At 71.1% G+C, this 57,671-nt stretch carries 55 protein-coding genes and 1 tRNA gene (1 of these 56 running past the window's edge); 51 read left to right on the forward strand and 5 right to left on the reverse strand.

The features are described from left to right. The 9 genes from mltG to nusB all read left to right on the forward strand — a co-directional run. Positions 1-1,156, forward strand: a 1,156-nt coding sequence (mltG, locus tag AB0P29_RS00005) for an endolytic transglycosylase MltG (protein WP_363377548.1), incomplete at its 5' end; no start/stop codon positions are given. Beyond that, positions 1,156-1,986, forward strand: coding sequence for a shikimate dehydrogenase (locus tag AB0P29_RS00010; protein ID WP_363377550.1), 831 nt, complete (start codon positions 1,156-1,158; stop codon positions 1,984-1,986). The genes mltG and AB0P29_RS00010, both read left to right, overlap by 1 nt. A 4-nt stretch (positions 1,987-1,990) precedes the next feature. Beyond that, complete coding sequence (aroC, locus tag AB0P29_RS00015; protein ID WP_363377552.1) at positions 1,991-3,217, forward strand: chorismate synthase; 1,227 nt, start codon at positions 1,991-1,993, stop codon at positions 3,215-3,217. Further along, entirely contained in the window at positions 3,204-3,749 is a 546-nt protein-coding gene (locus tag AB0P29_RS00020; RefSeq protein WP_363377554.1) for a shikimate kinase, read from the forward strand. The genes aroC and AB0P29_RS00020 overlap by 14 nt, the downstream gene beginning before the upstream one ends. Then, positions 3,746-4,825, forward strand: coding sequence for a 3-dehydroquinate synthase (gene aroB / locus AB0P29_RS00025; protein ID WP_064002082.1), 1,080 nt, complete (start codon positions 3,746-3,748; stop codon positions 4,823-4,825). Before AB0P29_RS00020 ends, aroB begins: the two co-directional genes overlap by 4 nt. Continuing rightward, entirely contained in the window at positions 4,822-5,355 is a 534-nt protein-coding gene (locus AB0P29_RS00030; protein WP_363377556.1) for a GNAT family N-acetyltransferase, read from the forward strand. The genes aroB and AB0P29_RS00030 overlap by 4 nt, the downstream gene beginning before the upstream one ends. 9 nt (positions 5,356-5,364) lie before the next feature. Continuing rightward, complete coding sequence (locus tag AB0P29_RS00035; RefSeq protein WP_363377558.1) at positions 5,365-5,808, forward strand: type II 3-dehydroquinate dehydratase; 444 nt, start codon at positions 5,365-5,367, stop codon at positions 5,806-5,808. Positions 5,809-5,899: 91 nt separating this feature from the next. Next, positions 5,900-6,460: an elongation factor P gene (gene efp / locus AB0P29_RS00040; protein WP_363377560.1), complete on the forward strand. Its 561-nt coding sequence runs from the start codon at positions 5,900-5,902 to the stop codon at positions 6,458-6,460. A 7-nt stretch (positions 6,461-6,467) separates the two neighbouring features. Continuing rightward, positions 6,468-6,875, forward strand: a complete 408-nt coding sequence (nusB, locus tag AB0P29_RS00045) for a transcription antitermination factor NusB (protein ID WP_064002078.1) — start codon at positions 6,468-6,470, stop codon at positions 6,873-6,875. A 115-nt stretch (positions 6,876-6,990) separates the two neighbouring features. Here the strand turns inward: nusB and AB0P29_RS00050 are convergent, their stop codons facing one another. Together AB0P29_RS00050 and AB0P29_RS00055 are read right to left on the reverse strand one after the other, a co-directional pair. Continuing rightward, positions 6,991-7,803 (reverse strand): DUF559 domain-containing protein, encoded by an 813-nt coding sequence (locus tag AB0P29_RS00050; protein WP_253035570.1) that lies wholly within the window; start codon positions 7,801-7,803, stop codon positions 6,991-6,993. A 166-nt stretch (positions 7,804-7,969) separates the two neighbouring features. Next, positions 7,970-8,488, reverse strand: coding sequence for a hypothetical protein (locus AB0P29_RS00055; protein WP_363377562.1), 519 nt, complete (start codon positions 8,486-8,488; stop codon positions 7,970-7,972). Between the two features lie 108 nt (positions 8,489-8,596). On the opposite strand from AB0P29_RS00055, the gene pyrR reads away from it, so the two are divergent. The 34 genes from pyrR (at position 8,597) to AB0P29_RS00225 (ending at position 46,494) form a co-directional block, all read left to right on the forward strand. Next, complete coding sequence (gene pyrR, locus AB0P29_RS00060; RefSeq protein ID WP_217531933.1) at positions 8,597-9,127, forward strand: bifunctional pyr operon transcriptional regulator/uracil phosphoribosyltransferase PyrR; 531 nt, start codon at positions 8,597-8,599, stop codon at positions 9,125-9,127. Then, positions 9,124-10,095, forward strand: coding sequence for an aspartate carbamoyltransferase catalytic subunit (locus tag AB0P29_RS00065; RefSeq protein ID WP_217531931.1), 972 nt, complete (start codon positions 9,124-9,126; stop codon positions 10,093-10,095). The genes pyrR and AB0P29_RS00065 overlap by 4 nt, the downstream gene beginning before the upstream one ends. Then, the gene (locus tag AB0P29_RS00070) at positions 10,092-11,396 is read left to right on the forward strand and encodes a dihydroorotase (protein WP_359918725.1); all 1,305 of its coding nucleotides are present in this window, start codon (positions 10,092-10,094) and stop codon (positions 11,394-11,396) included. Before AB0P29_RS00065 ends, AB0P29_RS00070 begins: the two co-directional genes overlap by 4 nt. Next, complete coding sequence (locus AB0P29_RS00075) at positions 11,393-11,926, forward strand: hypothetical protein (protein WP_363377565.1); 534 nt, start codon at positions 11,393-11,395, stop codon at positions 11,924-11,926. Before AB0P29_RS00070 ends, AB0P29_RS00075 begins: the two co-directional genes overlap by 4 nt. Then, positions 11,923-13,086, forward strand: a complete 1,164-nt coding sequence (carA, locus tag AB0P29_RS00080; protein ID WP_253035575.1) for a glutamine-hydrolyzing carbamoyl-phosphate synthase small subunit — start codon at positions 11,923-11,925, stop codon at positions 13,084-13,086. The genes AB0P29_RS00075 and carA overlap by 4 nt, the downstream gene beginning before the upstream one ends. Further along, positions 13,079-16,366 (forward strand): carbamoyl-phosphate synthase large subunit, encoded by a 3,288-nt coding sequence (carB, locus tag AB0P29_RS00085; RefSeq protein ID WP_363377567.1) that lies wholly within the window; start codon positions 13,079-13,081, stop codon positions 16,364-16,366. Before carA ends, carB begins: the two co-directional genes overlap by 8 nt. Next, on the forward strand, positions 16,363-17,226 hold the full coding sequence (pyrF, locus tag AB0P29_RS00090) for an orotidine-5'-phosphate decarboxylase (RefSeq protein WP_363377569.1): 864 nt from the start codon (positions 16,363-16,365) through the stop codon (positions 17,224-17,226). Before carB ends, pyrF begins: the two co-directional genes overlap by 4 nt. Continuing rightward, positions 17,219-18,115, forward strand: a complete 897-nt coding sequence (gene gmk, locus AB0P29_RS00095) for a guanylate kinase (RefSeq protein WP_253035578.1) — start codon at positions 17,219-17,221, stop codon at positions 18,113-18,115. Before pyrF ends, gmk begins: the two co-directional genes overlap by 8 nt. A 76-nt stretch (positions 18,116-18,191) precedes the next feature. Continuing rightward, positions 18,192-19,031 carry an ABC transporter ATP-binding protein gene (locus tag AB0P29_RS00100; RefSeq protein WP_363377573.1) on the forward strand — a complete coding sequence of 280 codons (840 nt, stop codon included), beginning with the start codon at positions 18,192-18,194 and terminating at the stop codon, positions 19,029-19,031. Continuing rightward, entirely contained in the window at positions 19,028-20,050 is a 1,023-nt protein-coding gene (locus AB0P29_RS00105; protein ID WP_363377575.1) for an aliphatic sulfonate ABC transporter substrate-binding protein, read from the forward strand. The genes AB0P29_RS00100 and AB0P29_RS00105 overlap by 4 nt, the downstream gene beginning before the upstream one ends. A 2-nt stretch (positions 20,051-20,052) precedes the next feature. Beyond that, positions 20,053-20,877 (forward strand): ABC transporter permease, encoded by an 825-nt coding sequence (locus tag AB0P29_RS00110; protein WP_363377577.1) that lies wholly within the window; start codon positions 20,053-20,055, stop codon positions 20,875-20,877. Further along, positions 20,874-22,892 carry an acetate--CoA ligase gene (acs, locus tag AB0P29_RS00115; RefSeq protein ID WP_363377579.1) on the forward strand — a complete coding sequence of 673 codons (2,019 nt, stop codon included), beginning with the start codon at positions 20,874-20,876 and terminating at the stop codon, positions 22,890-22,892. Before AB0P29_RS00110 ends, acs begins: the two co-directional genes overlap by 4 nt. Positions 22,893-22,917: 25 nt before the next feature. After that, positions 22,918-24,255 carry an O-acetylhomoserine aminocarboxypropyltransferase/cysteine synthase family protein gene (locus tag AB0P29_RS00120; protein ID WP_363377581.1) on the forward strand — a complete coding sequence of 446 codons (1,338 nt, stop codon included), beginning with the start codon at positions 22,918-22,920 and terminating at the stop codon, positions 24,253-24,255. Further along, a complete protein-coding gene (locus tag AB0P29_RS00125) occupies positions 24,252-24,791 on the forward strand; it encodes a CoA-binding protein (RefSeq protein WP_363377583.1) in 540 nt (179 codons plus the stop codon). Before AB0P29_RS00120 ends, AB0P29_RS00125 begins: the two co-directional genes overlap by 4 nt. 108 nt (positions 24,792-24,899) lie before the next feature. After that, positions 24,900-25,154 carry a DNA-directed RNA polymerase subunit omega gene (gene rpoZ / locus AB0P29_RS00130; RefSeq protein WP_064002061.1) on the forward strand — a complete coding sequence of 85 codons (255 nt, stop codon included), beginning with the start codon at positions 24,900-24,902 and terminating at the stop codon, positions 25,152-25,154. A 116-nt stretch (positions 25,155-25,270) separates the two neighbouring features. After that, on the forward strand, positions 25,271-26,464 hold the full coding sequence (gene metK / locus AB0P29_RS00135; protein ID WP_311862116.1) for a methionine adenosyltransferase: 1,194 nt from the start codon (positions 25,271-25,273) through the stop codon (positions 26,462-26,464). A gap of 4 nt (positions 26,465-26,468) precedes the next feature. Beyond that, complete coding sequence (locus AB0P29_RS00140) at positions 26,469-28,418, forward strand: primosomal protein N' (protein WP_311283747.1); 1,950 nt, start codon at positions 26,469-26,471, stop codon at positions 28,416-28,418. A gap of 8 nt (positions 28,419-28,426) precedes the next feature. After that, on the forward strand, positions 28,427-29,359 hold the full coding sequence (gene fmt, locus AB0P29_RS00145; protein WP_253034454.1) for a methionyl-tRNA formyltransferase: 933 nt from the start codon (positions 28,427-28,429) through the stop codon (positions 29,357-29,359). Continuing rightward, complete coding sequence (locus AB0P29_RS00150) at positions 29,356-30,708, forward strand: transcription antitermination factor NusB (RefSeq protein ID WP_363377586.1); 1,353 nt, start codon at positions 29,356-29,358, stop codon at positions 30,706-30,708. The genes fmt and AB0P29_RS00150 overlap by 4 nt, the downstream gene beginning before the upstream one ends. 32 nt (positions 30,709-30,740) lie before the next feature. After that, entirely contained in the window at positions 30,741-31,424 is a 684-nt protein-coding gene (gene rpe / locus AB0P29_RS00155) for a ribulose-phosphate 3-epimerase (RefSeq protein ID WP_363377588.1), read from the forward strand. A 52-nt stretch (positions 31,425-31,476) separates the two neighbouring features. Continuing rightward, entirely contained in the window at positions 31,477-31,740 is a 264-nt protein-coding gene (locus AB0P29_RS00160; RefSeq protein WP_064002055.1) for a phosphoribosyl-ATP diphosphatase, read from the forward strand. A 45-nt stretch (positions 31,741-31,785) separates the two neighbouring features. Beyond that, entirely contained in the window at positions 31,786-32,628 is an 843-nt protein-coding gene (hisG, locus tag AB0P29_RS00165) for an ATP phosphoribosyltransferase (protein WP_217531897.1), read from the forward strand. A 1-nt stretch (position 32,629) separates the two neighbouring features. Next, a complete protein-coding gene (gene hisF, locus AB0P29_RS00170) occupies positions 32,630-33,394 on the forward strand; it encodes an imidazole glycerol phosphate synthase subunit HisF (protein ID WP_064002053.1) in 765 nt (254 codons plus the stop codon). Continuing rightward, on the forward strand, positions 33,391-33,750 hold the full coding sequence (gene hisI, locus AB0P29_RS00175) for a phosphoribosyl-AMP cyclohydrolase (RefSeq protein ID WP_064002052.1): 360 nt from the start codon (positions 33,391-33,393) through the stop codon (positions 33,748-33,750). The genes hisF and hisI overlap by 4 nt, the downstream gene beginning before the upstream one ends. Further along, entirely contained in the window at positions 33,747-34,337 is a 591-nt protein-coding gene (locus tag AB0P29_RS00180; RefSeq protein ID WP_217531893.1) for a Trp biosynthesis-associated membrane protein, read from the forward strand. Before hisI ends, AB0P29_RS00180 begins: the two co-directional genes overlap by 4 nt. Before the next feature lie 86 nt (positions 34,338-34,423). Next, positions 34,424-34,651: a DUF6704 family protein gene (locus AB0P29_RS00185; protein ID WP_217531891.1), complete on the forward strand. Its 228-nt coding sequence runs from the start codon at positions 34,424-34,426 to the stop codon at positions 34,649-34,651. Between the two features lies 1 nt (position 34,652). Beyond that, positions 34,653-35,429 (forward strand): indole-3-glycerol phosphate synthase TrpC, encoded by a 777-nt coding sequence (gene trpC / locus AB0P29_RS00190; protein ID WP_217531889.1) that lies wholly within the window; start codon positions 34,653-34,655, stop codon positions 35,427-35,429. Next, positions 35,426-36,685: a tryptophan synthase subunit beta gene (gene trpB, locus AB0P29_RS00195; RefSeq protein WP_363377592.1), complete on the forward strand. Its 1,260-nt coding sequence runs from the start codon at positions 35,426-35,428 to the stop codon at positions 36,683-36,685. Before trpC ends, trpB begins: the two co-directional genes overlap by 4 nt. Next, a complete protein-coding gene (trpA, locus tag AB0P29_RS00200; RefSeq protein WP_217531885.1) occupies positions 36,682-37,482 on the forward strand; it encodes a tryptophan synthase subunit alpha in 801 nt (266 codons plus the stop codon). Before trpB ends, trpA begins: the two co-directional genes overlap by 4 nt. Before the next feature lie 10 nt (positions 37,483-37,492). Beyond that, entirely contained in the window at positions 37,493-38,464 is a 972-nt protein-coding gene (gene lgt / locus AB0P29_RS00205; protein WP_253034450.1) for a prolipoprotein diacylglyceryl transferase, read from the forward strand. Positions 38,465-38,517: 53 nt separating this feature from the next. After that, complete coding sequence (gene gltB / locus AB0P29_RS00210) at positions 38,518-43,122, forward strand: glutamate synthase large subunit (protein WP_363377595.1); 4,605 nt, start codon at positions 38,518-38,520, stop codon at positions 43,120-43,122. Next, positions 43,115-44,581, forward strand: a complete 1,467-nt coding sequence (locus AB0P29_RS00215; protein ID WP_363377597.1) for a glutamate synthase subunit beta — start codon at positions 43,115-43,117, stop codon at positions 44,579-44,581. Before gltB ends, AB0P29_RS00215 begins: the two co-directional genes overlap by 8 nt. Positions 44,582-44,630: 49 nt before the next feature. Continuing rightward, positions 44,631-46,079 (forward strand): pyruvate kinase, encoded by a 1,449-nt coding sequence (gene pyk, locus AB0P29_RS00220; RefSeq protein WP_253034447.1) that lies wholly within the window; start codon positions 44,631-44,633, stop codon positions 46,077-46,079. Between the two features lie 148 nt (positions 46,080-46,227). Next, the gene (locus AB0P29_RS00225; protein ID WP_363377599.1) at positions 46,228-46,494 is read left to right on the forward strand and encodes a GlsB/YeaQ/YmgE family stress response membrane protein; all 267 of its coding nucleotides are present in this window, start codon (positions 46,228-46,230) and stop codon (positions 46,492-46,494) included. Positions 46,495-46,543: 49 nt separating this feature from the next. Here AB0P29_RS00225 and AB0P29_RS00230 read toward each other — a convergent pair. Beyond that, a tRNA-Leu gene (locus AB0P29_RS00230) sits at positions 46,544-46,629 on the reverse strand. A gap of 57 nt (positions 46,630-46,686) precedes the next feature. Between AB0P29_RS00230 and AB0P29_RS00235 the strand changes: the two genes are divergently transcribed. Further along, entirely contained in the window at positions 46,687-47,310 is a 624-nt protein-coding gene (locus AB0P29_RS00235) for a response regulator (RefSeq protein ID WP_363377601.1), read from the forward strand. Positions 47,311-47,320: 10 nt separating this feature from the next. Beyond that, positions 47,321-47,833 (forward strand): GNAT family N-acetyltransferase, encoded by a 513-nt coding sequence (locus tag AB0P29_RS00240; protein WP_363377603.1) that lies wholly within the window; start codon positions 47,321-47,323, stop codon positions 47,831-47,833. Between the two features lie 6 nt (positions 47,834-47,839). On the opposite strand, the gene AB0P29_RS00245 is transcribed toward AB0P29_RS00240, so the two are convergent. Further along, entirely contained in the window at positions 47,840-48,286 is a 447-nt protein-coding gene (locus AB0P29_RS00245) for a hotdog fold thioesterase (RefSeq protein WP_363377605.1), read from the reverse strand. 83 nt (positions 48,287-48,369) lie between these two features. Between AB0P29_RS00245 and polA the strand changes: the two genes are divergently transcribed. The 6 genes from polA (at position 48,370) to AB0P29_RS00275 (ending at position 56,333) form a co-directional block, all read left to right on the forward strand. Beyond that, entirely contained in the window at positions 48,370-50,997 is a 2,628-nt protein-coding gene (polA, locus tag AB0P29_RS00250) for a DNA polymerase I (protein ID WP_363377607.1), read from the forward strand. A gap of 31 nt (positions 50,998-51,028) precedes the next feature. Then, positions 51,029-52,705: a DUF885 domain-containing protein gene (locus AB0P29_RS00255; protein ID WP_363377609.1), complete on the forward strand. Its 1,677-nt coding sequence runs from the start codon at positions 51,029-51,031 to the stop codon at positions 52,703-52,705. Between the two features lie 82 nt (positions 52,706-52,787). Continuing rightward, positions 52,788-53,819, forward strand: coding sequence for an LLM class flavin-dependent oxidoreductase (locus tag AB0P29_RS00260; RefSeq protein ID WP_217531871.1), 1,032 nt, complete (start codon positions 52,788-52,790; stop codon positions 53,817-53,819). Between the two features lie 35 nt (positions 53,820-53,854). Further along, positions 53,855-55,204: an MFS transporter gene (locus AB0P29_RS00265; protein WP_363377611.1), complete on the forward strand. Its 1,350-nt coding sequence runs from the start codon at positions 53,855-53,857 to the stop codon at positions 55,202-55,204. 20 nt (positions 55,205-55,224) lie between these two features. Then, entirely contained in the window at positions 55,225-55,986 is a 762-nt protein-coding gene (locus AB0P29_RS00270; RefSeq protein ID WP_363377613.1) for an SGNH/GDSL hydrolase family protein, read from the forward strand. A gap of 89 nt (positions 55,987-56,075) precedes the next feature. Next, complete coding sequence (locus AB0P29_RS00275; protein WP_363377615.1) at positions 56,076-56,333, forward strand: DUF6458 family protein; 258 nt, start codon at positions 56,076-56,078, stop codon at positions 56,331-56,333. A 58-nt stretch (positions 56,334-56,391) separates the two neighbouring features. Here the strand turns inward: AB0P29_RS00275 and AB0P29_RS00280 are convergent, their stop codons facing one another. Next, positions 56,392-57,671, reverse strand: partial view of an MFS transporter gene (locus AB0P29_RS00280; protein WP_363377618.1) — the 3' portion only. It continues 34 nt past the right edge of the window; the window shows 1,280 of its 1,314 coding nt (coding positions 35-1,314); the start codon falls outside the window, past its right edge; it ends in the stop codon at positions 56,392-56,394.

The following is a 57,671-nucleotide window of genomic DNA, read 5'->3' on the forward strand; positions in this document are numbered from 1 at the left end:
CGCCCTCTTCGAGGAGAAGGGCCTGGGTGCGCCCTCGACCGCGTCGAACCGCCACGACCGCGACCGGCGCAAGAGCCGCGTGGCGGCGTGGGGGGTCTTCGCAATCGTCCTCGCGATCCTCGGCGGTCTCGTCGCCGGCGGCTTCTACGTCTGGAACACCTACGAGGACCAGATCCGTGCGGTCATGGGGTGGGAGGAGCCGAAGGACTTCGACGCCGGACTCGCCGAGGGCGAGGCGAGTGTCACGATCGTCTCGGGTCAGACGGGCGCCGACATCTCTCAGACGCTCTTCGACGCCGGTGTCACCAAGACTTCGGACGCGTTCTACTCGTACCTGATCGACAGCGGCGAGGACCCGAACGTCCTGAAGCCCGGCGTCTACTCGCTGCAGCAGAAGATGACCTCGGAGGCGGCGTTCACGGCGCTCCTCGATCCCGCGAACAAGCAGGAGTACACGGCGCAGCTGCGCGAGGGGCTCACCGTCGCCCAGTCGGTGCCCCGTATCGCCGAGGGCATCGGTCTGCCCATCGAGGACGTCGAGGCCGCCGTGAAGGACCCCGCCGCCTACGGTGTCAAGGCGCAGAGCCTCGAGGGCTGGCTGTTCCCGGCGACCTACACCTTCGACCCCGACGTCACGGCGACGCAGGTGATCCAGGCGATGGTTGACCGGACGGTGACAGCCCTCGACGATGCCGGCGTCCCGGCCGACCAGCGGGAGCGCATCCTCACCGTCGCCTCGATCATCGAGAAGGAAGCCCGCTACGAGGACGACTTCTACAAGGTCTCGCGCGTCATCGAGAATCGGCTTGACCCGTCGATCAGCGACACGAATGGCAAGCTGCAGATGGATTCGACCGCGCAGTACCCCTTCGCCGATCGGGAGGGTGGCACGAGCTCGCGCGCGGAGGAGCTCGAGGACGACAACCCGTGGAACACCTACGTCAACCCCGGCCTGCCGGTGACGCCCATCGCCAACCCCGGTGAACTCGCCATCAAGGCGGCGCTGGAGCCTGCCGAAGGGCCGTGGCAGTACTTCGTCACCGTCAACCTCGACACCGGCGAGACCGTGTTCTCCGCGACCTTCGCCGAGCACGAGAAGGCCGTCGCGCAATACCAGCAGTGGTGCCGGGACAACCCCGACGGAGGCTGCTCCTGATGACGACCGCCCTGGAGGTCTGGGGCGATCCGATCGGGCACAGCCTGTCGCCGGCGATGCACACGGCCGCCTACGCGCTGCTGGGGTGGGACTGGACCTACGGTCGGCGGCGGGTCGACGAGGCCTCCTTCGCCGATGAGCTCGCCTCGCTCGGCCCCGAGCACCGCGGGCTCTCGCTCACGATGCCCCTCAAGCACGTCGCCTACGCCGCCGCCGGGCAGCACGACGCCCGCGCGGCACTGACCGGCGCGGCGAACACGCTCGTCCGGTCCGGCTCCGGGTGGCATGCCTTCAACACGGATGCCGGGGGCATCGTCGCCGCGTTGGCGGAGGCCGGTGTCGTGGCCGCCGACCGGGCGCGCATCGTCGGTGCGGGGGCGACGGCATCCGCTGCGCTCGTCGCGCTGTCGGAGATCGGCGTGCAGCGGGTGTGGATCGCGGCACGCCGTCCCGCCGCGGCCGCCTCGCTGCAGGACCTGGGGGAGCGGCTCCGGCTCCGCGTCGACGCGGTGCCGCTCGACTCGACGACTCACGCGTCCGTGGACGTCACGATCGCGACGCTCCCCGGCGGCGTCTCGGTGGACGAGTCCGTCGCGGATCGTCTCGCCGCCGCCGGTGGCGCACTCCTCGACGTCGTCTACGGCCACTGGCCGACGGATCTGTCGCGGGCGTGGGACCGCATCGGCGCGCCCGCGCAGGGCGGGGCGGGGATGCTGCTGCATCAGGCCGTGCTGCAGATCCGCGCGTTCGCCTCGGGGGGCGTCGATCAGCCGCTCCCGCGCGAGGACGAGGTGGTGGCCGTCATGCGCCGCGCGCTCGTGGGAGACTAGAGCAATGCTCCGCGTGCTCACCGCCGGCGAATCCCACGGCCCCGAACTCGTCGCCATCATGGAGGGTCTGCCCTCCGGCGTGCCCGTCTCGCTCGACGCGATCCGCGCCGACCTCGCCCGCCGCAAGCTCGGCTACGGACGCGGGTCGCGGATGAAGTTCGAGGAGGACGAGCTGAACCTCTCCGGAGGCGTGCGGCACGGCCTCTCGCTGGGCAGCCCGATCGCCCTGCGCATCGGCAACACCGAGTGGCCGAAGTGGGTCGAGGTCATGAACCCCGAGCCGGTCGAGATGACCGAGCGCTCGCGCGGGCGCGGCGCCGCTCTGACGCGCCCCCGTCCCGGCCACGCCGACCTCGTCGGCATGCAGAAGTACGACTTCGACGAGGCCCGCCCCATCCTCGAGCGCGCCAGCGCCCGCGAGACCGCGGCGCGCGTCGCGCTCGGCGCGATCGCCCGCGAATTCCTCTCGGAGCTCGGCATCCGCCTCGTCAGCCACACCCTGTCGATCGGTCCCGTGCAGGTGCCCGAGGGTTCCGCGCTCCCCGGTCCGGACGACGTCGCGACGCTCGATGCCGATCCGCTGCGCTGCTTCGACCCGCAGACGTCCGAGCGCATGGTCGCCGAGGTGGATGCCGCCAAGAAGGACGGTGACACCCTCGGCGGCATCGTCGAGGTACTCGCCTACGGACTGCCGCCGGGGCTCGGCTCGCACGTGCACTGGGATCGCCGCCTCGACGGCAAGCTCGCCCAGGCGCTCATGAGCATCCATGCGATCAAGGGCGTCGAGGTCGGCGACGGGTTCGAGACCACGCGCCGCCGCGGATCCGCGGCCCACGACGAGCTCTTCGCGACGGCGGACGGCATCACCCGCGCGTCCGACCGCGCCGGCGGCACCGAGGGCGGCATGTCGACGGGCACCGTCCTGCGCGTCCGCGCGGGCATGAAGCCGATCGCGACGGTCCCGCACGCGCTGCGCACCGTCGACGTCGCCACCGGCGACACCGCAGCCGCGCACCACCAGCGCTCGGACGTCTGCGCGGTCCCCGCGGCCGGCGTCGTCGCCGAGGCGATGGTCGCGATCGTCCTGGCCGATGCCGTCCTCGAGAAGTTCGGCGGCGACAGCGTGCGCGAGACGCGGCGGAACCTCGAGACCTACCTCGCGGCGATCCCCGAGACGCTGAAGACGACCCCTGCGTCAGAGGCGGCGCTGCTCGCGCATGACCTCGCCTGAGCGCCAGGCGATCGTCCTCATCGGCCCCATGGGGGCCGGCAAGACGAGCGTCGGCAAGCGCGTCGCGAAGCGCTTGGGCCGCAGCTTCACCGACACCGACGCCGCGATCGTCCGTCAGCACGGCCCGATCGCCGACATCTTCGCGACGCACGGCGAGAGTCACTTCCGCGTGCTCGAGCGCGACGCCGTCGCGGCGGCACTCGAGACCGGGGGCGTCGTGTCGCTCGGCGGGGGCGCGGTGCTCGACGAGACCACCCGGCAGCGGCTGCAGGCGCACCGGGTCGCCCTCCTGACGGTCGCCCCGCGCGTCGTCGCGCGTCGGCTCGGCGAGGCGGCGACCCGGCCCCTGCTCACCGCGGGCGACGAGACCCCGATCGCCCGCTGGGAGCGGATCTACGCCGAGCGGCGTCCCGTCTACGAGGCGGTCGCCGATGCGACCTTCGACACCTCGTCGGGCCCGCTCGAGAACATCGTGACCGCCATCGCGGAGTGGGCAGCCCCCTCCGCCGACCCCCTCGGAGCACACGAATGAGCCACACCACCATCAGCGTCACGGGAGCGACGCCCTACGACATCCACGTCGGACGCGGGCTGCTCGCCGGTGTCCGCGAGCACCTCGCGCCCACGGTGAAGAAGGTGCTCGTCGTGCACACGCCGCGGCTCGGCGCGAAGGCCGCCGACCTGCGCGAGACGCTCCTCGCCGACGGCACCCTCGAGGTCCTGACCGCCGAGGTGCCCGATGCCGAGGACGGCAAGCGCATCGAGGTGGCCGCCTTCTGCTGGCAGGTCATGGGCCAGGCCGACTTCACCCGCTCGGACGCGGTCATCGGCTTCGGCGGCGGTGCGGTCACCGATCTCGCCGGGTTCGTCGCGGCATCCTGGCTGCGGGGCGTGCAGATCGTGCAGATCCCGACCACCGTCCTCGGCATGGTGGACGCCGCCGTCGGCGGCAAGACCGGGGTCAACACGGCCGAGGGGAAGAACCTCGTCGGCGCTTTCTGGGCGCCGAGGTCGGTGATCTGCGACCTCGACGTGCTCGACACCCTGCCCCGCAACGAGACCGTGGCGGGCTTCGCGGAAGTGGTCAAGGCGGGCTTCATCTGGTTCCCCGAGATCCTCGACATCGTCGAGCGCGACCCCGAGGCCGCGGTCGACCCGACGACGGCGGAGTTCCGTCGCTGCATCGAGCTCGCCATCGAGATGAAGGCGCGCGTCGTGAGCGAGGACTTCCGCGAGGCGGGCCTGCGCGAGATCCTCAACTACGGCCACACGCTCGGACACGCCATCGAGCACGCCGAGCGCTACCGCTGGCGTCACGGCGCGGCCATCTCGATCGGCATGATGTACGCCGCGGAGCTCTCGCGCCTCGCCGGCCGCCTCTCCGACGAGGACGTCGCCCGGCACCGCCGCATCTTCGATCTGCTCGGGCTCCCCGTGAGCTACCGCATGGACGGGTGGCAGCACCTGCTCGGCGTCATGCAGCGCGACAAGAAAGCCCGCGGCGGGATGCTGCGCTTCATCGTCCTCGACGCGATCGGCAAGCCCACCGTCATGCAGGCGCCCGACGAGTCGATCCTGTTCGCGGCGTACCAGGAGGTCGCCGGGTGACGGATGCCGTCGTCCGGCGGGTGCGCCTGCAGGAGTGGCGGCAGGTCCGCGATCTCCGCCTCCGCGCGCTGCGGGACCCGGTGGCATCGATCGCCTTCCTCTCCACCGCCGAGGAGGCGCTCGCCCAGGCCGACGACTTCTGGCAGCAGCGCACCGCGGATGCCGCGATGGGCGAAGACGCCGCGCAGTTCGTCGCCGTCGCGGGGGAGCGGTGGGTGGGCTCGGTGACCGTGCTGCTGCGCGCGGCGGGCTCGACCGACACCCTCGGCCGGGCAGTCGACGCGCCCCAGGCCGACCTCGTCGGGGTCTTCGTCGACGCCGATCACCGCGGCCGCGGCATCCTCGACGCACTCGTGGAGGTGGCCGCGGCGTGGGCGGAGGAAGCGGGCGCAAACGGACTGACGCTCGACGTCCACACCGACAACGCGCGGGCGCAGGCGGCCTACCGCCGGCTCGCGTTCACGCCGACGGGGCTCGGCGTCGACACCGCAGCGGGGTTCGAGATCCAGATGCACAGGGCCGCCCGATAGGGTGCTGACGTGTCGACCCGCCGCCTCCTGCTCGTCAACGGACCGAACCTGAACCTGCTCGGCATCCGCGAACCCGAGGTCTACGGCACCGAGACGCTCGCCGACGTCGAATCCCTGGTCGCAAGGACCGCGGCGGAGTCCGGCTACGAGGTGCGCGCCGTGCAGAGCAACCACGAAGGTGTGCTGATCGACGCGATCCACGCGGCCCGCACGGACTGCGCCGGCATCGTCATCAACCCGGGCGGCCTCACCCACACCTCCGTCGTCCTGCGCGACGCCCTCGCGGGTGTCGCCCTGCCCGTCGCCGAGGTGCACATCTCCGACGTGATGGCGCGCGAGGCGTTCCGCCACCACTCCTACGTCGCCGACGTCGCGGTGGTCCATGTCGTCGGGCGTGGCGTCGCGGGGTACGCGGAGGCCACGCGCGCGCTCGTCGCGCGGCTCGGGGACTGACCGCTTCCCGGGGCGGATGCCGCGGCATCCCGTAGAATCGATCGTCGGCCGCTCTGGCCCCTGAACTCATCGAACGGAAAACCGCACTCTCATGGCATCCACTGCAGACATCAAGAACGGCGTCGTCCTGTCCATCGACGGACAGCTCTGGAGCGTCGTCGAGTTCCAGCACGTGAAGCCCGGCAAGGGCGGTGCCTTCGTCCGCACCAAGCTCAAGAACGTCGTCTCGGGCAAGGTCGTCGACCGCACCTACAACGCGGGCGCGAAGATCGAGATCGAGAACGTCGACCGCCGCGACTTCACCTACCTCTACAACGACGGTGACAGCTACGTCTTCATGGACGTGTCGGACTACGACCAGCTGAGCGTGTCCCCGACGGTCGTCGGTGACGCCGCGAACTACTTGCTCGAGAACCAGCAGGTCCAGATCGCGCTGAACAACGGCAACCCGCTGTACGTCGAGATGCCCGCGTCGGTCGTCCTCGAGATCACCTACACCGAGCCGGGCCTGCAGGGCGACCGTTCGTCGGCCGGCACGAAGCCCGCCACCCTCGAGACCGGCTACGAGATCCAGGTCCCGCTCTTCGTCGAGCAGGGCACCAAGGTCAAGGTCGACACGCGCACCGGGGACTACCTCGGCCGCGTGAACTGACCCTCCGATGAGCGCACGGAGCAAGGCGCGCAAGCGCGCCCTCGACATCCTGTACCAGTCGGACATCCGCGGCGACGACCTCGCCGTGACCCTCGCCGCCGAAGCGAAGCGCGCGGCGAGCGAGCCCGCCCGCGAGGCGTCGTGGCTCTACGCGCGCGAGATCGTCGACGGCGTCATCGACACGCAGAGCGAGATCGACGAGCAGATCGTCACCCACGCCCGCGATTGGAAGCTCGAGCGGATGCCGGCGGTCGACCGCGCGATCCTCCGCATCGGCGTGTGGGAGATCCTCCACAACGACGACGTGCCCACGGCCGTCGCGATCGATGAGGCCGTCGAGCTCGCGAAGGAGTTCTCGACCGACGACTCCGGCTCGTTCGTGCACGGCGTGCTCGCCCGCATCGCGCGGAGCTGACCCCCGGCCGCCGCCGGGCGGCGTCGCTGCGCTCGGGCGGAGATCCGTCTTCGCGAGGACGATTGCGGCGGCATCCGTCCGCGGGAACGCAGATCTCCGCCGGACGGAAGCCCGGTCAGGCGAGGTGGAGGCCCTGCGCCAGCGCCCGGAGGATCCGATCCTGGACGTCGGGCCACCGCTCCACGACGTCGGTGTACCCGACACGGATCACGGTGTAGCCGTGCAGGGCGAGGAGGGTGTCGTGCGCGTTGTCGGCATCGCGTTGTGCTCCGACGTGATGGCCTCCGTCGATCTGCAGCACGAGCCTGGCCCCGATGAGGAAGTCGACCCGGTGACCGTGCAGGTACACCTGGGGGTGGACGGTGGCCGGAATCCAGCGGAGACGGACCGAGACGAAGGTCTCGAGGCCGGAATCGAGGTGAGCACAGGCATCCTCGAGCACGCGCCGCGCGGCCGGACGGAGGGCGTAGCGTCGCATGACCGCCGCGGACACCAGGCCCTGCCGCAGCGCGGAGTCCCAGACGGCGAGCGCCTGTTCGAACGGCCGGCACTCCGCGACGATCGCGAGGACGTTCTCGATGGGGTCCTCCAGCGCGCCCGGCACGCGTGCGATCAGCGGCGCGCCCCAGTGGACGCGCGCGCCGCGAGCAGAAACGGCACCGGATGCCGGTGGCGCGCCCACGTGCGGCCGTGAGGAGCCGGCCAGCGTCCAGAGACCGAGCCGCCGCGCCTGCGTGACGCACGTCAGGACCACGCCCGCGCGTGCCGCGCTGTAGAGGAGCGGATCGGCTCCCTGCTCGGCGACCCAGCCGCGGCGCGGTCGTTCCAGGCCCGCCGTGCCGATCCGATGTCGGGAGAACCCGGCATCCCGAAGGTCTGAGGTCCGCACCACGCCGCCGCGGTGCCGCACCCATTCGCGGATATCCATCCGTCGAGCGTGCCCCTATGGCCGCATGCGATCACGCTCGCGGGCGTCGTTGTGGGCGAGTGATCCGTCCGCAGCGGGTGTGGAGGGACCCAGGGACCGGCCCCCGAGCGGAGATCGGCCTTCCAGCGGACGACCGGGCCGCCATCCCTCCGCGCGAACGCAGATCTCAGCGTGCGGGGCGGAAGGCGGCGAGCTTCCCGACGCCGCGCCCGGCGCGGTGCACGAGGATCCCCGCCCCGACGCCGAGGATGAGGAAGCAGGCGACGAAGCTCGTGCTCACGAGGACGAGCCCGACCTCGGAGTCCGAGCCGTCGATGGGCAGCACGTCACCGAGGTCGCCGAGGGACATCCCGACGCCGAAGGCCACGCCGACGTAGGCGGGTAGACCGCAGACGAGCAGCGCGAGGTACGCGAGCGCGACCCACTCCGTCCGGAATACGGGGAACATGATCGCGGCGACGAGGACGGCCGCCGCCAGCGCGACCCCGACGAGTGGGAGGGCGACGGCGAGGGGCGTGAAGACAGGCTCACCGGCCGCCTCGGCGGCGACGGCGATCTGGTCGAGCGTCCGCCCCGGCACGGTCGACAGCGGTGTGAGGATCTGGGTGACGACGTACATCAGCTGCGCGTACAGAACAACGAGGACCGTCCCGGTCACCACGATGGTCGTGCGTACAGATGCCATGTCTTCCCCCGGAGTCATCCTGGCATGCCGAGCGGGCGCACCCCGTTAGACTGGTCGCACACAAGCAACCTTTAACACCGTCCTGTGAGGCGGAGAAGGGAGCGGCGGATGACTTCGCGCATCGTCTTGCACGACAGCGACATCGCCCGCGCACTCACGCGCATCTCTCACGAGATCCTCGAGTCGAACAAGGGCCCCGATGGGCTCGTGCTCCTCGGGATCCCCACCCGCGGCGTCACCCTCGCCGAGCGGATCGCGTCACTCATCGCCTCGTTCACCGGGGCCACCGTCCCGGTCGGCGCACTCGACGTGACCATGTATCGCGACGATCTGCACCGCAACCCGACCCGCACGCCGCGCCCGACGGAGATCCCCGCCGGCGGGATCGACGCCAAGACCGTCGTCCTCGTCGACGACGTGCTCTTCTCGGGGCGGTCCATCCGCGCGGCGCTCGACGCGCTGCAGGACATCGGCCGTCCCGCCGCCGTGCGGCTCGCGATCCTCGTCGACCGCGGTCACCGCGAACTGCCGATCCGGCCCGACTTCGTGGGCAAGAACCTGCCGAGCTCGCGCGACGAGCGCGTCAACGTCCGCCTCGCCGACGTCGACGGCGCCGAGGAGGTGACGATCGCGTCATGAGGCACCTGCTCGACACCCGTACGCTCGGCCGCGCCGACGCCCTCCGCATCCTCGACGTCGCCGAGGACATGCGCGACACGCAGTCGCGCGAGATCAAGAAGCTCCCGACGCTCCGCGGCAAGACGGTCGTGAACCTCTTCTTCGAGGACTCGACCCGCACCCGCATCTCCTTCGAGGCGGCGGCCAAGCGGCTCTCCGCCGACGTCATCAACTTCTCCGCGAAGGGGTCGTCGGTCTCCAAGGGCGAGTCGCTCCAGGACACCGCCCAGACCCTGCAGGCGATGGGGGCCGACGCCGTCGTCATCCGCCACGGCGCCTCCGGTGCCCCCCACACGCTCGCGACGAGTGGATGGATCTCCGCCGGCGTCCTGAACGCGGGTGACGGGACCCACGAGCACCCGACGCAGGCGCTGCTCGACGCCTTCACGATCCGCAAGCGCTTCTTCGGCGACGACAGTCGGGGTCGCGACCTGTCGGGCCTGCACGTCGCGATCGTCGGCGACATCCTGCACTCACGCGTCGCCCGGTCGAACGTCTGGCTGCTCACGACCCTCGGGGCGCGCGTCACCCTCGTCGCGCCGCCGACCCTCGTCCCGCAGGACGTGACGGCGTGGCCGGTCACCGTCCTCTACGACCTCGATCAGGCCATCGCCGACGCCCCCGACGCGGTCATGATGCTCCGCATCCAGCTCGAGCGGATGAATGCCGCCTATTTCCCGACTGAGCGGGAGTATTCGCGGCGCTGGGGATTGGATGCCGCGCGGATGGCCGCCCTGCCGACCGATAGCATTGTCCTGCATCCCGGACCCATGAACCGGGGTCTGGAGATCTCCGCCGACGCCGCCGATTCGCCACGCTCGACCGTTCTCGAACAGGTCGCGAACGGGGTGTCGGTGCGCATGGCGGCGCTCTACCTGCTCCTGGCGGGGGAGCGACCCACCCACGACGCACAGGAGGAGGCCCGATGACCGAGACCACCCTCATCCGCGGAGCGCGGATCGACGGCGGCATCGCCGCCGACATCCTGATCCGGGACGGTGTCATCGCCGAGCTGGGTTCCGGACTCAGTGCCGCCGGGGCGCGGACGGTGGATGCCGACGGCCTGATCGCGCTGCCGGGACTCGTCGACCTGCACACCCACCTCCGCGAGCCCGGCTACGAGGCGTCCGAGACGATCCTCACCGGATCGCGGGCGGCTGCCGCGGGCGGCTACACGACCGTCTTCGCGATGCCGAACACCTCACCCGTCGCCGACACGGCCGGCGTCGTCGAACAGGAGCTCGCCCTCGGCGAGGCCGCGGGCTACGTCCACGTGCAGCCGATCGGCGCCGTCACGGTCGGCCAGAAGGGGGAGCGGCTCGCCGAGCTCGGCGCCATGGCGTCGTCGCGTGCCCGCGTCCGCGTCTTCAGCGACGACGGCTTCTGCGTCTTCGACCCGCTCATCATGCGGCGCGCGCTGGAGTACGTGAAGTCCTTCGACGGCGTCGTCGCGCAGCACGCGCAGGACCCGCGGCTCACCGAGGGCGCGCAGATGAACGAGGGCACCGTCTCGGCGGAGCTCGGGCTGACCGGCTGGCCGGCGGTCGCCGAGGAGTCGATCATCGCCCGCGACGTGCTGCTGGCCGAGCACGTCGGATCGCGCCTGCACGTGTGCCACCTCTCCACCGCGGGATCGGTCGACCTCATCCGGTGGGCCAAGAAGCGCGGCATCCACGTGACCGCCGAGGTCACGCCCCACCACCTGCTGCTCACCGAGGAGCTCGTCCGCGGCTACGACCCGCGGTTCAAGGTGAACCCGCCGCTGCGGCGCGACGAGGACGTGATGGCCGTTCGCGAGGGTCTCGCCGACGGCACGATCGACATCGTCGCGACCGACCACGCGCCGCACCCCGCCGAGGCGAAGACGTGCGAGTGGCAGGCGGCGGCGAACGGCATGGTGGGGCTCGAATCGGCGCTCCGCGTCGTCCACGCCGCGATGATCGAGACCGGTCTGCTGGAGTGGGCCGACGTGGCGCGCGTCATGTCGACCGCTCCGGCCCGCATCGGCCGCCTCGCCGACGCCGGCACGCCGCTCGCGGTCGGCGCCCCGGCATCCCTCACCCTTTACGATGCGGCCCCGGTCCGGGCGTTCGGCACCGACGACCTGCGGGGCCGGAGCGTCAACTCGCCCTACCTCGGGCGGGAGCTGCCGGGCGAGGTGCGTGCGACGTTCTTCCGCGGGCGACAGACCGTGGCGGACGGCGTCGTCGTCGACGAGGTCGCCCCGTGAGCCGCGAGGCCGCCGGCCTCATCATGGCGGCGGTCGCGGCGCTCCTGATCCTCGCGGGCCTCCTCGCGTGGCGACGACGATCCCGGCGGGATGCGGGCCTGACCGCTCCCGTCGGCGAGGCGCCGGCCGGCGCCACGACGCGACTGCGGTCCGAGGGACTGTACGTCGCGACGACGCGCCACGACGAGCCGCTCGAGCGGCTCGCGATCCGCGGGCTCGCCTTCCGCTCGCGCGTCGACGTCACCGTCACCGACCGCGGCGTCGCGCTCGATCTGACCGGCCAGCCGCGCGTCTTCCTCGCGGCGGACCGCCTCGTCGACGCGGGACAGGCCACGGTCGCCATCGACCGGGTCGTCGAGCGCGACGGGCTCGTCCGCGTCGCGTGGACGACGCCCGAGGGCACTCTCGTCGACAGCTACCTCCGCCCGCAGGACACCTCGGCCCGCTCGCTCGCCGACGCGATCGCCGGGATCCTCCCCGCCACCCCCACTCCCCCCTCCCCCCAGCAGACTCCCGGAAGCGACGCATGAGCATTCAGAGATTCCAGGCTCCCGAACCCGCCGTCCTCGTCCTCGAAGACGGTTCCCGCCACCCCGGTCACGCCTACGGCGCGCGCGGCACCACCCTCGGCGAGGTCGTCTTCGCCACCGCGATGACCGGTTACCAGGAGACGATCACCGACCCGTCCTACGCGGGTCAGATCGTCCTGCAGACCGCGCCCCACATCGGCAACACCGGCATGAACGGCGAGGACCACGAGTCGCGCCGCATCTGGGTGTCGGGCTACGTCCTCCGCGACCCGTCGCGCATCGTCTCGAACTGGCGCGCCGACCACTCGCTCGAAGACGCCCTCGTCCGCGACGGCATCGTCGGGATCAGCGGCGTCGACACCCGTGCGGTGACGCGTGTGCTCCGCTCCGCCGGCTCGATGCGCGGTGGCGTGTTCTCGGGGGATGCCGCATCCCTCACCGACGACGAGCAGCTGCGCATCGTGCGCGAGGCGCCCGAGATGAGCGGACAGAACCTGTCCGCCGACGTCTCGGTCGCCGCCGCCGAGGTGACCCCGGCGGTGGGGGAGAAGATCGGCAACCTCGCGATCCTCGACCTCGGCGTCAAGCAGGCCACCGTGAACAACCTCGCCGCCCGCGGGTTCGAGGTGCACGTCCTCCCGCAGTCGATCACCTTCGCCGACATCCAGGCGATCGACCCGGTGGCGGTCTTCTACTCGAACGGCCCCGGCGACCCCGCGGCATCCGACCGTCACGTCGCGCTGCTGCGCGAGGTGCTGGATGCGCGCCTGCCCTTCTTCGGCATCTGCTTCGGCAACCAGCTGTTCGGCCGCGCTCTCGGGTTCGGCACGTACAAGCTGCCCTTCGGGCACCGCGGCATCAACCAGCCCGTCCTCGACAAGACGACCGGTCGCGTCGAGATCACGGCACACAACCACGGGTTCGCCGTCGACGCGCCCATCGAGGGCGTCATCGACAGCCCGAACGGCTACGGCCGCGTCGAGGTGAGCCACGTCGGTCTCAACGACAACGTGGTGGAGGGCCTGCGTGCCCTCGATCTCCCGGCGTTCAGCGTGCAGTACCACCCCGAGGCCGCCGCCGGCCCGCACGACGCCAACTATCTCTTCGACCGCTTCCGCGACCTCGTGATCGCCACTCAGGAGACGACCCAGAATGCCTAAGCGCGACGACATCAACAGCGTCCTCGTCATCGGATCGGGCCCGATCGTCATCGGTCAGGCCTGCGAGTTCGACTACTCCGGCACCCAGGCGTGCCGGGTCCTCCGCGAGGAGGGCGTGCGCGTCATCCTCGTCAACTCGAACCCCGCGACGATCATGACCGACCCCGACTTCGCCGACGCCACCTACGTCGAGCCGATCACCCCCGAGGTCATCGAGACGATCATCGCCAAGGAGAAGCCCGACGCGATCCTGCCGACCCTCGGCGGCCAGACGGCGCTCAACGCCGCGATGGCGCTGCACGACCGCGGCATCCTCGAGAAGTACGGCGTCGAGCTCATCGGCGCGAAGGTCGACGCCATCCGCAAGGGCGAGGACCGGCAGGTCTTCAAGGAGCTCGTCCTCGAGTCCGGCGCCGATGTCGCCCGCAGCGTCATCGCGCACACCATGGACGACCTGCTCGCCGGTGCCGCCGAGCTCGGGTACCCGCTCGTGGTCCGTCCCTCCTTCACGATGGGCGGGCTGGGCTCCGGCTTCGCGTACGACGAGGAGGACCTCCGCCGCATCGGCGGCGCGGGTCTGCGCGACTCTCCCACGACCGAGGTGCTCCTGGAGGAGTCGATCCTCGGCTGGAAGGAGTACGAGCTCGAGCTCATGCGCGACACCGCCGACAACACAGTCGTCGTCTGCTCGATCGAGAACGTCGACCCGGTCGGCGTGCACACGGGCGACTCGATCACCGTGGCGCCGGCGCTGACTCTCACCGACCGGGAGTACCAGAAGCTCCGCGACATCGGCATCGACATCATCCGCGCCGTCGGCGTCGACACCGGTGGCTGCAACATCCAGTTCGCCGTCGACCCGCAGACCGGCCGCATCATCGTCATCGAGATGAACCCGCGTGTCTCGCGCTCGTCGGCGCTCGCCTCGAAGGCGACCGGCTTCCCGATCGCCAAGCTCGCCGCGAAGCTCGCGATCGGCTACCGCCTCGACGAGGTGCCGAACGACATCACGAAGGCGACGCCCGCGAGCTTCGAGCCGACGCTCGACTACGTCGTCGTCAAGGTGCCCCGCTTCAACTTCGAGAAGTTCCCCGCCGCCGACACGACGCTCACGACCACCATGAAGTCGGTCGGTGAAGCGATGGCGATCGGCCGCAACTACACGACCGCCCTGCAGAAGGCCCTGCGCTCCCTCGAGAAGCGCGGCTCGAGCTTCCACTGGGGCCCCGAGGAGCGCTCGGTGGAGGAGCTCCTCGAGATCGCGAAGACCCCGACCGACGGCCGGATCGTCGTGCTGCAGCAGGCGCTGCGCAAGGGCGCGACGCTCGAGCAGGCGTTCGAGGCAACGGCGATCGACCCGTGGTTCCTCGACCAGATGATCCTCATCAACGAGGTGGCCGAGTACATCCGCGAGGCCGACGACTTGACCGAGGACGTCCTGCGCCTCGCGAAGGACCACGGCTTCAGCGACGCCCAGACCGCGGAGATCCGCGGCCTCGGCGAAGCGGAGGTGCGCGGCATCCGTCACGGCATCGGACTGCGCCCGGTCTACAAGACCGTCGACACGTGCGCGGGGGAGTTCCCGGCCCTCACGCCGTACCACTACTCCTCGTACGACCGCGAGACCGAGGTCACGCCGAGCGAGGGCCGCAAGGTCGTCATCATCGGCTCGGGCCCGAACCGCATCGGCCAGGGCGTCGAGTTCGACTACTCGTGCGTCCACGCGTCCTTCGCGCTGTCGGATGCCGGATTCGAGACCATCATGGTCAACTGCAACCCCGAGACGGTCTCGACCGACTACGACACGAGCGACCGGCTCTACTTCGAGCCGCTCACGCTCGAGGACGTCCTCGAGGTCCTGCACGCCGAGGCGCAGTCAGGCGAGATCGTCGGCGTCGTCTGCCAGCTCGGCGGTCAGACCCCGCTCGGACTCGCGAAGGGGATCGAGGCCGCGGGCTACACGATCCTCGGCACGAAGCCCGCCGCGATCGACATCGCGGAGGAGCGAGAGCTCTTCTCGCAGCTGCTCGACCGCGCGGGTCTCACCGCGCCGCGTCATGGGACGGCCACCGACGAGGCGGGCGCTATCGCGATCGCCGAGGAGATCGGGTACCCCGTCCTGGTGCGCCCGAGCTTCGTGCTCGGCGGACGCGGCATGGAGATCGTCTACGACACCGAGAGCCTGCGTGACTACTTCGTCCGCATCGCCGACCAGGCGATCATCCGCGAGGACGCGCCGCTGCTCGTGGACCGCTTCCTCGACGACGCCGTGGAGATCGACGTCGACGCGCTCTTCGACGGCGAGCAGCTCTACATCGGCGGCGTCATGGAGCACCTCGAGGAGGCCGGCATCCATTCCGGCGACTCGTCGTGCACCCTGCCGCCGATGTCGCTCGGACGCGGCGAGATCGACCGCGTGCGCACCGCGACCCACGCGATCGCCGAGGGCGTCGGGGTGCGTGGCCTGCTGAACGTGCAGTTCGCGGTCTCGGCCGGCGTCCTGTACGTCATCGAGGCCAACCCGCGCGCATCGCGCACCGTGCCGTTCGTGTCCAAGGCCCTCGGCATCCCGATGGCCAAGGCCGCCAGCCGCATCATGGCGGGCGCGTCGATCGCCGAGCTGATCGCCGAGGGTCTCCTGCCCGAGCAGGACGGCTCGCGGGTGCCGCTGGACGCTCCGGTCGCCGTCAAGGAGGCCGTGCTGCCGTTCAAGCGGTTCCGGACCGCGGACGGTCGCACGGTGGACTCCGTGCTCGGCCCCGAGATGCGCTCGACCGGCGAGGTCATGGGCATCGACCGGGACTTCCCGACGGCGTTCGCGAAGAGCCAGGCGGCCGCGTACGGCGGGATGCCGACCTCGGGCACCGTGTTCCTGTCGGTCGCCGACGACGACAAGCGCGCCGTCATCCTGCCCGCCCACCGGTTGCAGGAGCTCGGCTACACGCTCATCGCCACCGAGGGTACGGCCGAGATCCTCGCCCGCAACGGCATCCGGGTGGAGGTCGTCTCGAAGTACTCCGAGACGCAGGACTCCGGTGAGTCGAACGTCGTCGACCTCATCAACGCCGGCGAGATCGACATCGTCGTGAACACGCCCTCGGGCGGCATCGCCCGCGCCGACGGGTACGAGATCCGCGCCGCCGCCGTGGCCGCCGACAAGGCGCTGTTCACGACGATGGCCGTCCTCGGTGCCGCGGTGTCGGCCATGCCGGTCCTCCGCGAGGGCTTCGCGGTTCGGAGCCTCCAGGAGTACGCCGCCGACCGGAAGGCGGCGGTGTGACCTCATTCGGTTCACGGCTGGCCGCGGCGGTCGACGCCCGCGGCCCGCTGTGCGTCGGGATCGACCCCCACGCGTCCCTCCTGGACGCGTGGGGGCTCCCGGCATCCGCTGCGGGTGTCCGCGAGTTCGGCCTGCGGGTGGTGGATGCCGCGCGCACCCGCGTCAGCGTTGTGAAGCCGCAGGTGGCGTTCTTCGAGCGCTACGGGTCGGCCGGGTTCGCCGCCCTCGAGGAGGTCATCGGCACGGCGCGCGCGGCGGGCCTCGTCGTGATCGCCGACGCCAAGCGCGGCGACATCGGCACGACGATGGACGGCTACGCCGAGGCGTGGCTCGCAGCCGGGTCCCCGTTGGAATCGGATGCCGTGACGGTCAGCCCATACCTCGGCCCGGACTCGCTGCGCGGCACGATCGCGACCGCCGTGCGTGCGGGCAAGGGCGTGTACGTCCTCGCCGCGACGAGCAACCCCGAGGCGGCCGGCCTCCAATCCGCCGAGGTCACGGCCGTCGACGCGGAGCGCGGCCAGACGGTGGCCGACTGGGTCGCCCAGCGTGCCGGAGCCGCCAACGCCTCGGCCGTCGTCGGGGACGACAGGTTCGGGCCGGTGGGGTTCGTCGTCGGGGCTACAGTGGAACGCGCCGACCTCGGACTGTCGGATGCCTCGCTGCATCGCGCATCGATCCTCGCCCCGGGGTTCGGCGCGCAGGGTGCCCGCCTGCGCGACCTCACCGAGCGGTTCGGTCCGCTCGCACCGCAGGTGCTCGCCAGTGCGAGCCGCAGCATCCTCGGCGCGGGTCCCGGCGGAATCGGCGCGGCCATCGACACCCACAACTCCGAACTCCAGGACGCACGACATGCCTGACTCCCGCACCCCTCCCGAGGTCGACCGCGCCGCCGCATCGCGACGCGCCGTCGCGGCACGCCGCGAGCGCGCCGCGCTCAAGCGCGACGTCTCGACGCGCGTCATCAGCCCGCAGGACCTCCTGCGACGCGCGTGGGCCGAGCCCCAGTCCGCGGCGGCCGCCATGCGCGTGACCGAATTCCTGACCGCGATCCCCGCCATCGGCGAGGGCAAGCGCGACCGGATCCTGACCGACCTGCAGATCGCACCGGTGAAGAAGATCGGCGGTCTCGGCATCCGTCAGCGCCAGGTGCTGCAGGAGTACCTCGACCGCCGGCTGCCCGAGCCCCGCGCGCGCGCCGAGCGCAGTCGGCTGATCGTCCTGGCCGGCCCGACCGCGGTCGGCAAGGGCACCGTCGCCGCGCACATCAAGGAGCACCACCCCGAGATCCTGCTGTCGGTCTCGGCCACGACGCGGCCGCCCCGGCCGGGCGAGGTCGAGGGGGAGCACTACTTCTTCGTCGACGACGCGGAGTTCGACCGGATGGTGCGCGACGGCGAGCTCCTCGAGCACGCGACGGTCCACAACGCCTACCGGTACGGCACGCCGCGTCGTCCCATCGACGCCGCCCTCGCCGAAGGACGGACGGTGCTGCTCGAGATCGACCTGCAGGGTGCGCGTCAGGTGCGGGCCGCCGCGCCGGACGCGACGCTCGTCTTCCTTCTGCCGCCGAGCTGGGACGAGCTCGTGAACCGCCTCGTGGGGCGGGGCACCGAGGGCGAGGAGGAGCGGGCACGCCGCCTGAAGACCGCCCGGGTCGAGCTGGCCTCGCAGGGCGAGTTCGACTACCGCGTCGTGAACGACGACGTCGCCCGGGCTGCCGCCGAAGTGGCGGACCTCGCCCGCTGACGCCCGCTGGGAACGATTCGTTTCAGACCGTTACAGCCGATGAGGCGGGACGGCGGCGGTCCGGAAAGCTGGACGCATGTCCACCGTCCTGACCGCCACCGCGCCTGCGTCGAGTCCTGCCTCGGCACCCGGGGCGGTGTCGCTCGCGGGTGTGGAACGCACCTTCGCCGGCGCGAACGGCGCCGTCTCGGTGCTCCGGCGCGTCGACCTGACGATCGACCCCGGGGAGATCGTCGCCGTGGTCGGTCCGTCCGGGTGCGGCAAGTCCACGCTCCTGCGTCTGCTGGCAGGCCTCGACACCCCGACCGCGGGGTCGGTGACCGTCGACGGCACGCCGCTCCGCGACACCGACGAGCGCACCGCCGTGGCCTTCCAGGAGCCGCGCCTCCTGCCGTGGCGCAGCATCGCCGAGAACGTCGAACTCGGGATGCCGCGCGGCACCGCGCGCGCCGCGACGAGAGCCCGCGTCGCCGAGCTGCTCGACCTCGTGGGGCTGACCTCCGCCGCGACGCGTCGACCGAGCGAGGTCTCCGGGGGGATGGCGCAGCGCGCATCCCTCGCGCGCGCCCTCGCCCGCGGACCCGAGGTGCTGCTGCTCGACGAGCCGTTCGGCGCCCTCGACGCGCTCACGCGGCTGCGGATGCAGGATCTCCTCCTCGACATCCACTCCGCCGAACCGACGACCGTCGTCCTCGTGACGCACGACGTCGAGGAGGCCCTCTACCTCGCCGACCGCGTGCTGCAGCTGCGCGCGATCGACGCCGGATCCCGGGAATCCTCGATCGCACGCGTGATCGAGGTTCCCGGCATCCGCCCCCGTGACCGCGCCGATCGCGGCTTCACGGACCTCCGCGCCGAGCTCCTCGACGGACTCGGCGTCGACACCCACCGCTCGACCCCTCAGGAGACCCGATGAGCACCGTCATCCGCCGCACCGTCCCCACGATCGTCGTGGCGGGAGCGGTGATGCTCATGGCCACGGGGTGCCTGGCCGGCGAGAACGCCGCCTCCACCACCGAGAGCACGGGGGAGTGGTCCACCGACACGCTGTCGATCGACTTCGCGACCTACAACCCGCTGAGCCTCGTCGTGAAGGACCAGGGCCTCATCGAGAAGGCGCTCGGCGACGACGTCGACGTCGAGTGGACGCAGTCCGCCGGGTCGAACAAGGCCAACGAGCTGCTGCGCGCCGGTTCGCTCGACGTCGGCTCCACGGCCGGCTCCGCCGCGCTGCTGGCCCGCGCCAACGGTTCGCCGATCAAGGTCATCAACGTCTACTCGCAGCCCGAATGGTCGGCGATCGTCGTCGGCCCCGACAGCGACATCACCTCGATCGCCGACTTGAAGGGCAAGAAGGTCGCGGCCACCAGCGGCACCGACCCGTACTTCTTCCTGCTGCAGGCGCTCGAGACGGCCGGACTCGGCGTCTCGGACGTCGAGGTGCAGAACCTGCAGCACGCCGACGGCCGCTCGGCCCTCGACGGCGGATCGGTCGACGCGTGGGCCGGTCTCGACCCGATCATGGCGGCCGCCGAGGTCGAATCGGGCGACAAGCTGATCTACCGGAACGTCGACTTCAACTCGTACGGCTTCCTCAACGCGACCGAGGAGTTCCTCACCGACCACGCCGACGTCGCGCAGGTCGTCGTCAATGCGTACGAGGAAGCCCGCGAGTGGGCTCTGGCGAACCCAGACGAGACCGCAGCGCTCCTCGCCGAGGTCGCCGGGATCGACCCCGTCGTCGCGACCACCGTCATCTCCGAGCGCTCGAACCTCGACGTCAGCGGCATCCCCGGCGACGCCCAGCTGGCGGTCCTGAAGAAGATCGCTCCGGTGCTCGTCGACTCCGACGCGGTGACCGGTGGGCAGGATGCCGTGGACACGGCGCTCGACACGATCATCGAGCCGACGTTCGCCGAGAAGGCCGCGGGCTGATCGTGACGGCCTCCGCAGAGGCGACCACCACCGCCGCGGCGCCCTCGGGCGCGGCGGCGGTGCGGCCGTTCTGGTCCCGCACGAGCGTCCGCGTCGTAGGCGGTCTCGTCGTCCCCGTCGCCCTCCTCGCGCTGTGGCAGGCGGTGACGGCGTTCGGGGTGATCCCGACCTATCGCCTGCCGGCCCCAGTCGACGTGGTGAACGCGGCGGTCCGTCTCGCCGAGGACGGCACGCTCTGGCGTCATATCGCGATCTCGGTGCAGCGCGTCGTCCTCGGCTTCGCGGTCGGGTCGGTCGTGGGCCTCGCCGTCGCCGCGGTCGTCGGGCTGACCCGTTCCGGGGACGTCCTCCTCAGCCCGATCCTCGCGGGTTTCCGCGCGATCCCGTCGCTGGCGTTGGTGCCGCTCCTGCTGTTGTGGATGGGCATCGGCGAGGAGCCGAAGGTGACGCTGGTGGCGATCGGCGCGTTCTTCCCGGTCTTCACGACCGTTGCGGGCGCCCTCCGCCATGTGGATCCGCATCTCGTCGAGATGGCGCGTTCGTTCGGTCTCCGCGGGTGGGAGCTGTTCCGCACGGTCCAGCTGCCCGCGACCGTCCCGTCCCTCGTCTCGGGTCTGCGCCTGGCGCTCGCGCAGGCGTGGTTGTTCCTCGTCGCCGCGGAGCTCATCTCCGCCTCGATGGGTCTCGGATACTTGCTCACCGATTCGCAGAGCACAGGACGCGTCGACCGCATCTTCCTGGCGATCGTCATCCTGGCGGGCCTCGGGGTGCTCTCGAACGCGCTCGTCACCCTGCTCCAGCGCCGTGTCCTGAGGAAGTGGTCATGACGTCGACGACCGCAGACGACGAGCTGCGCCTCGTCGAGACCCGTGCCTACCCGGCGCCGCCCACGTTCGCCGCGCAGGCCAACGTGACCGCCGATGCGTACGGGGAGGCTGCCGCGGATCCCCTGGCCTTCTGGGAGCGCGCCGCGCGGCGCCTGGATTGGACGACCCCCTGGCACACCGCGCTCGACTGGCAGCCCCCCGCCCGCTCCGACGACGGCACACTCGCCGTCCCGGTCGCCCGCTGGTTCGACGGGGGCACCCTGAACGTCGCCGTGAACTGCGTCGACCGTCACGTCGCCGCCGGTCGCGGCGACAAGGTGGCCCTGCACTTCGAGGGTGAGCCCGGCGACCGCACGACCGTCACCTACGCCGATCTGCTGCGCCGCGTCTCCCAGGCGGCGAACGCGCTGGAAGGGCTCGGCGTCGGTCCGGGCGATCGCGTCGTCGTCTACCTGCCGGTTCTCGTCGAGACGGTCGTTATCGCGCTCGCCTGCGCGCGTGTCGGAGCGGTGCACTCGCTCGTTTTCGGCGGGTTCTCGGCCGAGGCCCTGCGGTTCCGCCTCGAAGACACGGGCGCGAAACTGCTCGTCACGAGCGACGGGCAGTTCCGCCGCGGGGGAGCGGTTGAGGTGAAGTCCGCCGCCGACACCGCGGCTGCGGGACTTCCGGCCCTCGAGCACGTGCTGGTCGTCCGGCGCACCGGCGACGAGGTCGCGTGGACCCCGGGTCGCGACGTCTGGTGGCACGACGTGGTCGACACCGCGCCGTCCGTCCACGTGGCGTCGGCGTTCGAAGCGGAGCATCCGCTCTTCATCATCTACACCTCCGGCACGACGGGCAGGCCGAAGGGTCTCGTGCACACCTCGGGCGGGTACCTCACGCACGCGAGCTGGGCGCACTGGGCCCACTTCGACGCGAAGCCCGACGACGTGCACTGGTGCACCGCCGACCTCGCCTGGGTCACCGCGCACACCTACGAGATCTACGGCCCGCTCTCGAATGGCCTCACCCAGGTCATCTACGAGGGCACCCCCGATGCGCCGCACCGCGAGCGTCACCTCGAGATCATCGAGCGCTACGGCGTGACCGTCTACTACACGGCGCCCACCCTCATCCGCACCTTCATGACGTGGTTCGGCGACGCGCTCCCCGCGGGCCACGATCTGTCGAGCATCCGCCTGCTCGGCACCGTGGGCGAGGCGATCAACCCCGCCGCGTGGGTGTGGTTCCGTCGCACGTTCGGCCGCGACGAGGTGCCCGTCGTCGACACATGGTGGCAGTCCGAGACCGGTGCGGCGATGATCGCCCCGCTGCCCGGCGTCACGACCCTGAAGCCCGGCTCCGCGACCGTCCCGCTGCCGGGGATCGACGCGGCCGTCGTGGACGACGAGGGCCGCGAGGTCCCGGCGGGACGCTCGGGCACGCTCGTCGTGCGGCGGCCCTGGCCGGGCATGGCGCGGACCGTCTGGGGGGACCCGGACCGCTACCGCGACGCGTACTGGTCGGCCTACGCCGGGCACGGGGAGTACGGCGGCTACTACGTCGCCGGCGACGGCGCGACCCGCGACGCCGACGGCCACATCCGCATCCTCGGACGACTCGACGACGTCGTGAACGTCTCCGGTCACCGTCTGTCGACGATCGAGATCGAATCGGTGCTCGTGGCGCACGAGACGGTGGGCGAGGCGGGCACGACGGGTGTCGCCGATCCCGTGACCGGCCACGCGGTCGCGGCCTTCGTCGTCCCGTCCGGGGCGGGGGAGCCGGATGCCGCCGACCTCCGCGCGCACGTCGCGCGCGAGATCGGGCCGGTCGCCAAGCCCCGCCATGTGCTCGTCGTCCCGGACCTGCCGAAGACCCGTTCCGGCAAGATCCTCCGCCGCCTGCTCGCCCAGCTGTGGCAGGCGGAGCAGGACCGCCGTGCCGGCCGCGAACCCGCGCCGCTCGGCGACACCACGTCGCTGCAGAACCCCGACGCCGTCGCAAAGATCGCCGCCGCCCTCGCCGCGGCCTGACACGCGGCACCCCGAGAGAGAAGACATGACCGACGAACACCGCTTCGGCTTCCGCACCCGCGCCCTTCACGCTGGAGGGACCCCGGATGCCGCCACCGGCGCCCGCGCCGTGCCGATCTACCAGACCTCCTCGTTCGTCTTCGACGACGCGACGGATGCCGCGAACCTGTTCGCGCTGCAGAAGTACGGCAACATCTACTCCCGCATCGGCAACCCCACCGTCGCCGCGCTCGAGGAGCGCCTCGCATCGCTCGAGGGTGGGATCGGCGCGGTCGCGACGGCGTCGGGGATGAGTGCGGAGTTCATCACGTTCGCCGCCCTGGTCGGCGTCGGCGACCACGTCGTCGCGTCGGCGCAGCTCTACGGCGGCACCGTCACGCAGCTCGACGTGACGCTCCGCCGCTTCGGCGTCGACACCACGTTCGTCGCCTCGAGCGATCCGGCCGACTACGCCGCGGCGATCCGGCCCGAGACGAAGGTCCTCTACGTCGAGACGATCGGCAACCCGTCGGGCGAGATCGCCGACATCGAGGGGCTCGCCGAGGTCGCTCACGCGGCCGGCATCCCGCTCGTCGTCGACTCGACCCTCGCGACCCCCTACCTCGCCCGGCCGCTCGAGCACGGCGCGGACATCGTCATCCATTCGGTCACCAAGTTCCTCGGCGGGCACGGCACCACCCTCGGCGGCGTGGTCGTCGAGAAGGGGACGTTCGACTGGGGCAACGGGAAGTTCCCGCAGATGACCGAGCCGGTGGCCTCCTACGGCGGCATCCGCTGGTGGGACAACTTCGGCGAGTACGGCTTCCTCACCAAGCTCCGCACCGAGCAGCTCCGCGACATCGGTGCGGCGCTCAGCCCGCACTCCGCGTTCCTGCTGCTGCAGGGCGTCGAGACCCTGCCGCAGCGCATCGACGCGCATCTCGCGAATGCGCGCATCGTCGCCGAGTGGCTGGACTCCGACCCCCGCGTCTCGTTCGTGACGTGGGCGGGGCTTCCCGGTCATCCGCACCACGCACGGGCGCAGAAGTACCTGCCGCTCGGACCGGGGTCGGTCTTCGCGTTCGGCGTGAAGGCGGGCGACGAGACGTCGACCGAGGCGGAGCGGGTGGCCGCGGGGCGGCGGGCGGGCGAGGCCGTCATCGACGCGCTGCAGCTCGCCTCGCACCTGGCCAACATCGGCGACGCGCGGACCCTCGTCATCCACCCCGCCTCGACGACGCACCAGCAGCTGAGCGCCGAACAGCTCGTCGCCGCCGGCGTCCCCGCCGACCTCATCCGCATCTCGGTCGGTCTCGAAGACCCCGAGGACATCATCTGGGACCTCGAGCAGGCCCTCACCCGAGCCACAGGAGTCAGCCGATGAGCGACACGAATGCGTGCGCCCTGCCCACGCCCCCCGGGCACCACTCCGCCCCCCGCACGTGGCCGTCGGCCGGAGCGCAGGAGCGGTTCGAGATCCTCCGCCGCGCGAAGACGATCGCCATCGTCGGCGCCTCCGACAACCCGGCGCGGGCGAGCTACTTCGTCGCGACTTACCTGCGGGGGAGTTCGCCGTACGACGTGTACTACGTCAACCCGCGCGCCACTGAGATCCTCGGGCAGCCCGCGTACGCCTCGCTCGCCGACCTCCCCGTCGCCCCCGACATCGTCGACGTGTTCCGAAAGCACGACGACCTGCCGGGCGTCGCCCAGGAGGCGGTGGATGCCGGCGCCTCGACCCTCTGGCTGCAGCTCGGCTCGTGGCACGAGGGAGCCGCGAAGATCGCCGCCGACGCGGGACTGTCGGTCGTCATGGACCGCTGCGTCAAGATCGAGCACGCGCGCTTCCACGGCGGGCTCCACCTCGCCGGGTTCGACACCGGGGTGCTGAGCTCGAAGCGGCAGCTGCTCAGCCGGTGACCGCCCGCGCGGCGGAACCACCGCGCGCCCTGTAGACTGGCGGGATGCCGCGCCGCGCACACGCGCGTCCGTGCAGTCTTCTCGCCTCACCGATCCTGGAGGACCACCATGGCCAACCGTGACCAGGGCATCATCGACCCGCCCATCGACGCACTGCTCGACAAGGTCGACTCGAAGTACCAGCTCGTGATCTACGCATCCAAGCGTGCGCGTCAGATCAACGACTACTACTCGGACCTCCACGAGGGCAACCTCTTCGACAACGTGGGCCCCCTCGTCGACTCGAACGTCGAGGACAAGCCCCTCACGATCGCCCTCCACGAGATCCACGAGGACAAGCTGCGCCTGCGCGCGGCCGAGTGACCTCGACGTCATGACCCGGGCGCCACACGGCGTCATCCTCATGCCCGCGAATCCCCCATGTCGGGGACCGCGGGCATGATGGTTTCCACACCCCCGATCCGCCCTCTGGAGGACCGATGACCGCGCTGCGCCTGTTCACGTCGGAGTCCGTGACCGAAGGTCACCCCGACAAGATCTGCGACCAGATCTCCGACAGCATCCTCGACGCCCTGCTCGAGGTCGACCCCGGCAGCCGCGTCGCCGTCGAGACCCTCGTCACCACGGGGCTCGTCCATGTCGCGGGCGAGGTGCGCACCGACGGCTACGTCGACATCCCCGGGATCGTTCGTCGTGTCGTGAATCGCATCGGCTACACCTCGTCCGAGACCGGCTTCGACGGCGACTCCTGCGGCGTGACGGTCTCGATCGGCGAGCAGTCCGGCGACATCGCCGCGGGTGTCGACAACGCGCTCGAGCACCGCGAAGGCGGTTCGGTGGACCCCGTCGACGCGCTCGGGGCGGGCGATCAGGGCATCATGTTCGGCTACGCCACGAACGAGACGCCCCAGTACATGCCGACCGCGATCTGGACGGCGCACCGCCTCGCGGAACGGCTGACCGACGCCCGCCGCAGCGGCGCCCTGCCCTTCCTCCGTCCCGACGGCAAGACGCAGGTGACCCTCGGGTACGACGGCACGACGCCGCGCACCGTCGACACCGTGGTGCTGTCGACGCAGCACCACCCCGACATCTCGCTGCCGGCGCTCCGCGCGGCGGTCCAGGCCGAGGTCATCGACCCCGTCCTCGCCCAGACGGGGCTCGACGTCTCGGACGTCCGGTACGTCATCAACCCGGCCGGCCCCTTCGTCGTCGGCGGTCCGAAGGGCGATGCGGGCCTGACGGGACGCAAGATCATCATCGACACCTACGGCGGCGCCGCCCGACACGGCGGCGGGGCGTTCAGCGGCAAGGACCCGTCCAAGGTCGACCGTTCGGCGGCGTACGCGATGCGCTGGGTCGCCAAGAACGCGGTCGCGGCGGGTCTGGCCGATCGTCTCGAGGTGCAGGTGGCGTACGCCATCGGCCGCGCCGCGCCGGTCGGGCTCTACGTCGAGACGTTCGGCACCGGTCACGTCTCCGACGAGGCGATCACGGCCGCGATCCGCGACGTGTTCGACCTGCGTCCGCAGGCGATCATCGACGACCTCGACCTGCTGCGTCCCATCTACGCGCAGACCGCCGCGTACGGCCACTTCGGGCGCGAACTCCCCGAGTTCACCTGGGAGCGCACCGACCGCGTCGACGCGTTGCGGGCCGCCGCCGGTCTCTGACCCCGTGATCGACGTCGCGCGAGTCCTCATCGACTCGCCGCTGCCGCAGCTCGATCGGCTCTTCGACTACGCCGTCCCGAGCGCCCTCCGGGAGGACGTCCGCCCGGGCGTGCGTGTGAAGGTGCCGCTTCGGAGCGCCGGACGCGTGGTCGAGGCCTGGGTCATCGAGCGCGCCGAGGTCGAGCCGGGCGGGAGACCGCTGTCCGAGGTCGCCGCGGTCGTCTCCCTCGTCCCGATCCTCCCCGACGGGCTCTACCGGCTCGCCCGACGCGTGGCGGACCGCGCCGCCGGCTCGGCGAGCGACATCCTGCGTCTGGCTGTCCCCAAACGGATGGTGCGCGCCGAGAAGGCGTGGGTGGCCGCGGAGCCGCCCGCGGCGCCGACGGTGGACCCGGATGCCGCGACCCGCGCACGCGCGGTGGCATCGGCGTACCCCGGGCTCGCCGACGCGGTGCTCGCGGGGGAGCGGCTCGCGGTGGATGCGCCCCCGCATCCCTCGCCCGGGCAGCTGCGCGGCGCGTGGGCGGATCTGCTCGCGTCGCTCGCGACCCTCGTCCTGGACGGCGGCCGGAGCGCGCTCATCGTCGTGCCGGACCACCGCGACCAGTCGCAGGTCCTGGAGGCGCTCGCGGCGCTCGTGCCGGCGGACGCCGTCGTCCGCGACGACGCCCGGCGGTCGGGTCCGGAGCGCTTCGCGACCTACCTCCGCATGCTGAGCCCTGCGCCCTGCGTCGTGGTGGGCAACCGATCGAGCGTCTACGCCCCGGCCCACGACGTCGGTGCGGTCCTCCTGTGGGACGACGGCGACCCGCTGCTCGCCGAGCCGCTGAGTCCCGGGGTCCACGCCCGCGATGCGGCGCTCGTGCGGCAGGAGGAGGAGCATTCCGCCCTCGTCTTCGCCGGTCACACCCGGACGACGGACGTCGAACGCCTCGTCCAGCTCGGCTGGGTGCGCGAGGTGCCCGCGCAGCGCCGCGTCAGCCCGCGGGTCGTCCTGTCGGCCACGCACGAGGCCGAGTACCGGGGCGCCCGCGTGCCGTCCGCGGCCTTCGCCGCCGCGCGCGAAGCCCTGCAGCACGGTCCGGTGCTCGTGCAGGTCGCCCGTCCGGGGTACTCGCCCGTGCTCGTGTGCGCCGAGTGCCGTCACCCGGCGCGGTGTCGGCACTGCGCGGGGCCGCTCCGCGCGCGCCGACCGGGAGCCACCCCGGACTGCGGCTGGTGCGGTCGGTCGGCGCCGAACTGGACCTGCGCGAACTGCCAGGGGACGCGGTTCCGGATGGCGTCGTCGGGCAGCGAGCGCACCGCCGACGAGCTCGGGCGGGCGTTCCCCGGCATCCGGGTCGTCGTCGCCGACGGCGATCACCCCGTCGTGTCCGTCGACGCCCGTCCCGCCCTCGTCATCGCGACGCGGGGCGCGGAGCCGCCTGCCGAGGGCGGGTACCGCGCGGTGATCCTCCTGGATGGCGACAAGATGCTCATGGCCGAGCAGCTGCGCATCGGCGAGTCGTGCCTCCGGTGGTGGTCGAACGCCGCCGCCCTCGCGGCGCCCGGCGCGCCGGTCCACCTCGTCGGGGTCACCGGTCCGGTCGCGCGTGCGCTGGCGACCTGGACGCACGCGGCCTACGCCCGCGCGGAACTGTCCGATCGGGCGCCGCTGCTCATGCCGCCGACGGTCCGGGTCGCCGCCGTCGAGGGGGCCGCGGCATCCGTCGACCGCGCCCTCGCCGAGCTGCGCGAGGCGGTTCCGGGCCTGGGTCCCCTCAGCGTGCTGGGGCCGGTGCCGACCGACGACGGCGCGCGTGCGCTGGTGCGGGTCGACTACGCGCACGGGCGGGCGGTGGCCGAGCAGCTGCGGGCCTCGGTCGTCGCCGACGCCGTCCGCGGTCGACGGCGGGGTCCGGGGCCGCGGACTACACTCAGGGTTCGGCTCGATGTGCCCGAGCTCGATCTGTGAGGACCTGAATGCGCGTCGTTTTCGCCGGAACCCCCGAACCGGCCGTCCCCTCGCTCCGCGCCCTCGCGGCTTCGTCCCACGAGATCGTCGGCGTCGTCACCCGTCGCGACGCCCCCGTCGGACGCAAGCGCGTGCTGACGCCGTCCCCGGTCGCGGTGGCGGCCGAGGAGCTCGGACTGACCGTCGTCAAGGCCGACCGGCTCGACGAAGCGGCGACCGCCGAGATCGCCGCCCTCGGCGCGGACCTCGGTGTCATCGTCGCGTACGGCGGTCTCGTGCGGGAGCCCCTGCTCTCGACGCCCCGGCACGGATGGATCAACCTGCACTTCTCGCTGCTGCCCAAGTGGCGCGGCGCCGCGCCGGTGCAGCACGCGCTCATCGCGGGCGACCGGGTGACGGGCGCCGCCGTGTTCCAGCTCGTCCCGGCCCTGGATGCGGGCGACGTGTACGACGAGATGCGCTACGACGTCCCGCGCGGGGCGACCGCAGGTGACGTGCTCGCCGACCTGGCGGTCTCGGGTGCTCAGCTGGTGTCCGGCGTCGTCGACGCGATCGATGACGGCACCGCCGCCCCGACCCCGCAGCAGGGGGAGCCGACGCTCGCGCCCAAGCTCACGCAGGCGGACGGTGCGCTCGACCTGACGCAGCCCGCCGACCGGGTCGTCGACCGCTTCCGCGGGACGACCCCCGAACCCGGCGCGCACCTCTCCGTCGGCGGCGCCCGCGTGAAGGTCCATGCCGCCCTGCGCGGTCCCGACATCGACCTCGAGGTCGGCCGGCTCGCTCTCGTCGGCCGGGACGTGCTCGTGGGGACGGGGGAGGGGACGCTGCTCCTGCGCACCGTGCAGCCGGCCGGCAAGGGCGCCATGCCCGCCGCGGACTGGTGGCGTGGCCTCCGGTCCGACGATCCGCGCGCCGACCTGCCGGGGGAGTCCTCGTGACCGCGCGTGACGTCGCGTACACCGTCATCCACGCGGTCGGCGCGGAGGACGCCTACGCCAACCTCCTGCTCCCGCGAGAACTCGAGCGTGCCCGTCTGTCGACGGCGGATGCCGCCCTCGCCACCGAACTCACCTACGGCACGCTCCGCCGGGTGGGCACCTACGACGCGGTCATCGAGATCGCCGCGGCACGCCCGGTCTCGGGCATCGACCCCGCCGTCCTGGACGCGCTGCGGCTGGGGGCGCATCAGCTGCTGGCGACGCGCGTCCCCGCGCACGCCGCGGTCCACGAGACGGTCGACCTCGTGGGGCGCGTCGCCGGACGTCGTGCGACGGGTTTCGCGAACGCCGTCCTGCGCCGCGTGTCCGAGCGGGACGAGGAGGAGTGGCTGTCGCGCATCGAGGATGCTGCCCGCTCCGACGACGAGCGGCTGTCGGTGCGCTTTGCCCATCCCGTCTGGATCATCCGCGCCTTCCGGCGCGCCCTCGCCGCGGAGGGGCGCGAGGCGGAGCTGCTCGACCTGCTGGCGGCGGACAACGCCGCGCCCACGGTGACGCTGTCGGCCCTCCCGGGCGTGGGCGAGATCCCGGCGGACGCCGATCGCACGCCGTTCTCGCCGCTGGGCTTCCGGCTCGCCGGCGGTGACCCCGATCGCATCGTGCGCGCCTCGGGCGGCGCTGTGCGCGTCCAGGACGAGGGGTCCCAGCTCGCCGCCCTCGCGTTGTCCCGTGCGCTGCCCGTCCGCAAGGGCGAGCGCTGGCTCGACCTGTGCGCCGCTCCGGGCGGCAAGACGGCGGTCCTCGCGGCCGAGGCGGTCGCGCACGACGCCCGGCTCGAGGCGAACGAGCTCTCCCCGGCACGCGCGCGACTGGTGCGCCAGTCGGTCGCCGCGGTCCCGCTCGAGGTGCCGGTGTCGGAGGAGGACGGCCGCTCGCGTGCCGGGCGGGGCGTCTACGATCGCATCCTCGTCGACGCGCCGTGCACCGGACTCGGTGCCCTCCGTCGGCGCCCCGAGGCGCGGTGGCGCAAGGCCCCCGCCGACGTCCCCGAGCTCACGCAGTTGCAGACCGAGCTCCTCACCGCGGCGGTCGATGCGCTCGCTCCCGGCGGGGTCGTCGCCTACGTCACGTGCTCCCCGCACCTGGCCGAGACGGCGGGTGTGGTGGCCGAGGTCGAGCGTCGTTTCGGCGCCGAGATCACCCAGCTCGACGCCCGCGCGGTGCTCCGTGAGATCTCCGGCGGCGACATCGATCTCGCCGCACCGGCCGACGGTTCCGGTCGCGCGCAGCTGTGGCCGCACCGTCACGCGACCGACGCCATGTCGATCTGGCTCCTGCGCCGTTCGTGACCCTGCAGGAAAGACGACGGGGCGCCGGGATAATGGCTGACGTGGCCCATTCCGACGTACGCATCAACCCCAGCATCCTCGCCGCCGACTTCGTGAACATGCAGGCCGAGCTCGCCCGCATCGCGTCGGCGGACTTCGTCCACGTCGATGTGATGGACAACCACTTCGTCCCCAACCTGACGTTCGGCCCGCAGATGGTCGAGCGCATCCAGGCGACCAGTCCGGTGCCGCTCGACGTGCACCTCATGATCAGCGACGCCGACCGGTGGGCGCCGGGCTACGCCGAGATCGGCGCGGCATCCGTCACCTTCCACCTCGAAGCGGCCGCCGAACCCGTCGCGCTCGCGCGGCGCCTGCGTGACATCGGGGCGCGCGCCGGTGTCGCCGTGAAGCCGGCGACCCCCGTCGAGCAGCTCTTCGACGTGCTCGACGAGTTCGACCAGATCCTCGTGATGACCGTCGAGCCCGGCTTCGGCGGGCAGAGCTTCATGGCCGACCAGATGCCGAAGCTCCATCGCCTGGCCGACGAGGCGCGCCGGCGCGGGTCGCAGGTCTGGTTGCAGGTCGACGGCGGTATCGGCGAGTCGACCATCGCGCAGGCGGCGGAGGCCGGGGCCGACACGTTCGTGGCGGGCTCCGCGGTGTTCGGCGCCGAGGACCCCGGCGCGGCGATCCGCGCCCTCCGGTCGGCCGCGGCATCCGCTCACCGGCACTGACGGCCTCGTCACGGGAACCGGACCGCGGCGCCGTGCCGGTACCCTGGATGGTGTGAAGACCTTCGACGGACTGTTCTCCGAGCTGACCGAGACGGCGCAGACCCGTCCCGAGGGATCCGGAACCGTCGCGCAGCTCGACCGGGGCGTCCACGCGATCGGCAAGAAGATCGTCGAAGAGGCGGCCGAGGTCTGGATGGCCGCCGAATACCAGTCCGACGCCGAGACGGCCGAGGAGATCTCGCAGCTGCTGTACCACCTGCAGGTGCTGATGCTCGCGAAGGGGCTGACGCTCGAGGACGTGTACCGACATCTCTGATCGGTCCTTCCCGCCGTCCGCATACCTCACACCGAAAGACGTTCCATGCTGCGCATCGCCGTCCCCAACAAGGGCATGCTCGCCGAGACCACGGCGGGGATGCTCGCCGAAGCCGGGTACACCGGCCGACGTGACCCCAAGGACCTCCACGTCATCGACCCCGTCAACGACGTCGAGTTCTTCTACCTCCGTCCGAAGGACATCGCGACCTACGTCGGTTCCGGCGCGCTCGACGTCGGGATCACCGGCCGCGACCTGCTGCTGGACGCCCGGATGCCGGGGGCCCGCGAGATCGAGCAGCTCGGCTTCGGCGGCTCGACGTTCCGATTCGCCGGTCCTCCGGGACGCTTCACCGAGCTCTCCGACCTCGATGGTCTGCGTGTCGCGACGGCCTACCCGGGCCTCGTCGACGGCTACCTCGACGAGCACGGCGTGGCTGTGGACCTCGTGCCCCTCGACGGAGCGGTCGAGTCCGCCGTGCAGCTGGGGGTGGCGGATGCCGTCGCCGACGTCGTCTCGACGGGGACGACGCTCCGCCAGGCCGGGCTCGAGATCTTCGGCCCCGTCCTGCTCGAGTCCGAGGCGGTCCTCATCGGCGCCCCGACCGAGGCGCCCGGCACCGAGACGCTGCTGCGGCGCCTGCGCGGCGTGATGGTCGCCCGCCGCTACGTGCTCATCGACTACGACCTGCCGGCGCACCTCGTCGATCAGGCGGTCGCGCTGACCCCGGGCATCGAGTCCCCGACGATCTCGCCGCTGCGCGACCCGGAGTGGGTGGCCGTGCGCGTCATGAGCCCGCGCAAGACCGTGAACCAGGTCATGGACGCGCTGTACGAGATCGGCGCCCGCGCGATCCTCGTGACGGCGATCCACAACGCGAGGCTCTGACGTGTCGCTCGTCTGCCGGGTCATCCCGTGCCTCGACGTGGCCGCCGGCAAGGTCGTGAAGGGCGTCAACTTCGAGAACCTGCGCGAGATGGGCGACCCCGTCGAACTCGCCCGCCGGTACTACGAGCAGGGTGCGGACGAGATCACCTTCCTCGACGTCACCGCGACCGTCGACGCGCGCGACACGACCTACGACGTCGTGCAGCGCACCGCCGAGCAGGTCTTCATCCCACTCACGGTCGGCGGCGGCGTGCGCTCGGCCGAGGACGTCGCCCGCCTCCTCGGCGTCGGTGCCGACAAGGTCGGCGTGAACTCGGCGGCCATCGCGCGGCCGGAGCTCCTCGGCGAGATCGCCGACCGGTTCGGCGCGCAGGTGCTCGTCCTGTCGCTCGACGTCAAGCGCGCACCGCACACTGCCTCCGGGTTCGCCGTCACGACCCACGGCGGACGCACCCTGACCGACCTCGACGCGCTCGCCTGGGCGCGTGAGGCGATCGAGCGCGGTGCGGGCGAGCTCCTCGTCAACTCGATCGACGCGGACGGTACGAAGGACGGTTTCGACCTCGAGCTCGTCGCCCTCATGCGCGAGGTCTCGTCCGTGCCCGTGATCGCCTCGGGCGGCGCCGGCGACGCGGCGCACTTCGCCCCGGCGATCGAGGCCGGCGCCGACGCGGTGCTCGCGGCATCCGTCTTCCACTCCGGCCAGCTGACCGTCGGCGACGTGAAACAGGCCCTCGCGGCCTCGGGTGTGGAGGTGCGGCGATGACCGGATCGATCGACGAACGCATGGCGCGGGTCGTCTACAACGCCGACGGCCTCGTGCCCGCGATCGTGCAGCAGCACGACACGCGCGAGGTCCTCATGCTGGGGTGGATGGATGCCGAGGCCCTCCGCCGCACGCTCACCGAGGGTCGCGTGACGTTCTGGTCCCGGTCGCGGCAGGAGTACTGGCGCAAGGGCGACACCTCCGGCCACGCGCAGTTCGTCCGCGGCGTGCGCCTCGACTGCGACGGCGACACCCTCCTCGTGAGCGTCGAGCAGGTCGGGGCCGCCTGCCACACCGGCGACCGCACGTGCTTCGACGCCGACGACCTCGACCCCGTGATCGGCGAGTTCTCGTGACCGAGGCCACCGCGCGCCGGATGCGGCTGTCCGCCGTGCTGGCGATCCTCCTCGGCGGCGCGGTCGGCATCATCGGGTCGACCCAGACCTGGCTGAACGCGACCTTGAACGACGGCTCGCAGCTCGCGGTCCCGGTCCCCGGCGCCGACGCGCTGGCGGTGCTCGCGCCGCTCAGCCTCGCCGCGCTCGCGCTCGGCCTCGCGCTCACGATCGTCGGGCGTGCGCTCCGCTACGTCTTCGCGGTCGTCGCGATCGGCCTGGGGGCGGGGCTCGGCTGGGGCTCGTACCGCATCGCAGCGGAGCAGCCCATCGACGCCGTCGCAGGGCCGGTGACGGATGCCACGGGCCTCAGCGGCGCGCAGGGTATCTCCGGCATCGTGTCCGGGATCACGGCGACGCCCTGGCCCGGGGTGACGGCCGCGGCATCCGTCCTCATCGTGCTGGGCGGCGTCCTCATCCTCGCGACCGCCCACCGGTGGAGCGCCGGCGGCCGCAAGTACCGCACGACGGGGGCCGCGGGGACCGGCCCCCGCGACAGCATCGATTCCTGGGACGACCTGTCCCGCGGTGAGGATCCGACGAGCTGACGCGTCCGGGGCGGGGGGAGGGTGCCCGCCCCGCTAGACTGGTGGTGCGGCTCCGGCCGCCCCGAACCTGCATGCGAAGGAGAACAATGAGCGGCATCGAGGACCCCGGCCACGGACACTCCCCGGCGGCATGGACGACGGTCGTCATCATGCTCATCGCCCTGACGATCGGCACCGTTTTCTTCTTCCTCGAGATGCCGCTCATGGTCTGGCTCTCGGTCGTCCTGCTGGTCATCGGCCTCATCGTCGGCTACATCATGACCAAGGCGGGCTACGGCGTCGGCGGATCCAAGACCGTCTCGAAGCAGCACTGACGTGCTCGCCGACCTGACGGCCGGCGCGGTGGAGGATGCACGGGAGCGGGAGACCGTCCGCCCCCTGGCCGTGGTGGAGAAGCTCGCGCTCGCGCAGCCTGCCGCCATCGATGCGCTGGCCGCTCTCGCCCCCGCCGACAGCGTCAAGATCATTGCCGAGGTCAAGCGCGCGAGTCCGTCGCGCGGTGATCTCGCTGACATCCCCGATCCCGCGCTGCAGGCGCGTCGCTACGAGATCGGGGGAGCGTCCGCGATCTCGGTGCTCACCGAGGGGCGCAAGTTCAAGGGTTCGCTCGCCGACCTCGAGTCGGTGCGGGCAGCCGTCACCCTCCCGGTGCTCCGCAAGGACTTCATCGCGACGCCGTACCAGGTGTTCGAGGCCCGCGCCGCCGGCGCCGACCTCGTTCTCCTCATCGTGGCGGGTCTCGAGCAGCGCGTGCTGGCCGAGCTGTACGACCTCGTCGTCGAACTCGGCATGACGCCGCTCGTCGAGACCCATTCCGCCGAAGAGGTCGCGCGCGCGGGCGACATCGGCGCGCGCCTGGTGGGTGTCAACGCCCGCAACCTCTCCACCTTCGAGCTCGACCGGGACCTCTTCGGCCGGCTCGCCCCCGAGCTGCCGGACGGCGTGATCAAGATCGCCGAGTCCGCCGTGCTCTCACCCGCCGACGTCGCCCATTACCGCGGCGCCGGCGCCGACGTCGTCCTGATCGGCGAAGCGCTCGTCACGAACGACCCCGTGTCGACGCTCGCCGCCTTCCTGGAGGCAGGCTCATGAGTCTTCGCGCAGTGAACGGTCCCTTCTTCGGCGAGTTCGGCGGGCGATACATGCCCGAGTCGCTGATCGCGGCGATCGACGAGCTCACGGCGGTCTACGAGGACGCGAAGGCCGACCCCGCCTTCGCGGCCGAGTTCGCCCGCTTGCTGAACGTCTACGCGGGGCGGCCCTCCGCCCTCACCGAGGTGCCACGGTTCGCCGAGCACGCCGGCGGCGCACGCATCTTCCTCAAGCGCGAGGACCTCAACCACACCGGGTCGCACAAGATCAACAACGTGATCGGTCAGGCGCTCATCACGCAGAAGCTCGGCAAGAAGCGGGTCATCGCCGAGACCGGCGCCGGCCAGCACGGCGTCGCCACCGCGACCGCCGCCGCGCTGTTCGGCTTCGAGTGCACGATCTACATGGGCGAGGTCGACACCGAGCGCCAGGCCCTCAACGTCGCTCGGATGCGGCTGCTGGGCGCTGAGGTCGTGCCGGTCACGACCGGCTCCCGCACCCTCAAGGACGCCATCAACGAGGCGTACCGCGACTGGGTCGCCTCGGTCGAGACGACCAACTACATCTTCGGCACCGCCGCGGGCCCGCACCCGTTCCCCGCGATGGTGCGCGACTTCCAGAAGGTCATCAGCGAGGAGGCGCGTCAGCAGCTCCTCGACGAGACCGGCCGCCTCCCCGACGCCGTCATCGCGTGCGTCGGCGGCGGGTCGAACGCGATAGGCATGTTCGACGCGTTCCTCGACGATGAAGGCGTCGCGCTGTACGGAGTGGAAGCTGCCGGTGACGGCGTCGACACGCCGAAGCACGCGGCGTCCATCGAACGCGGCCGTCCCGGCATCCTCCACGGTGCGAAGACCTTCGTCCTGCAGGACGAGGACGGGCAGACGACCGAGTCGCACTCGATCTCCGCCGGCCTCGACTACCCGGGCGTCGGGCCCGAGCACGCGTGGCTCGCGAGCATCGGCCGCGCGCAGTACATCCCCGCGACCGACACCGAGGCCATGGAGGCGCTGCGCCTGCTGAGCCGCACCGAGGGCATCATCCCCGCGATCGAATCGGCGCACGCCCTCGCCGGCGCACTCCGCATCGGCCGCGAGCTCGGTCCGGGCGCGATCCTCGCCGTCAACCTCTCCGGCCGCGGCGACAAGGACATGGACACCGCCGCGCGCTGGTTCGAGCTGTACGACGCCGACAAGGAGCCCGTCGAGATCCCGGCCGACCCCGAGCACGGCAGCGGCGAAGGGGTCGAGCTGTGACCTCGCGCGTCGCCGCCGCGATCGCCGCCGCGAAGGAATCCGGTCGGGGCGCGTTCGTCGGCTACCTCCCGATCGGATACCCCGACCTGCAGACGAGCATCGACGCCGCCGTGGCCCTGGCCGACAACGGCGCGGACATCCTCGAGCTCGGCCCGCCTTACTCCGACCCCGTCATGGACGGCGTCGTCATCCAGGAGGCCACGCAGGCCGCCCTCGCGGCGGGCTTCCGCTTCCGCGACACGTTCACGGCCGTCCGCGCCATCGCCGAACGCGTCGATGTGCCGATCGTCGTCATGACGTACTGGAATCCTGTGTTCCAGTACGGCGTGGACCGGTTCGCCGACGACCTCGCCGCCGCCGGCGGTGCGGGACTCATCACCCCCGACATCACGCCCGACGCAGCGGCCGAGTGGATCGCCGCGTCCGAGCGCACCGGGCTCGATCGCATCTTCCTCGCGGCACCGTCCTCGACCGACGAGCGCATCAGGATGATCGCCGAGCACTCCACCGGTTTCGTGTACACCGTCTCGACGATGGGCATCACGGGGGAGCGGACGGAATTGGATGCCGCGGCCCGCGCCCTCGTCGATCGCCTGCGTGCGCACGGCGTCGAGAACGCCTGCGTCGGCATCGGCATCTCGACGGCCGACCAAGTCGACGGTGTCCTCGACTACGCCGACGGCGCCATCGTGGGCACCGCGCTCGTGCGCGCGCTCCGCGACGGCGGTGTGGACGGCCTCGCCGCGACGACCCGTGAGCTGTCCCGCGGCGCAGGTCCGCGTCCGGGCACCGCGTAGACTCGCCGTCGTGACTTCTGCAGCCCTCTCCGTCGTCGCGAGCATCCCCAGCCCGCCGATCAACTCGTTCCAGCTCGGCCCACTGACGATTTACTTCTACGCCCTCTGCATCCTCGCGGGCATCGTGGTGGCCACGTTCTGGACCAACCGCCGTCTGACCAAGCGCGGCGCGGAGCCGTGGGTCGTCATCGACATCGCGCTGCTCGCGGTGCCGCTGGCCATCATCGGCGCACGCATCTTCCACGTCCTCACGCACCCGGGGTTCTACTTCGGCGAGGACAAGGACCTGTGGGCGATCTTCCGCATCTGGGAGGGCGGCATCGCCATTTTCGGCGCCCTGATCGGCGGCGCCGTGGGTGCGTGGCTCGGCTGCAAGTGGAGCGGCATCCGCTTCTGGACCTTCGCCGACGCGCTCGCGCCCGCGCTCCTGCTGGCGCAGGCGTTCGGCCGCTTCGGCAACTGGTTCAACCAGGAGCTCTACGGCCTGCCCACCGACCTGCCGTGGGGCCTGGAGATCAGGTACCCGAACCCGGCCTGGCCGGCGGGTCTGCCCGAAGGCACCCTCTTCCACCCGACCTTCCTCTACGAGGTCATCTGGAACGTCATGGGTGTGATCATCATCGCCGCGGCCGGTCGCCGCTTCCGTCTGCAGTGGGGCCGGCTGTTCGGCCTCTACCTCGTCTGGTACTGCGCCGGTCGCATCGTGTGGGAGTCCATCCGCATCGACCCGAGCGAGGTCTACCTCGGTCTGCGCACCAACGTGTGGGCCGCGATCCTCGGCGTCGTCGTGGGTCTGGTCATCATGATCGTGCAGAAGCGCCGGCACCCCGGGTTCGAGCCGTCGCCGTATCAGCCGGGACGCGAATGGACGCCTCCGGGCGCGGTACACTCGCAGGGAACCGATGACTTCGTCGACGTGAGCGCACCCCCCGCGTCCGAAGAATCCTCCGACTCGGCCACAAGCTCAGTCACCACCCGATAGCACCGCAGGGCCGACGTCGTCCCAGGTTGAGCACCCATGTGAGGACGGTAGGCATGCCCTCGAGCTCCCGTCACGAAGACACCACGACCCGGTCGGCCGGGACCATCGCCGGTGGTTCGTTCCCTGCGAAACAGGGGATGTACAACCCGGCGTTCGAAAAGGACGCCTGCGGTCTGGCGATGGTCGCGACGCTGCGCGGTGAGGCGGGCCACGACATCGTGGACCTCGCCCTCACCGCGCTGCGCAACCTCGAGCACCGCGGCGCGATCGGGTCGGATGCCGGTACCGGTGACGGCGCCGGCATCCTGACGCAGATGCCCGACGCGTTCCTGCGCGCGGTGGTCGACATCGACCTGCCGCCCGTGGGGGAGTACGCCGCGGGTCTCGCGTTCCTCCCGACGGACCACGACGAGCGCGCGGCCCAGAAGAGCGCGATCGAGGCGATCGCGCGGAGCGAGGGCCTCACCGTCCTCGGCTGGCGCGTGGTGCCGACGGCCGACGAGAACCTCGGCAAGCTGGCGTTCCACGCCCGTCCGGCCTTCGAGCAGCTGTTCGTGTCGCGGCCGGCGGTCGGCGACGCGCCGGCGCTGTCGGGCATCGCGCTCGACCGGCGGACCTACCGCCTCCGCAAGCGCGCCCAGCACGAGCTGGACGCCTACTTCGTCTCGCTCTCGAGCCGCACCCTCGGCTACAAGGGCATGGTCACGACCCTGCAGCTCGAGCCGTTCTACCCGGACCTGCAGGACGAGCGGTTCGCGACCGAGCTCGCCGTCGTCCACTCGCGGTACTCCACCAACACGTTCCCGTCGTGGCCGCTCGCGCAGCCGCTGCGCATGCTGGCGCACAACGGTGAGATCAACACCGTCAACGGCAACCGCAACTGGATGCGGGCGCGTCAGTCGCAGCTCGAGTCCGAGCTGCTCGGCGACATCCGTCCGCTCCTGCCGATCTGCAGCCCGGGCCAGAGCGACTCGGCCTCGTTCGACGAGGTGCTCGAGCTGCTGACGCTGACCGGGCGCAGCCTGCCGCACGCGATCATGATGATGGTGCCCGAGGCTTACGAGAAGCAGGCCGACATCCCGGCCGACCTGCGCGCCTTCTACGAGTACCACTCGATGCAGATGGAGCAGTGGGACGGCCCGGCGGCCCTCATCTTCACCGACGGCTCGCTCGTGGGGGCGACGCTCGACCGCAACGGCCTGCGTCCGGGTCGGTGGACCGAGACCACCGACGGACTGGTCGTCATCGGCAGTGAGACCGGTGTGCTCGACTTCGAACCCGAGCGCATCAAGCGTCGCGGTCGTCTGCAGCCCGGACGCATGTTCGTCGTCGACACCGCGCAGGGGCGCATCGTGGAGGACGAGGAGATCAAGCGCGACCTCGCCACCCTGCACCCGTGGCAGGAGTGGTTGGACGAGGGTCGCGTGCGCCTCAAAGACCTCCCCGAGCGCGAGCACATCGTGCACCCCATCGCCTCGATCACGCGCCGCCAGCGCACCTTCGGCTACACCGAGGAGGAGGTCCGCATCCTCCTGACGCCGATGGGCCAGACGGGCGCCGAGCCGCTCGGTGCGATGGGTTCCGACACCCCCATCGCCGTCCTCAGCGAGCGTCCCCGCCTGCTGTTCGACTACTTCGTGCAGCAGTTCGCGCAGGTCACGAACCCGCCGCTGGACTCCATCCGCGAAGAGGTCGTCACCTCGCTCGGGCTCGGGCTCGGTCCCGAGCGGAACCTCCTGGCATCCGGACCGGACCACACGCGCGTCATCACGCTCGACTTCCCGGTCATCGACAACGACGAACTCGCGAAGCTGCAGAACATCGACCGCGCCCTCCCCGGTCGGCGCTCCATCACGATCCGCGGTCTCTACCGCGCCGACGACGACGGGGACTCGCTCCGTGCGCGCCTCGACGAGATCAACGCCGAAGTGGATGCCGCCATCGCCGACGGCGTCGAGTTCATCATCCTCAGCGATCGCGACTCCACCTCGGACCTGGTTCCGATCCCGTCCCTGTTGACGCTCTCGTCGGTGCACCACCACCTCATCCGCAACGAGAACCGCATGAAGGTCGGTCTCGTCGTCGAGGCGGGCGACGTCCGCGAGGTGCACCACGTCGCGACCCTGATCGGCTACGGCGCGTCGGCGGTCAACCCGTACCTCGCGATGGAGACGGTCGAGTACCTCGTCCGCGCGGGCTACATCACCGGTGTCGAGCCCGAGAAGGCCGTCCGCAACCTGATCTACGCGCTCGGCAAGGGCGTGCTGAAGATCATGTCGAAGATGGGCATCTCGACGGTGTCCTCGTACGCGGGAGCGCAGGTCTTCGAGGCCGTCGGCCTGTCGCAGGAGTTCGTCGACACCTACTTCACCGGCACCGAGACGAAGCTCGGCGGCATCGGGATCGAGGAGATCTCGCGCGAGAACCTGGCCCGTCACGAGTTCGCGTACCCGGCGGACCAGGCCGCCCGTGCGCACGAGCGGCTGTGGACCGGTGGCGAGTACCAGTGGCGTCGCGACGGCTCGCCGCACCTCTTCAACCCCGATACGATCTTCCGTCTGCAGCACGCGACGCGGACCCGTCGGTACGACATCTTCCGCGAGTACACCCACCTGATCGACGAGCAGGCCGCCGAGCTCAAGACGCTCCGCGGACTGTTCCGCCTCAAGACCGGAGTGCGTCCGGCGGTGCCGATCGACGAGGTCGAGCCGGTGTCCTCGATCGTCAAGCGGTTCTCGACGGGCGCGATGAGCTACGGCTCGATCTCGAAGGAGGCGCACGAGACCCTCGCGATCGCGATGAACCGTCTCGGCGCGAAGTCCAACACGGGTGAAGGCGGCGAGGACGTCGATCGTCTGCTCGACCCCGAGCGGCGCAGCTCCATCAAGCAGGTCGCGTCGGGACGCTTCGGTGTCACGAGCATGTACCTCACGCACGCCGACGACATCCAGATCAAGCTCGCCCAGGGCGCCAAGCCCGGCGAAGGCGGTCAGCTGCCCCCCGGCAAGGTGTACCCGTGGATCGCCCGCACGCGCGGCGGCACCCCGGGCGTCGGCCTGATCTCGCCCCCGCCGCACCACGACATCTACTCGATCGAAGACCTCAAGCAGCTCATCTTCGACCTCAAGCGCGCCAACCCGTCCGCGCGGGTGCACGTCAAGCTCGTGAGCCAGTCGGGCATCGGCGCGGTCGCGGCCGGCACCGCGAAGGCGCTGGCCGACGTCATCCTCGTCTCCGGCCATGACGGGGGGACGGGCGCGAGCCCGCTCAACTCCCTCAAGCACGCGGGCACCCCGTGGGAGCTCGGTCTCGCCGAGACGCAGCAGACGCTGATGATCAACGACATGCGCGGCCGCGTCGTCGTGCAGGCCGACGGTCAGCTCAAGACCGGGCGCGACGTGCTCATCGCCGCGCTCCTGGGCGCCGAGGAGTTCGGTTTCGCGACGAGTGCGCTCGTGGTGGAGGGGTGCATCATGATGCGCGTCTGCCACCTCGACACCTGCCCCGTGGGTGTCGCGACGCAGAACCCCGAGCTGCGCAAGCGCTTCACGGGCAAGGCGGAGCACGTCGTCAACTTCATGGAGTTCATCGCCCAGGAGGTCCGCGAGTACCTCGCCGAGCTCGGTTTCCGCTCGATCGACGAGGCCGTGGGGCACACCGAGGTCCTCGACGTGCAGCCCGCCGTCGACCACTGGAAGGCGCACGGCCTCGACCTGTCGCCCATCCTGCGGGGTCCCGCCTTCTCCGACGACGCGCCGCGACGCCGGGTGCAGGAGCAGGAGCACGAGCTCGAAGAGCACTTCGACGTCGCCCTGCTCGACCGGGCGCGCGACGTCGTCGAGCACGGCGGCCACCTGACGATCGACCTGCCGGTGCGCAACACCGAGCGCGCCGTCGGCACGATGCTCGGCCACCACGTCACCAAGGTGCACGGCGAGAACGGTCTGCCCTCCGGCACGATCGAGGTCAACCTGACCGGGTCGGCGGGGCAGTCCTTCGGCGCGTTCCTCCCGTCGGGGATCACGCTGCGCCTGGAGGGCGACTCGAACGACTACGTCGGCAAGGGACTCTCCGGCGGCGAGATCGTCGTCCGGCCGCCGCGTGCGGCGACCTTCGACGCATCGAAGAACGTCATCGCCGGCAACGTCATCGGCTACGGCGCGACGCGGGGCTCGATGTTCCTGCGCGGCGTCGTCGGCGAGCGGTTCCTCGTCCGCAACTCCGGCGCGACCGCGGTCGTCGAGGGTGTCGGCGACCACGCGCTCGAGTACATGACCGGGGGACTCGCCGTCATCCTCGGCCCGACCGGGCGCAACCTCGGTGCGGGCATGTCGGGCGGTTCGGCCTACATCTACCGGCTCGATCGGGCCCTCATCAACCGCGAGGCGCTCGCGACCGGCGAACTCGAGCTGCTCGAGCTGGGTGCCGGCGACGTCGAGATCCTCCGCGACCTGCTGAACCGTCACGCCGAGGAGACCGGATCGGACCTCGCCGAGCGACTGCTCGCGAATCTCGACACCGAGATCGCGAACTTCACGCGCGTCCTGCCGCGGGACTACGCGGCCGTTCTGAAAACCCGCCAGGAGGCGGCCGCCGAGGGGCTCGACCCCGACAGCGACGTCGTCTGGACCCGCATCCTGGAGGTGACCGGTGGCTGATCCGAAGGGCTTCCTCAAAGTCACCGAGCGCGAGCTGCCGCCGCGCCGGCCCGTTCCCGTCCGCATCATGGACTGGAAGGAGGTGTACGAGCAGGGCGACCAGGCCGTGCTCCGCCGTCAGGCCGGCCGCTGCATGGACTGCGGCGTACCGTTCTGCCACCAGGGCTGCCCGCTCGGCAACCTCATCCCGGAGTGGAACGACCTCACGTGGCGCGGCGAGGGCCGCGCGGCCATCGAGCGGCTGCACGCCACGAACAACTTCCCGGAGTTCACCGGGCGGCTGTGCCCGGCACCCTGCGAGAGCTCCTGCGTGCTCGGCATCAACCAGCCGGCCGTCACGATCAAGCAGATCGAGGTCTCGACGATCGACGAGGCGTTCGCGAACGGGTGGGTCGAGGCGGAGCCCCCCGGGCGCCTCACCGGCAAGACGGTCGCGGTCGTCGGATCGGGACCCGCAGGTCTCGCCGCCGCACAGCAGCTGACACGTGCCGGTCACACCGTGGCCGTGTACGAGCGCGACGACCGCATCGGCGGTCTGCTGCGCTACGGCATCCCGGACTTCAAGATGGAGAAGCGACACCTCGAGACGCGCCTGCGTCAGATGCGCGACGAGGGCACCCGCTTCCGCGCGGGGGTCGAGATCGGCAAGGACCTGTCGTGGGCGGACCTGCGCGCCCGCTACGACGCGGTCGTCGTCGCCACCGGCGCCACCGTTCCGCGCGACCTGGCGATCCCCGGGCGCGACCTCGACGGGGTGCACTTCGCCATGGAGTACCTCGTCGAGTCCAACAAGGCCGTCGCGGGCGACCAGGTTCCCCACCAGATCCACGCCGAGGGCAAGCACGTCGTCGTCATCGGGGGTGGCGACACCGGTGCGGACTGCATCGGCACCGCTCACCGCCAGGGCGCGCTGAGCGTCACCAACCTCGCGATCGGCAAGCAGCCGCCGAAGTCGCGGCCGGACCACCAGCCGTGGCCCATGATGCCCACGATCTTCGAGGTCGCCTCGGCGCACGAAGAGGGCGGCGAACGCTCCTACCTCGCCTCGACGGTCGAGTTCCTCGGCAACGAGGCGGGCGAGGTGCGCGCCCTGCGCGTGGCCGAGACCGAGTTCGTCGACGGCCGCCGCGTCCCCAAGAGCGGGACCGAGCGCGAGATCCCCGCCGACCTCGTCCTCATCGCGATGGGCTTCACCGGCCCCGAACGCACCGCCCTCGAGGAGCAGCTCGGCGCCGTGTTCGACACGCGCGGCAACGTCGAGCGTGCCGATGACTGGCAGTCGACCGCCCCGGGCGTGTTCGTGGCGGGGGATGCCGGGCGCGGCCAGTCCCTCATCGTCTGGGCGATCGCGGAGGGACGCGCGGCCGCTTCGGCTGTCGACGAGTACCTCATGGGATCGACCAGCCTCCCGGCGCCGGTCCGTCCGACCGACGTCGCGATCGGTCTCCCGCACGCCTAGGCTGTAACCGATCCCAGATCCCGAATCACTACCCGACGGAGCTATTTCTGTGAGACGCGCGAAGATCGTCGCCACGCTGGGTCCCGCCACCGAGAGCTATGAGATGGTCCGCGCGATCATCGACGCCGGTGTGGACGTGACCCGCTTCAACCTCAGCCACGGCGACTACGCCGACCACGACGCCCGACTGGCCAACGTCCGGAAGGCGTCGGACGACGCCGGCCGTGCCGTCGCCGTCCTCGTGGACCTTCAGGGACCGAAGATCCGTCTCGGTCGCTTCGCCGAAGGCCCCCACTTCCTCGCCGTGGGCGACGTCTTCAAGATCACGACCGAGGACATCGCCGGCACGAAGGAGATCGTCGGAACGACCTTCAAGGGTCTGCCCGACGACGTGAAGAAGGGCGACTTCCTCCTGATCGACGACGGCAAGGTCCGCGTCCAGGTCACCGGTGTCGAAGGCCCCGTCGTCACGACCGAGGTGATCGTCGCCGGCTACGTGTCCAACAACAAGGGCATCAACCTGCCCGGTGTCGCCGTCAACGTCCCCGCCCTCTCCGAGAAGGACGAGGCCGACCTCCGCTGGGGTCTCCAGGCCGGTGCCGACATCATCGCGCTCTCGTTCGTGCGCAACGCCGCCGACGTGACGCGGGTGCACGAGATCATGGCGGAGGAAGGCCGCAAGGTCCCCGTCATCGCCAAGATCGAGAAGCCCCAGGCGGTCGACGCGCTCGAGGAGATCATCGACGCCTTCGACGGCATCATGGTCGCCCGCGGCGACCTCGGCGTCGAGCTGCCGCTCGAGGCGGTGCCCATCGTGCAGAAGCGCGCGGTCGAGCTCTGCCGTCGCATGGCCAAGCCCGTCATCGTCGCGACGCAGATGCTCGAGACAATGATCGAGAACCCCGTCCCCACCCGCGCCGAGACGAGCGACGTCGCCAACGCCGTCCTCGACGGTGCGGACGCCGTCATGCTCTCGGGCGAGACGAGCGTCGGCAAGCACCCCGTCGGCGTCGTCGAGACGATGGCGCGCATCATCGATGCCACCGAGACCCACGGGCTCGAGCGCATCCCGCCGCTGACGGCCAAGCCCCGCACGCAGGGTGGCATCATCACCCTCGCTGCCAACGAGGTGGCCGAGTTCGTCGAGGCGAAGTTCATCTGCCTGTTCACTGAGTCGGGAGACACCGCCCGCCGCATGTCGCGGTTGCGCCCCGGCATCCCGATGCTGGCGTTCGCGATCGACCCGGCGATCCGTCGCCGTATGGCGATCACGTGGGGCATCCAGTCGGCCCTCGTCGAGCATGTGGCCCACACGGACCTCATGTTCCTGCAGGTCGACGACTACTTCCTCTCGCGCGGTCTCCTCGAGGAGGGCGACAAGGTCGTGGTCATCTCCGGTTCCCCTCCCGGGATCATCGGGGCTACCAACGACATCCGCATCCACAAGATCGGCGACGCCGTCCACGGCAAGGCACCGATCTACAAGGCGGAGAGCTGACGCCTCACGGTCGTCGGAAGCGGCCAGTCCTTCGGGACTGCCCGCTTTCTAGCACTCGGGATGCCGCGGCGGAAGGCCTCCGGCCGGAGGTTCCGGCGGGCGTAGGGTCGGGCGGCAGGTAGTCACCACCCGATCACAGGAGGTCATCATGGGATTCTTCGGTTTTCTGATCCTGGGGCTCATCGCCGGCGCCATCGCCAAGCTGATCCTTCCGGGCAAGCAGGGCGGGGGCTGGTTCGTCACGCTCATCCTGGGCGTCGTCGGAGCGCTCTTGGGAGGGTGGCTGGGCAGCGTGCTGTTCAACGCGCCCCTTGAAGAGTTCTTCAGCATTCAGACGTGGCTGCTCGCCATCGGCGGCTCGCTCATCGTCCTGCTGATCTACGGCCTGATCGTCGGCCGTCGTCGGACCAGCTGACGACGCGGAGAACACGGAACGGCGCCCCTGCGGGGGCGCCGTTCCGCTGTGGTGCCGGTGGTGGGAGTCGAACCCACACGCCCTTTCGGGCAACCGAGTTTGAGTCGGTCGCGTCTGCCATTCCGCCACACCGGCGCGAGCCTCAACGACGATACCGCAGGATGACGGGTCGCCCTGGCCTAGGATGGACGGGTGACTGAGCAGGAACCCTCCATCGCCCCCCAGGCTGCCCCGGCTCCCCGACGCGTCGTCGTCGCGGAGGACGAGTCGCTGATCCGCCTCGACATCGTCGAGATCCTGCGTGACAGCGGCTTCGACGTCGTCGGCGAGGCGGGCGACGGTGAGACCGCCGTCCAGCTGGCCACCGAGCTGCGTCCCGACCTCGTCATCATGGACGTGAAGATGCCGATCCTCGACGGGATCAGCGCGGCGGAGAAGCTCAGCAAGAACCACGTCGCTCCCGTGGTCCTGCTCACGGCCTTCAGCCAGAAGGAGCTCGTCGAGCGGGCGAGCGAGGCGGGCGCCCTCGCGTACGTCGTGAAGCCGTTCACCCCGAACGACCTCCTGCCGGCCATCGAGATCGCCCTCGCACGCTACGAGCAGATCATCACGCTCGAGGCCGAGGTCGCCGACATGGTCGAGCGCTTCGAGACCCGCAAGCTCGTCGACCGCGCCAAGGGCCTGCTCAACGAGAAGATGGGCCTGTCCGAGCCCGAGGCCTTCCGCTGGATCCAGAAGGCGTCGATGGACCGCCGACTGACCATGCAGGACGTCGCGAAGGCGATCATCGAGCAGCTCGCGCCCAAGAAGTCCTGACGCGGTCGCCGTGATCGACGAGCTCGATCTCCCGGTCGACCTCGCCTCGCGTCGCGGGTCGGTCACGCTTCGCGGTGCGGAGGAGGGCGACCTCGACGCGATCATCGTGCTGCTGTCGGACGACCCCGTGAGCGCGGGACGCGGCGACGTCGCGGCATCGGATGACCGCCCGCTTTATCTGCGGGGGCTGCGGCGCATCCTCGCCGCGGAGGGCAACGACCTGCTCGTCGTCGAGCGCGAGGGTCGTATCGTCGGGACGATGCAGCTGACCGTGGTGCCGGGCATAGCGCGGCGGGGGAGCACACGCCTCATGGTCGAGGCCGTGCGTGTCGCCGGCATCGAGCGCTCGGGCGGGATCGGAGCCGCGATGATGACGTGGGTCACCGACGTCGCGGCACCTGCGGTGGGCGCATCCCTCGTCCAGCTCACGTCGGATGCGGCGCGCACCGAAGCGCACCGGTTCTACACGCGGCTGGGCTTCGTCGACTCGCACATCGGCTTCAAGTACCCCGTCTCGCGCTGAGCCGGGTCAGGATGCCGGCCGGTCCCGCACCATGTTGGTGATCCGGACCGTCGAACACCGCCTGCCCCGGTCGTCGGTCACCACGATCTCGTGCACCGTGAGGCTGCGGCCGAGATGCAGCGGGGTGCACACGCCCGTCACCCAGCCCTCCGTCGCGGAGCGGGTGTGGGTCGCGTTGATGTCGATGCCGACGGCGAGGCGGCCGGGTCGCGCGTGCAGGTTGGCGTGCATCGATCCGAGCGATTCGCCCAGCACGACGTAGGCGCCGCCGTGCAGGAGACCGACCGGCTGGGTGTTGCCGGCCACCGGCATCCGTGCCACCGCCTTCTCGAGGGTGAACTCGACGAGCTCGATCCCCATCTTGTCGGCGAGGGCGCCGAGGCCGCGGTCCTTCGCCCAGCTCAGGCCGTCGCCGGCGGAGAGGGCGTCGGGGGAGGGGGCGTTCTCGGACATGGCTCGGACCTCGGCTTCGGGTGGCGCCGACCCGGCGCCGCTGCGGGGGAGTCGATGTCGCACGCCCGAACTAGGCTGGCTGGGTGAGCGACTCCGCACAGCCTACTCTGCTCGTCGTCGACGGCCACTCGCTGGCCTACCGGGCGTTCTTCGCGCTCCCGGTCGACAACTTCTCGACGAAGGACGGCCAGCACACCAACGGCATCTACGGCTTCCTGTCGATGTTCGTGAACCTCGTGAAGGCCGAACGTCCCACGCACCTCGCGGTCGCGTTCGACACCTCGCGGCAGTCGTTCCGCAGCCGCGTCTACGAGGACTACAAGGCGAACCGGTCCGAGTCCCCGGCCGAGTTCAAGGGGCAGATCCCGCTGCTGCAGGACTGCCTCGCGGCGATGGGCGTGCCGGTCCTCACGAAGGAGGACGTCGAAGCCGACGACATCCTGGCGACGCTCGCGACCCAGGGTGTCGAGAGCGGCTTCCAGGTGCTCGTCTGCTCGGGCGACCGCGACACGATCCAGCTCGTCACCGACGACGTGACGCTGCTCTACCCGAGCGTGCAAGGGGTCTCGCAGCTGAAGCGCTACACCCCGGACGCCGTCGTGGAGAAGTACGGCCTGCCGCCCGAGAACTACCCCGACATCGCGGCGCTCGTCGGCGAGACGAGCGACAACCTCCCGGGCGTCCCGAAGGTCGGCGAAAAGACGGCGGTCAAGTGGCTCACGCAGTTCGGGTCGCTCGACGAGCTGCTGAACCGCGCCGACGAGATCAAGGGGGTCGTCGGCGGCAACCTCCGCGAGCACCTCGACGACGTCCGCCGCAACCGTCAGCTCAACGCCCTCCTGCGCGACGTCGAGCTCGAGCTCACCCCGCAGGACCTCGCGGTCCAGCCGATGGACACGCAGGCGGTCCGCGACATCTTCGCCCGCCTGGAGTTCCGGACCCTCCTGCCGCGCGTCTTCGACGCGTTCGGTGCGGACGCCGAGCCGCCCGCTCCCGAGGTCGCGGCCCCCGAACCGCAGGAGACGGATGCCGCGACCCTCGCGGCGTGGCTGGCGGAGCAGACCGGCGAGCTCGCCCTCACCGTCACGGTCGCCGGCGGGCTCCCGACCCGCGTCGGCGTCGCGACGACGGACGCGGTGCGCGAGACCGCGTGGGATGAGTCCGCCCGCACGGCGCTCGCCCCGTGGCTGCAGGGCGACGCGCCGAAGGTGATGGTCGACGCGAAGCCGCAGGTGAAGGCGCTGCGCCGGGCGGGTGTGCGCCTCGGCGGCCTGGCATTCGACGTCCTCCTCGCCGGGTGGCTGCTGCGGCCGAGTCTGCCCGACAAGAACCTCGCCGACCTCGTCGACCGCTACCTGGACGAGAAGCTCCCCGAGGCCGACCCGTCGCAGCTGGTGCCCGAGACCGAGGGCGCGACCCCGGGTCAGCTCGCCTGGTTCGCCCTGCGCGTCGCGGCCGCCGAGCGGGCGGAGCTCCCGGCATCCGTCTCCGCGGTGCTGACCGACATCGAGCTCCCGACCCTCGACGCCCTGGCCGACATGGAGCTCGCGGGCGTCTCGGTCTCCCGCGACAAGCTGTCGGGTTTCTCGGGCGAGCTCGCCGCCCGCGCCGACGCGATCGCGCAGGACGCGTACGCGATCATCGGGCGCGAAGTGAACCTCGGCTCGCCGAAGCAGTTGCAGGAGGTGCTGTTCGACCAGCTCGAACTGCCGAAGACCCGCAAGACCAAGACCGGGTACTCGACGGATGCCGCGGTCCTCGCCGACCTGCAGGACACGAATCCGCACCCGTTCCTCGGCCTGCTGCTGCAGCACCGCGAGGCCACGAAGCTGCGCCAGATCATCGAGTCGCTGACGGTCGGAATCGCCGACGACGGCCGCATCCACACGACCTACGTCCAGACCGGCAGCCAGACGGGGCGGCTCTCGAGCACGGATCCGAACCTGCAGAACATCCCGATCCGCAACGAGGAGTCGCGCCGGATCCGCGCGGCGTTCGAGGTCGGGGCGGGGTACGAGACCCTCCTGACGGCCGACTACTCCCAGATCGAGATGCGCATCATGGCGCACCTGTCCGGCGACCCCGGCCTCATCGAGGCGTTCAATTCGGGCGAGGACCTGCACCGGTTCGTGGGCGCCCGGGTGTTCGGCGTCGAGCCCGCCGAGGTGACGGCTCCGATGCGCACCAAGGTCAAGGCGATGTCCTACGGGCTCGTCTACGGCCTCAGCGCGTTCGGGCTCTCGAAGCAGCTGCGCATCGAGCAGTCCGAGGCGAAGCAGCTCATGCTCGAGTACTTCGCGCGGTTCGGCGCCGTGCGGGACTACCTGCGGTCCTCGGTCGAGCAGGCCCGCATCGACGGGTACACCGAGACGATCTTCGGCCGCCGCCGCCCGTTCCCCGACCTGACGAGTCCCAACCGCGTGCTCCGCGAGAACGCCGAGCGGGCGGCGCTCAACGCTCCCATCCAGGGCAGCGCTGCGGACATTATGAAGATCGCCCTCGTCGAGATCCACCAGGACCTCCTCGATCAGGGCCTCGGCTCACGCGTGCTGCTGCAGATCCACGACGAACTCGTCGTCGAGGTGGCCACGGGGGAGTGGGATGCCGTGGAGCAGATCGTCCGCACGCGCATGGGCGACGCGGCCGACCTCTCGGTGCCGCTCGAGGTGCAGATCGGCCGGGGCGGCGACTGGGACGAGGCGGCTCACTGACGCGGAGCGTGCGACGCTCTACGCTCGGAGGATGACCGACGCACAACGCACACCCACTCCGATCGACACGATCGCGGACCGCTGGGTGGACACGCTGGCCGAACTCTCCCCGAGCCTCGCGACCTACATCGGGCGCACGGAGCACAACGGCCGACTGGACGACTACTCGCCCGCCGGGCACGAGCGTCTGGCCGCCGCTGCAGCCGAGACGCTCCGCGCGCTCGACGCCGCGGACGCGGTCGACGACGTCGACGATGTCACGAAGATGGACCTCTCGGCCGAGCTGGGGCTCCACCTCGACCTCCACGCGGCGAAGTCGCACCTGCGCGACCTGAACGTCATCGCCTCGCCGTCGCAGGACATCCGCTCCGTGTTCGATCTGATGCCGACCGACACGGTCGACGACTGGTCGGTCGTCGCCACCCGCCTCGCCGCCATCCCGGGGGCCCTCGCCGGTTACGTCGAGACACTCCGACAGGGCATCTCGGAGGGTGTCGTCCCCGCGCAGCGGCAGGTCCGGGAGGTCGTGACGCAGATCGCGCGCTACACGAGCGACACGGGCTTCTTCGCGTCGTTCGTCGGTGAGGCCGCGCCCGCCGAAGGACACCTCCCCGCCTCGCTGGCCCGCGACCTCGCCGACAACGCCGGCGCCGCGCGGGTCGCCTACGATCAGCTCGCCACATTCCTGCGCGACGAGCTGGTGCCCGTCGCGTCCGAGACCGACGCCGTCGGCCGGGAGCTCTACGCCCTCCACTCCCGCAGCTTCCTGGGCGCGACGATCGACCTCGACGAGACCTACGAGTGGGGGGTCGAGGAACTGGCCCGCATGGTCGCCGAGCAGGAGGCCATCGCGAACGAGATCAAGAGCGGCGCCACCGTCGAGGAGGCGGTCGCCTTCCTCGAGCAGGACGAGAGCCGCAAGCTCCACGGCACCGAGGCGCTGCAGGCCTGGATGCAGGAGACCAGCGACCGCGCCGTCGAGGAACTCGGCCGCACGCACTTCGACATCCCCGAGCCGATCCGTCGCCTCGAGTGCATGATCGCCCCCACGAACGAGGGCGGTATCTACTACACCGGGCCCACCGACGACTTCTCGCGGCCCGGGCGCATGTGGTGGTCGGTCCCCGAGGGCGTCGACTCGTTCGACACCTGGCGGGAACTCACGACCGTGTACCACGAGGGCGTCCCCGGGCATCACCTGCAGATCGCCCAGGCCGTCTACAACCGCGCAGAGCTCAACTCGTGGCGCCGACTCCTGGCGGGCTCGAGCGGCCACGCCGAGGGCTGGGCGCTCTATGCCGAACGCCTGATGGCCGAGCTCGGCTACCTCGACGACCCGGCCGACCGCCTCGGGATGCTCGACGGTCAGCGGATGCGCGCCGCCCGTGTCGTCCTCGACATCGGCGTGCACCTCGGCAAGCCGCGTCTGGACGGCACCGGGGTGTGGGATGCCGACTACGCGCTCGAGTTCATGCGTCGCAACGTCAACATGTCGGACGAGTTCATCCGCTTCGAGGTGAATCGCTACCTCGGCTGGCCCGGCCAGGCCCCGTCGTACAAGGTCGGCCAGCGCATCTGGGAGCAGATCCGCGACGAGGCGGCGCAGCGCGGGGGCGCCGACTTCGACATCAAGCAGTTCCACATGCGGGCACTCCGCCTCGGCGGCGTCGGTCTCGACACGTTGCGGGCCGCTCTGCGCGACGGCTGAACGACGCGGACAGACGAACGGGGATGCCGGGAATAGCCGGCATCCCCGTTATCGTTCATTCAGCTGAATGAAAGGGGCGGACATGACCGCAGTGGAGCTGGGCCTCGACACCTTCGGGGACATCACCGTCGACGAGCGGGGCGAGCGCGTGTCGGGCGCGCAGGCGATCCGCAACCTGCTGGCGCAGGCGGAACTCGCCGATCAGGTGGGGGTCGACTTCATCGGGGTCGGGGAGCACCACCGCGCCGAGTACGCCGTCTCGAGCCCCGAGATCGTGCTGTCCGCGATCGCCGCGCGCACCGAACGGATCCGGGTCGGGACGGCCGTAACCGTCCTCTCCAGCGACGACCCGGTACGCGTCTACGAGCGCTTCGCGACGCTCGCAGCGATCTCCGAGGGGCGCGCCGAGGTGATCCTCGGGCGCGGGTCGTTCATTGAGTCCTTCCCGCTCTTCGGCTTCGATCTGTCGGACTACGAGACGCTCTTCGAGGAGCGGCTCGAGCTGTTCTCGCTCCTGCGCCAGGAGAAGCCGGTGACGTGGCAGGGGACGACCCGCCCCGCACTGCAGCAGGCGGACGTCTTCCCGAAGACCGAGGCGGGCATCCGGGCCTGGGTCGGCGTGGGGGGATCCCCCGAATCGGTGATCCGCACCGCCCGCTACGGGTACGGCCTCATGCTCGCCATCATCGGGGGCCCGGCCGCGCGCTTCCGCCCGTACGTGGACCTCTACCACCGCGCGATCGGCGAGCTCGGCACCGAGGCGCAGCCCATCGGCATCCACTCGCCCGGTCACATCGCCGACACCGACGAACAGGCGTGGGAGGAGGCGTACCCGGGCTTCGAGGCGCAGAACAACACGATCGGCCGCGACCGCGGCTGGCCACCCTACAGCCGGATGCGGTTCCAGCACGAGATCGGACCCGAGGGGTCGATCTACGCCGGCTCGCCCGAGACCGTCGCGCGGAAGATCGCCGACACGGTGAGGACCCTGGGGGCCGGCCGCTTCGACCTGAAGTACGCCAACGGCACCCTCGGCCACGACAAGCTCATGCGCTCGGTCGAGCTCTACGGCACGAAGGTCATCCCGCTCGTGCGCGAGATGCTCGGCGAGTGACCCGGGCGCGGCCCCGACCCTCGTACGATGCAGGGATGACCTCGACCTCGACCGGCACGCTGACCGCCCGTCTCGATCGGCTGCCGTTCACGCGCACCCACCTGCGCGTCCTCACCGGATCGGGAACGGGCTGGGCGCTCGACGCGATGGACGTCGGGCTCATCTCCTTCGTCATCGCGGCCCTTGTGGACCAGTGGCAGCTGTCGACCTCGCAGACGTCGTGGATCGCCTCGGCGGGCTTCGCCGGCATGGCGGTCGGCGCCACCGTCGGCGGACTGCTCGCCGACCGCATCGGACGCCGCTCCGTCTTCGCGCTGACGCTCCTCGTCTACGGCATCGCGACGGGCGCGAGTGCGCTCGCGGGCGGTCTCGTCGCGCTCATCGCGCTGCGTTTCGTCGTCGGCCTGGGTCTCGGCGCCGAACTGCCCGTGGCGAGCACCTACGTGAGCGAGTTCGCACCGGCACGGATGCGGGGACGCATCATCGTCGTGCTCGAGGCGTTCTGGGCGGTCGGATGGACGGCCTCCGCGCTCATCGGGTACCTCGTGATCCCGACGGCCGCGGAGGGGTGGCGGTGGGCGCTCGCGATCGGCGCGATCCCCGCGGTCTACGCGCTCGTCGTGCGCTGGGGACTGCCGGAGTCGCCGCGCTGGCTCGCCTCCCGCGGGCGGACGGCGGACGCCGAACGGGTCGTGGCGGGGCTCGAGTCCTCTCCCGCGGTGTTCGGACGCCTCGCTCCGGCCGCGGTCGACGCGGTCGAGGCGCCGGCCGCTCCGGCCACGACCGTGGCGATGCGGCTGCGAGGACTCTGGGCGCCAGGGATGCGACGGCGCACCGCTGCGCTGTGGGCCGTGTGGTTCTGCGTGAACTTCTCCTACTACGGCGCGTTCATCTGGATCCCGACGCTCCTCGTCGCGCAGGGGTTCGGTCTCGTGCGCAGCTTCGAGTTCACCCTCATCATCACGCTCGCCCAGGTACCGGGGTACGCGGTCGCCGCCTGGCTCATCGAGGTGTGGGGGCGTCGCGCCACGTTGTCGGTCTTCCTCGCGGGCTCCGCGGTGGCGGCGATCGTCTTCGGCCAGGCGACGACGGTGCCCCTGATCCTCGGGGCCGGGATGGCGCTCTCGTTCTTCAACCTGGGCGCCTGGGGCGCCCTGTACGCCGTCACCCCCGAGACCTATCCGACGTCGCTGCGCGCAACGGGGGCGGGCTGGGCAGCCGGCATCGGCCGGATCGCGTCGATCCTGGCGCCGCCGGCCGTCCCCGCACTCCAGGCGATCGGCGGCGTCCCGGTGGTCTTCGTCGTCCTCAGCGCGTTCTTCGCCGTCGCCGCCGCGGCGACGTGGGGGCTCGCCGAGTCCCGAGGGCGGAGCCTCGCCGAGTGAGCGCGTCCTACGCTGGAGGGATGCCGCAGGACATCCGCTACGTCGCGATCGGGGACTCGTTCACGGAGGGTGTCGGCGACGAGCTGCCGGACGGGAGTGTCCGCGGCTGGGCGGACCTCGTGGCGCAGGGCTGGGCGGATTCCCGCGGCGCAGCGATCTCGTACGCGAACCTGGCCATCCGCGGCAAGCTCATGCAGCCGATCGTCGAGGAGCAGCTCGAACGCGCGCTCGCCCTCCGGCCGACTCACCTGTCCTTCAACGGCGGCGGCAACGACATGCTGCGTCCGCGCACGCCGATCGCGCGCATCGCCGACGCGTTCTCGCACGTGCTCCGCCGCTGCGACGAGGAGGGCGTCACGATGATCGTCCTGTCGGGGGCGAACCCGTCCGCGCAGTTGCCGCTGGCGGGCCTCATCCAGCGCCGCGGCGACGAACTGTCTCGCGCGGTGACCGACCGCATCCGCGGACGCCACGACCTGGTCGTCGCGTTGAACTGGCCCGACCGCGAGCTCTCGGAGCCGTCGTTCTGGTCGGCGGACCGGTTGCACATGAACGCGCGCGGGCATCACCGCGTCGCTGCGCGCGTCCTGGAGGCGCTGGGGGAGCAGCCCCCGACCGAGTGGTGGCGGCTGGGGGAGGAGGACACGGCGGTCGCCCTCGGTCGCGGACGCTACTTCCGCGAGCATCTCGGGCCGTGGTTGCGCCGCCGGCTCACGGGCACCTCGTCGGGAGACGGACGCGAGCCGAAGTTCGCCGACTGGCTGACGGTCGAGCCGCGCTGAACCGGGTCAGGCCGTCCTGTCAAGAGGGTCCAGGATCTTTCCAGCATCCGGGATGATCGGAGCACACAGCCTAGAAAGGGAGTGTGCGCATGAGCATCGGAACCGGAATCGTGCTGTTCGTCATCGGGGCCATCCTGGTGTTCGCCGTCAACGTCGACGTCCAGTACGTCAACCTCGACATGATCGGCTACATCATGATGGCCGCCGGCGCTGTCGTCTTCATCATCGGTCTCGTGCTGATGCTGCGGCGGCGTTCCAGCGAGTCGACCGTCCGAACGGTCGACCCTGTTGCGGGGGAGCGGGTCACCCGCTCCGAGACGCGCACGTCGGGAGACGGCACGTACTGACGCGTGACAGACTTCGAAGGCCCGTCCCCCAGGGGGCGGGCCTTCGTCGTGCGGGCGGTCACCGGCGCGGCCGGCGGGGCGGATCCATCCCGAGGTGGATGCGGGTGCGCCGCCGCTCGATGCTGATGAACGTCGCGCCCACGAGCCACAGCGGGATCTGGACGAGGAAGGCGATGCGGAAGGCCTCGAGCCGGTAGGTGTCGGGGGTGCCCGAGCCCTGGAGGTCGAGGACGAGGCCGATCGCGAAGATCGCCAGCAGCGCGGCGAGGAAGCCGCCGGCGTTCGTGACGCCCGTCGCGGTGCTGAGCCGGTGCGACGGATTGTGCGTGCGGGCGTGGTCGAAGGCGATCATCGACGCCGGGCCTCCCATCGCCAGGGCGACGAGGAGGACGATCAGCAGCCAGAGGGGCGCGGGGCCCGGCCACAGGATGACGGCCGACCACGCCGCGAACTGGAAGCCGACGGCCGGCAGGACGAGCGCGCGGGAGCGCCGGTGCGGGACGCGCCGCGAGAGCTCGCCGAGGACGGGGCCGAGGGCCATGCCGGCGAACACGTAGAGCGAGGTGAGGGCGCCCGCCTCGGCGACGGTCCGGCCCTCGCCCGCCGTCAGGTACGGGAAACCCCACAGGAGGATGAACGCCGTGCCCGCGAAGGGGGTCGTGAAGTGGGACCAGAACGCGAGACGGGTGCCCGGATGCGCGAGGGCGGCGCGGATGCCGACACCGGTGTCGATCGTCGAGGTCACGACCCGGATCGCCCCCGTGTCGGTGTCGACGCTGACGTCGCGCGCGAGGTCCGGTGGACGGTTGCGGACGAGCGCGAACACGAGGACGGCGAACAGGACGCACAGTCCGGCGATCCCGCCGAAGGTGACCGACCAGGAGGTCGCGTGGAGGATCGTCGCGATGGGGATGACGGCGACGAGCTGACCCGCTTGACCCAGGATGCCGGTGAGCTGCACCATGAGCGGTCCGCGCTGCGCGGGGAACCAGGTCGCGACGAGGCGGAGCACACCCGGGAACACCGCCGCATCCCCCGCACCGAGGAGCATGCGCGCGACGATGGCGACACCGACGCTGGGGGAGAGGGCCATCGTCAGCTGACCGACGGCCATGAGGACCATGCCGGCGGTCATGATCGGACGCGAGCCGAAGCGGTCGAGGAGGATGCCGACGGGGATCTGCATCCCGCCGTAGACGGCCAGCTGGACGACCGCGAACAACGACAGGGTCGCGGCATCCGCCTGGAACCTGTCCGCCGCGTCGACGCCGACCGCGGCGAGCGAGGTGCGGTTGGTGACGGCGAGGACGTACGCGGCGACGCCGGTGCCCCAGATGA

It is taken from the genome of Microbacterium sp. NPDC080220 (genome assembly GCF_040686395.1).
In the GTDB taxonomy this organism is placed as follows: Bacteria; Actinomycetota; Actinomycetes; order Actinomycetales; family Microbacteriaceae; genus Microbacterium; species Microbacterium gawkjiense.

Bases quoted from the DNA above. Each gene is read 5' to 3' on its own strand.
- AB0P29_RS00225 (WP_363377599.1), top strand. From the start codon at position 46,228: ATGGGATTCTTCGGTTTTCTGATCCTGGGGCTCATCGCCGGCGCCATC.
- AB0P29_RS00100 (WP_363377573.1), top strand. From the start codon at position 18,192: ATGTCCACCGTCCTGACCGCCACCGCGCCTGCGTCGAGTCCTGCCTCG.
- AB0P29_RS00050 (WP_253035570.1), bottom strand. From the start codon at position 7,803: ATGGATATCCGCGAATGGGTGCGGCACCGCGGCGGCGTGGTGCGGACC.
- hisG (WP_217531897.1), top strand. From the start codon at position 31,786: ATGCTGCGCATCGCCGTCCCCAACAAGGGCATGCTCGCCGAGACCACG.
- AB0P29_RS00275 (WP_363377615.1), top strand. From the start codon at position 56,076: ATGAGCATCGGAACCGGAATCGTGCTGTTCGTCATCGGGGCCATCCTG.
- fmt (WP_253034454.1), top strand. From the start codon at position 28,427: ATGCGCGTCGTTTTCGCCGGAACCCCCGAACCGGCCGTCCCCTCGCTC.
- AB0P29_RS00055 (WP_363377562.1), bottom strand. From the start codon at position 8,488: ATGGCATCTGTACGCACGACCATCGTGGTGACCGGGACGGTCCTCGTT.
- AB0P29_RS00265 (WP_363377611.1), top strand. From the start codon at position 53,855: ATGACCTCGACCTCGACCGGCACGCTGACCGCCCGTCTCGATCGGCTG.
- AB0P29_RS00255 (WP_363377609.1), top strand. From the start codon at position 51,029: ATGACCGACGCACAACGCACACCCACTCCGATCGACACGATCGCGGAC.
- carA (WP_253035575.1), top strand. From the start codon at position 11,923: ATGAGCATTCAGAGATTCCAGGCTCCCGAACCCGCCGTCCTCGTCCTC.
- AB0P29_RS00245 (WP_363377605.1), bottom strand. From the start codon at position 48,286: ATGTCCGAGAACGCCCCCTCCCCCGACGCCCTCTCCGCCGGCGACGGC.
- rpe (WP_363377588.1), top strand. From the start codon at position 30,741: ATGGCTGACGTGGCCCATTCCGACGTACGCATCAACCCCAGCATCCTC.
- aroB (WP_064002082.1), top strand. From the start codon at position 3,746: ATGAGCCACACCACCATCAGCGTCACGGGAGCGACGCCCTACGACATC.
- gltB (WP_363377595.1), top strand. From the start codon at position 38,518: ATGCCCTCGAGCTCCCGTCACGAAGACACCACGACCCGGTCGGCCGGG.
- AB0P29_RS00260 (WP_217531871.1), top strand. From the start codon at position 52,788: ATGACCGCAGTGGAGCTGGGCCTCGACACCTTCGGGGACATCACCGTC.
- AB0P29_RS00105 (WP_363377575.1), top strand. From the start codon at position 19,028: ATGAGCACCGTCATCCGCCGCACCGTCCCCACGATCGTCGTGGCGGGA.
- AB0P29_RS00270 (WP_363377613.1), top strand. From the start codon at position 55,225: ATGCCGCAGGACATCCGCTACGTCGCGATCGGGGACTCGTTCACGGAG.
- aroC (WP_363377552.1), top strand. From the start codon at position 1,991: ATGCTCCGCGTGCTCACCGCCGGCGAATCCCACGGCCCCGAACTCGTC.
- carB (WP_363377567.1), top strand. From the start codon at position 13,079: ATGCCTAAGCGCGACGACATCAACAGCGTCCTCGTCATCGGATCGGGC.
- acs (WP_363377579.1), top strand. From the start codon at position 20,874: ATGACGTCGACGACCGCAGACGACGAGCTGCGCCTCGTCGAGACCCGT.
- rpoZ (WP_064002061.1), top strand. From the start codon at position 24,900: ATGGCCAACCGTGACCAGGGCATCATCGACCCGCCCATCGACGCACTG.
- efp (WP_363377560.1), top strand. From the start codon at position 5,900: ATGGCATCCACTGCAGACATCAAGAACGGCGTCGTCCTGTCCATCGAC.
- AB0P29_RS00125 (WP_363377583.1), top strand. From the start codon at position 24,252: ATGAGCGACACGAATGCGTGCGCCCTGCCCACGCCCCCCGGGCACCAC.
- gmk (WP_253035578.1), top strand. From the start codon at position 17,219: ATGCCTGACTCCCGCACCCCTCCCGAGGTCGACCGCGCCGCCGCATCG.
- AB0P29_RS00065 (WP_217531931.1), top strand. From the start codon at position 9,124: ATGAGGCACCTGCTCGACACCCGTACGCTCGGCCGCGCCGACGCCCTC.
- pyrR (WP_217531933.1), top strand. From the start codon at position 8,597: ATGACTTCGCGCATCGTCTTGCACGACAGCGACATCGCCCGCGCACTC.
- nusB (WP_064002078.1), top strand. From the start codon at position 6,468: ATGAGCGCACGGAGCAAGGCGCGCAAGCGCGCCCTCGACATCCTGTAC.
- AB0P29_RS00020 (WP_363377554.1), top strand. From the start codon at position 3,204: ATGACCTCGCCTGAGCGCCAGGCGATCGTCCTCATCGGCCCCATGGGG.
- hisI (WP_064002052.1), top strand. From the start codon at position 33,391: ATGACCGGATCGATCGACGAACGCATGGCGCGGGTCGTCTACAACGCC.
- AB0P29_RS00185 (WP_217531891.1), top strand. From the start codon at position 34,424: ATGAGCGGCATCGAGGACCCCGGCCACGGACACTCCCCGGCGGCATGG.
- metK (WP_311862116.1), top strand. From the start codon at position 25,271: ATGACCGCGCTGCGCCTGTTCACGTCGGAGTCCGTGACCGAAGGTCAC.
- AB0P29_RS00010 (WP_363377550.1), top strand. From the start codon at position 1,156: ATGACGACCGCCCTGGAGGTCTGGGGCGATCCGATCGGGCACAGCCTG.
- AB0P29_RS00070 (WP_359918725.1), top strand. From the start codon at position 10,092: ATGACCGAGACCACCCTCATCCGCGGAGCGCGGATCGACGGCGGCATC.
- AB0P29_RS00120 (WP_363377581.1), top strand. From the start codon at position 22,918: ATGACCGACGAACACCGCTTCGGCTTCCGCACCCGCGCCCTTCACGCT.
- trpB (WP_363377592.1), top strand. From the start codon at position 35,426: ATGAGTCTTCGCGCAGTGAACGGTCCCTTCTTCGGCGAGTTCGGCGGG.